Raw genomic sequence first — 57,671 nt, forward strand, 5'->3', positions numbered from 1 at the left:
CTCTGCTCCCCTAGCCCCGATTGTAATGGAAAGCCTTGTGAAGGATTGTTGTATTTTTTCTTGGCGAAAAAAAGCGACCAAAGGAAGCTCTTTTTTTGACTTAGAAAAAAACAACAAGACAAACAAGCTTGGAATGGAAAGCGGGATTAGCTTCTAATACAACTAATCAGAGTAATTTTTAAAATGATTGGTGATTTGGCGGTTGTTGTAACGGTTGGCATTTCTGTTTACGGGAATGTATTGTTGGTTGATGTGTTTCATTTTGGGATAGTAGAAACGGAAATAGATTCCGCTTAAGATGCCAAAAAGGAATCCGCCGATGTGGGCAAACCAAGCGACACCACTTTCCTGAATTGGGTTTTGAGAAGCTGTGTAAACGCTGAAAAATTGTTGAGCAATCCAAAACAAAAGGAAAAGAAAGGCGGGAACGCTAAAGATTTTAATGATAAAAAGCATTTTGATTTTTGATTTTGGAAACATCACTAAATAGCATCCGAGGCAACCTGCTATGGCTCCACTTGCTCCTAAACTTGGAATTATTGAGTTTGGTGCGGAAAAAACGTGGGCTAAAGCGGCGGTTAGTCCGGCTAATAAATAGAATAGTATAAATCGTTTTCTTCCGACGGTGGATTCGATGTTGTCTGCAAAAATCCAGAGAAAAAGCATGTTTCCTATGAGGTGCATCCATCCGCCGTGCATGAACATGGAGGTGAAAAGTGTACTATATATAGGTGTTGGTCCCGGGTAATGCGGAACGCCTTGGATGTTGCCGACCAAATCGACTCCTTTTGTTATTTCGTAAGGAACTGTGCTGTAGGAATAGGTAAAAACTTCGCTTGGAATCTGCAGAAAAAAGAATACGGCAATGTTTATCGCAATAAAAACGTAACTGAAGAGAGGAAATTGTCCGCCTTTGACTTGGTCGTCGCCTATTGGAAAGAGCATATTTGTTTTTTTATCAAATATAAAAAATTGTTTTTTGAACTTTTGAAAAAAATTTCTTTAAAAAAAGTTTTTTGGTATCTTCGTCAAAAATAAAACTAGTTTGAAACTTATTAAATTTTTGGCCTTAGCGGAAAAACAACAATATGAAATTCTTTTTGACAAAGGCGTTGTTGTTGCTGAACGCAATGGAAAACCTGTGATTAAAAAACTCTACAGTTTAAATACTTTTTTTGTAGAGGTTCATTTCCATTTTGGCACGGAAGAAATTCTGTTCAAAAAAGTTTTTAAAGAAGGTGAATTATTAGACAGTTATTTGAGTGAATTTAAGTTGGTTTTACCAAAAATCAATTGATTATCCGTTTTTATTCTCACAAAGTTCTAGCAAAACGCCATGTGTAGCTTTAGGATGAATAAAAGCAATATCCAATCCCTCTGCTCCTTTTCTGGGTGTTTTGTCTATTAATTGAACTCCTTTTTGATCTAATTCTTGTAAATTTTCTTCGATGTTTTTTACTGCGATGGCAAGATGATGAATTCCTTCGCCTTTTTTTTCTATGAATTTTCCGATTGGTCCGTCGAGATCGGTGGATTCTAACAGTTCAATTTTGGATTGACCAATCATGAAAAAGGCGGTTTTGACTTTTTGCTCTTTTACTTCTTCGATGTTATAACATTTGAGTCCCAGCATGTTTTCCCAAAAAGGGATTGCTTCTTCCAGACTTTTTACGGCAATGCCGATGTGTTCGATGTGTGATAAATTCATAAAAGTAGTTTTTTAAATTAATTTTAATTTTACCAATTGGCGAATGAGATTCCGATTCCGAGTGTAGTTTGGCTGTGGTTGTAATCGACAAGTGTTTCGCCGTATCCATGAAAGAATTGAACATGACCTCTTAAGTGTCCTCTCATTGGAAAAACATAGTTTAATTGTATGCTTCCGCCTTTGATTCGGTCAAATGGATGTCTGACAATGGTATAAAACTCATGTCGGTTATACGAATAAGCCGCAGTAATTTCACCATTTCCGATGAATTTTGTTATGGTTGGATTTTCATCATCGGTGTCTGCGGAACGTATCCATGGATTTAAGGAGACAATCCAATTATTGTTTTCATATCCCAGATGGAAGATTATTCTGTTCCAACTTCTTGACAGTGGAAAATCACGCCCGTTTGATTCATGATTAATCGATACACCTGTTGAACGGAAATATCCGCCGAATGCTTTGATTTTTAATGGATAGACAAAGATTAATTCCGGTTCATAATTGAGTTCTCGGAATGCTCTTGACAAATCTTTGTTATAAATCTGCCAATACGCTTTTTGTGTATAAGCTAGCCAAATGTCTGCTTTTCCCCAAAACAAACCTTGAAGTAATTTAGTTTTGAAACTCAGTTGAAATTTTGCTTCGTAACGGTTGAAATCTTGTGCTTCTGTGGCGGAATAATCAGGATTTTCGCTGTAGGGTTTTTCATTTGGGTTACTTGACCATCTTCCGGCTGAAATATAGATTGGTTTATAGGAAACTAAGCGAAATGTACCTTTTTTGTGAATGGAATCGAGTTCCCATTGTTGAGAATAAGTTTTAGAAATAATATCTGTTTGCATCATTGGTTCTTCTAATGTTTGACTAATTGAAGTCAACGAAAAGCCAAAAAGTAAGCAAAAAAGCTTAAGAAATTTCATAGAGCAATTTTTCTCGAAAGATAGGTATTTTGTATAAAAAAAGTGTCAAATTTCTTTGACACTTTTTTATTAACTTTAAATTATAATTATGATTTTGCTTCTGCTTTTTTAGAAGCACAACATGCTTTTTTCTCGCCGGTTGCACAATCTTTTTTCTCTTCTTTTGAGCAAGCAGCTTTTTCAGTTTTAGCTTTATCTTTTTTCTTTTCTTTATTTTTTGGATCTGTTGCCATAGCATCTGCAGTTACGAAAAACGCGGCTACAACTAATAATGAAACTAATTTTTTCATGATATACGATTTTAAGAATTAACGATTTATTATTACAAATATATAATTTATTGTGATACTTTGACAAAAGCCAACATTTTTTAATGCAATTTTAAGATTTAGACTTATTCTTTAGAAAAAATCAATCTTACCTATTATTTTGAATTATTTTGATAATTTCTTGTTTAGAAAGAACTCCGGATTGTCGCCAAAGTTGTTTGCCATTTTGAAAAAGCATCATAGTTGGCACACCTCGCACTTGGTATTGAGCTGCTAATGGTTGGTTTTTATCAACATCTATTTTGATGATTGAAATATTTTCTCCCAATTCATCTTTCACTTCCTTTAAAATTGGAGCTAACATTTGACAAGGTCCGCACCAAGTAGCAAAAAAATCTACCAACACGGGTTTTGGAGAATTAATGATATCTGTAAAATTTGACATGTCAATAAAATTAATTCCAATTCATATAACCATCTTGTAAATCAATAATTTGCGTGAAACCTAATTCTACCATTTTCTTGGCAGCTGTTTGGCTTCTAGCACCGCTTCTGCAATAGATGTAAACAGGTTGGGTTTTGTCTAACTTTTGGATTTCGGTTTCAAAATTAGCATCATTTACATTAATATTTTTTGCTCCTTTGATAAAACCATCTGCATATTCTTGTGGCGTTCTAACATCAATGAGTTGAACATTTTCATTTGCAATTACCGTTTGAAATTCTGATTTTTGAACAACTTTAATTTTTGAATCTTTTTGGGATTGGCAAGAAAATGCAACAAATGCGAATAGAAATATCAAAATTATTTTTTTCATACTAATTATTTTAAAAATTATAAAGTACTCGGACAAACGTAGGCCGTTCTTTTAATTTCGGTTTGTTTTATAGCAGCATAACCACCTTTTACATCAATAACATTGTGATAGCCTCTTGCTTTTAGAATGGATGCGGCAATCATACTGCGGTATCCACCGGCACAATGCACATAGAAATCTTGTTCTTTTGGAAATTTGTTTAAATGTTCGTTTAGGAAATCTAGCGGAGTTGATGGTACATCGACTATATGTTCAGAAGCATATTCGCCCGGTTTTCTAACATCGAAAACGGGAACATTTTCTTTTATTTTTTCTTCTAAAACAGCAGCATCAACAGAAGTTACGGTGTCGTATTCCATACCGGCTTTTTTCCAAGATTCAAAACCACCTTTTAAAAAGCCTACAGTATTATCATAGCCAACACGTGCTAAGCGTGTGATAGTTTCTTCTTCCCTACCTTCTTCTGTAGTTACCAACAAAATAGGTTGCTTGTAATCTAAAATTAACGCACCAACCCATGGAGCAAATTGTCCGTCGATACCGATAAAGATTGATTTTGGAATATGTCCTTTAGCAAATTCTTCTTGATTACGAACATCTAAAACTAGTGCATCCGTTTCATTTGCAACGGTTTCAAACACATTAGGTTCAAATGCTTGAGCTTCTTTAATAATATTTTCTACGTTTTCGTAGCCTTCTTTGTTTAGTTTAACGTTCATTGGAAAATAGGCAGGCGGTGGTAATAAACCGTCGGTTACTTCTTTCACAAATTCTTCTTTGGTCATATTTGCTCTCAACGCATAATTTGTTGCTTTTTGTTCACCAATGCTGCCAACGGTTTCTTTGCTTAGGTTTTTTCCGCAAGCAGAACCGGCTCCATGTGCAGGATAAACAATTACATCATCGGCTAATGTCATGATTTTGGTTCGAAGACTATCATACAATAATCCGGCTAATTGTTCTTGTGTCATATCAGCGGCTTTTTGAGCTAAGTCGGGACGGCCTACATCACCTAAAAACAAAGTATCACCGCTAAAAATGGCATGATCTTTTCCGTTTTTATCCTTTAATAAATAGGTTGTACTTTCCATCGTATGGCCGGGCGTGTGCACGGCAGTAATAGTGATTTCGCCTAATTGAAATACTTCGCCATCTTTAGCAATGTGAGCTTTAAAACTGGGATTAGCATTTGGTCCGTAAACAATTGGTGCTCCTGTTTTTTCGGCTAACGTAACATGACCACTGACAAAATCTGCATGAAAATGGGTTTCAAAAATGTATTTAATTTTTCCGTTAACATTTTCTGCCTTATCAATATAGGGTTGGACTTCACGCAATGGATCAATAATAGCAATTTCGCCATTACTTTCAATAAAATAAGCTCCTTGAGCAAGACATCCTGTGTATATTTGTTCTATTTTCATAAATTACTAATTTTTGGTAAAATTAAATATTGCCAAGTAAAAAAATTGTAACAATAGTTACAAAGATAAGAAATTAAAAAAGCCTGAATCAATCAATTCAGGCTTTGACAAAAATTTATGATTGTTTTATAATAAGGTGGATGGGCAAACGAATTCTGTTGTTGGTATTGACGTTTTCTTGATTTCTGAAAAACCTCCGACAACATCTGAAAAATTTGAAAAACCATTTTGCTTTAAAATAGAAGCGGCTATTATACTTCTATATCCTCCGGCACAATTTAAAACGAATGGTTTATCTTTTGGAAATTCATTTAGACGTTTAGAAATTTCATTTAACGGAATATTGATTGCATCAATTACATGTTCTGCATTGAACTCACTTTTCTTTCTAACGTCTATTAAAAGTTTATTATTATTTTGAATTTCATGCGATAATTCTTGAGCAGTAATTCTATTTATTAACTCTATTTTTTTATTTGCATTTAACCAAGCATCAAAACCACCCTCTAAATATCCGATGACATAATCATATCCAACTCTTGAAAGGCGAATGATGCTTTCTTCTACCTTGCCGGGATAAGTTATGAGAAGAATTTTTTGTTTAATATTATCAATTAATTCTCCCACCCACATGGCAAAATTACTTTCCAATCCGATGTTTATGCTATTTGGAATGAATCCTTTTGCAAAATCTTCAGCTCTACGAGTGTCAAGCAAGAGAATATCTTTATTTGCTGAAAGTTTTTCAAAATCGTCTAACGACAGAGCAATTTTTCCTCTGTGCATTATTGTATCTAAACTTTCATACCCTTGAATATTCATCAATACATTTTTAGGAAAATAGGCTGGCGGAGTTGTTAAACCATTTAATAACTCGTTCACAAATTCGTCTTCTGTCATATCAGGTCGAAGTGCATAATTTGTTTTTTTCTGATTTCCTAAGGTATCAGTCGTTTCTTTGCTCATCATTTTTCCGCAAGCAGAGCCGGCTCCATGATTAGGATAAACGATTAAATCATCGGAAAGAGGCATGATTTTGTTTCGAAGCGAATGAAAAAGCATTCGAGCCAATTTATCTTGCGTTAAATCTGCAATCACATGTTGAGCCAAATCGGGTCTGCCCACATCGCCAATAAAAAGAGTATCACCGGAAATTATTCCGTGTTCTTTCCCGTTTTCATCAATTAATAAATAGGTTGTGCTTTCTAGCGTATGTCCGGGCGTGTGAAGAACTTTAATAGTATAATCACCAACTTTAAACAATTGATTATCTTCTGCTACCAAAGCATCAAAACAGGGTTTTGCAGTTGGTCCGTAGACAATTTTTGCTCCTTCTTTTTGGGCTAAATCTAAATGTCCGGAAACAAAATCGGCATGAAAATGCGTTTCAAAAACATACTTAATTTTAGCATTGTCTTTTTTTGCTCGATCAATATAGGGTTGAACTTCACGAAGTGGATCAAAAATAGCTGCTTCACCTTTATTTTCCACATAATAAGCAGCATGTGCAATACAGCCTGTATAAATTTGTTCTATTTTCATTGTATTAAAAATTTTGATAAAAATAGTCTCCAATAAAAAAATACAAAATGATATTTATCAGTTAATTACAAAGAATATCCCGAGAAGAATCAATATAATTTGAAATAAAAAAATCAGAAAACCGTAGAATAATCCTTTCTTTCCGGATTGAATTAGGGCTGAAAAACTTACTTTCAATCCAATTGCTGTCATTGCTACAGTTAATAATACTTTACCAATTTCTGAAGAAAAATCAATAAAACTTTGTGGAATTTCAAATAATGAAACAAAAACAGTTATTAAAATAAAACCCCATAAATACCAAGGTAGCTGAAAATAGCTTTTCCAATTTTTGCCTTTGTTGTCTTGGGTTAAGAAGGAAAAAAAGATTAAACCGGGAGAAAGCAATGCAACGCGAGCTAATTTTATGGTTAAGGCTTGATCTCCTACATCAGGTGAAATGGCAAAAGCTGCTCCGGCTACATTTCCAACAGAATGTAGTGTTCCTCCTAAAAGCAAACTTATTTCTGTGGTTGAAAAAGAAAAAAGTGTTAGAATTAATGGTAAGAAAAGCATTCCTAACGTACCAAATAAGTTAACTACTGCCATAGCAACGCCAACATCTTCTTTATTTTTATTTAAACTTGGAGCTAAAGCGGCAATGGCACTGGAACCACAAATGGCGGTTCCAAACCCAACCATCCAACCAACTGTGCTAGGACAATTCATTTTTTTGGATAAAAAAACACTGAAAATTAGGACTGCAAAAACAACGACTGCAACCAATAAAAAGCTTTGCCAACCAATTTTTCCCATGTAAGAATAATTGATACCAAAGGCTAAAAAAAGTATCGAAAATTCTAAGACTTTCGAACCTGTAAGACTTATTCCGGGAGATAATTTTGATGGTAGTTTAAAGAAATTTCCAATTACAATTCCTAACAACAATCCGATTAAAATGCTGTTTAAAAAAGGAAAAACAGTACTTATTGTCAATGCAAAAGCCGCTATTAAAATAGTAAAAAGAATTCCTGAAAATGCGGTTTTAAAAATCATACTACAATTATAATACTAATTCTTTAACTAGGATATAAATTCCCATTAAAAGAACAAACCAGCCAAAACCGGTTTTCAATTTGTTTCCTTCTATTTTTTTGGAGAGAAAAATTCCGATGAAGATTCCAATTATGGAGGCGATTGTAAAATAGGATAACAAACTCCAATCGATTGGCTGATCACTTTTTAAATCGCCTAAAAAACCTATAAGTGATTTTGCGGCAATGATAAAAAGTGACGTTCCAACGGCTAATTTCATTGGCATTTTGGCAAATAAAACTAGAGCGGGAATGATTAAAAATCCGCCCCCTGCTCCTACTAAACCTGTTAAAACTCCGACCGCGATACCCTCTACTAAAATAAGTGGAAAATTGTATATTAATGGTAGATTTTCATCAATTTTTACTTTTGAAGGCTTTATCATTGAAACCGATGCCATCATCATAACGATTGCAAACAAAATCATTAAAGCAATAGGTTTGGTAAATTTGAACGTTCCAACAGTAAAAATTACATCAGGAATTATTGGAACCAGAAATGCTCTTGTTAAGTAAACTGCTGCTATTGAAGGAATTCCGAAAATTAAAACTGTTTTAAAATCAACTTTTTTAAGAAGTGCACTTTTTATTCCGCCAACCAAAGCTGTAGAACCTACAATAAATAGAGAATATGCTGTGGCCAAAACAGGTTCAACAGCCATGATATAGACTAATATTGGAACGGTTAAAATGGAACCGCCGCTACCAATTAACCCCAGTGAAACTCCTACTAGAATGGCAAGCAAATATCCTACTATTTGGGCTGTTTCCATTATTATAATTTTCATCAAAAGTAAAGCTGATAAATCGATTACTTTGTAACTTTTGATACATTATTTATTTCAATAATTCGATTGAAGCACGATGAAGTCTAATTTTACCACCATTTTCTAACGCTTTCAAAAGTCGTGAAACCACCACACGAGAAGTGTGCAAATCATAGGCAATTTCCTGATGTGTAGTATGAATTTCTTTAGAATGATTAATTTTTGATTTGTCGATTATATAATTCATTAATCGTTCATCCATATTCATAAATGCCAGATTATCAATCGCATTGAGCATTTCTTTTAAACGGTTATTGTAACTGTTAAACACATAATTTCGCCAGCTTTTATATTTACCTAGCCACTCCTCCATTTTGTGCACCGGAATCATGATAACTTTACCGTTGGTTTCGGCAACGGCACGAATTTCACTTTTGTTTTCGCCCATGCAGCAGGCCATAGTCATTGCACACGTATCGCCTTTTTCTATAAAATAAAGAAGTAATTCACCCTCATCAAAATCTTCTCTTAAAATTTTGATAGCTCCTTCAATGAGTAATGGCATTTTTTTGATATAATCACCAAAATCAATTAAAACATCGCCTTCACTAAAATCTCTAAGTAAGGAAACTTCTGCTATTTCATCTATTAAATTATCTTCAAAAATAAAACCGTACGTTGTCTTTAAAAGTTCTTTCATTATTATTAATTGAATTTTGAATCATAAAATTACACTAATTATTACATTTTCTTAAAATTAAATAACGAAATTTGAAATAAAAAATTAATTATGAAACAACTATTTGGCTTACTGTTATTTGCACATTTTTCAATGAATGCTCAAATACAATCTGTTGCGTATAAAGACGGAAATCAAAACCTAAACGGATTTTCTTCCAAACCTAAAAAAGCAAATACTGACAATTCCGGTATTTTGATTTTACCGGCATGGATGGGAATTGACGATCATTCCAAAGAAGTGGCCCAACAACTCGCAGACTTAGGTCATCATACTTTTATTGCTGATATTTATGGTGAAGGAAATTATCCTAAAAATAGCTCTGAAGCCGGAAAACAGGCCGGTAATTATAAAAATAATGTTGCTGATTATCACAAGAGAATTCAATTAGCACTCGACCAACTCATTAAAGCCGGAGCCAATAAAGATAAGATTGTAGTAATTGGCTATTGTTTTGGCGGAACCGGAGCTATAGAAGCCGCTCGTGCTGGATTAAATGTGAAAGGAGTTGTTTCATTTCATGGTGGTTTAGGCAAGGCGGAAGACAGAATTATATCTGAAATTAAACCAAAAGTTTTAGTGCTTCATGGTGCAGATGATCCGTTTGTTCCCGAAAAAGAAATCCTAGCTTTTCAAAAAGAAATGAAAGATGCCAAAGCCGATTGGCAAATGATTTATTATTCCGGTGCTGTGCATTCTTTTACAAATAAAAAAGCGGGAAACGATAATTCTAAAGGTGCGGCTTATAATGAATTGGCGGACAAACGTTCCTTTGTTCACTTTTTATCATTCTTGAAAGAAATTTTGTAAACCTACTTTATTATATTTGTCGAAATAATTTGATATAAAATGAAAAAAATAATCCTGAGTTCTTTTGTATTGGGATTTTTGTTAGCGGGATGCTCTTCTAATAAAAATAGTGCTAAAGAAATTTCACCTGAAAAGTATTTAACCGAAATTAAAGCCGAAAATTTAAGCAAACACCTTTATATTGTTGCTTCTGATGAAATGGAAGGTCGAGATACGGGAACGCCCGGACAGAAAAAAGCCGGCGAATACTTGATTAATCAATACAAAGCGATGGGAATTTCTTTTCCAAAAGGAGCTACTACATTTTATCAACCAATTCCGTCTGAATTTTTCAAAAAACAATTTAGTCCAAAATTAGGTGATTCAGAAAACATTTGGGCTTTTGTAGAAGGTTCTGAAAAACCGGATGAAATTTTAGTTATTTCGGCTCATTATGATCATGTTGGAATGAAAAACGGCGAGGTTTATAATGGTGCAGATGATGATGGTTCAGGAACAGTTGCATTATTAGAAATTGCTTCTGCTTTTCAAAAAGCTAAAAAAGAAGGTAATGGCCCGAAACGTTCTATTTTGTTCTTACATGTAACGGGTGAAGAACACGGTTTGCATGGGTCTCGATTTTATGCTGAAAATCCATTGTTTCCAATTGCCAATACCATTGCCAACATCAACATTGACATGATTGGAAGAAGAGGCTATGGAAAAGAAGACAACAATAATTATGTGTATGTAATTGGTTCCGATCGTTTGAGTACCGATTTGCACCGTATTTCGGAAGAAGCAAATACGAAGTATATTGGGATGGAATTGGATTATAAATACAATGATTTGAATGATCCGAATCGTTTTTATTACCGTTCAGACCATTATAACTTTGCGAAAAAAGGAATTCCGGCTATTTTTTATTTTAATGGTGTGCATGATGATTATCACAAAGCAACTGATACACCTGATAAAATTGATTATCCTTTGCTTGCCAAAAGAACGCAATTATCATTTGCTGTAGCTTGGGAATTAGCCAACGCTGACGAAAGACCAAAAGTTGATAAAGACGGGAAATAGATTTTACATCTTAAAAATAACCAAGAAACGCAAAAGCAATTTTGCGTTTTTTTTGTACCTTTAAGTATATATTCAGCATCATGGAAATTGACAAAACCCTTTGGTTTTTATTGCTCACATTAATTGCAGAAATCATTGGTACCATTGGTGGTTTTGGCTCTTCTGTATTTTTTGTACCGTTTGCCAATATTTTCTTTGATTTTCATACCGTATTAGGAATCACAGCAATTTTCCATTTGTCCAGTAACTTATCAAAAATCTATTTGTTTAGAAAAGGATTAAACAAAAAATTAATACTTCAAATTGGAATTCCGTCTGTAATTTTCGTGATTATTGGAGGATTTTTAAGTAAATTTTTCGAAAGTCAAATTTTAGAAATTACATTAGGTGTTTTTCTAATCGCTCTTAGTTTATTGTTTTTGATTAAAGACAAACTTGTCATCCCGGCAAAATTCAAACAAACTGTTCTGGGAGGTGCTATTTCAGGATTTTCAGCCGGATTAATCGGAACCGGTGGAGCTATTCGAGGATTAACAATGGCTGCTTTTAATTTAGAAAAAAGCGTTTTTGTAGCAACATCGGCAGCAATTGATATGATGATTGATTTATCAAGGACTTTTGTTTATTACAGCAACGGATATATTACTAAAGACATATTGATATATATTCCGTTTCTATTCATCATCGGATTTGTTGGTAGTTGGATTGGTCAAAAAATTTTAAAATATATTTCACAAGATTATTTCAAACGAATTTCACTATTTCTGATTCTAATTATTGGACTATTTTCACTCTATCAAAGCTTAAAATAAAGAAGCCCTGAGATTTCTCAAGGCTTGGTTGCTATAGTATGTACGGTGGTTATTCTAAATCTTCTTTTACATCAGCATCAGGAGCATTTTTTGTCACAGAAGCAATTCCGTTTTCACGAGCTGCAACTGATTCATACATTTCGCTGTTGCCAATGATTTGTCCGTTTGTTGCTTTTAAGTTAAAATATGGTTTTCCATTTTTTGATTCTAAACGATCAAAACGTTTATCGTCTTGAGAGTTTTTTCTAACCGATTCAATTCCGTTTTCACATGCAGCTTTTGTTGTATATCCTTCACTCGCCAAAATTACTTGACCATTTCCGGCTTTTAATACAAATTGAAATTCACCATTTTTTCTTTTACTAATTACAAATGATCCCATGTTAATTGTTTTAAAAATTATTGAAATATAAAATTAAGAAGATATTTTAACATTTCATATGATTTTTATTTGAAATTATCAACAATTCTCTCGTTTTTCAGTAGAATTAAAACTACAAATTTCAAGTATTGATAATTGAAACAATTTCATCTTTCAAATTCCACCACAAAAAACTATCTTCGCTTTGAAATGAATGATATTCTGCAAACTCCAATCGAATACCTAAAAGGTGTTGGTCCTTCTCGTGGTGAAATGCTACGGAAAGAACTCAGCATTCATCGGTATGGTGATTTGTTGACGTTGTTTCCCAATCGCTATATCGACCGAACGCGTTATTACAAAATCAATGAATTACAAGCAGGAAATACTGAAGTGCAAATCGTTGGAAAAATCATTCACATCAAAACAATTGAACAAAAAAAAGGACGAGGCAGATTGGTTGCCACTTTCGTGGATGATACTGGTGAAATGGAATTGGTCTGGTTTCAAGGTCAGAAATGGATTCGTGAAAGTTTAAAACTCAATTCCGTCTATGTCGCTTTTGGTAAAGTGGCTTCCTTTTCCAACATGTTCAATATGGCTCATCCGGAATTAGAATTGTTGGAAGAGCATAAACAAAGTCTGCGTTCGGCGATGCAACCGGTTTATCCTTCTACCGAAAAATTAACTCAAAGAGGCATTTCCAATCGCACCATTAACAAAATGATGCAACAATTGTTTGTGGAAACGCAAGCTCGTTTTACAGAAACACTTCCCTCCTATTTGTTGGATGAATTAAAGTTGATTCCGAAGAATGCAGCGTTGTTTAATATTCATTTTCCAAAAAGTCAGGAATTGTTGGCAAAAGCTCAATTTCGTTTGAAGTTTGAAGAATTGTTTTTTATTCAATTGCAATTAATCACTAAAAACCTCATTCGAAAACATAAAATCAAAGGTCATCCGTTTGAAAAAGTGGGCGATTATTTTAATAATTTTTATCAAAATCATTTACCTTTTGAATTGACGAATGCTCAAAAACGAGTGTTAAAAGAAATCAGAAATGACCTTGGTAGCAATGCTCAAATGAACCGATTATTGCAAGGTGATGTAGGTTCCGGAAAAACCATCGTGGCTTTAATGTGCATGCTTATGGCGTTAGATAATGGTTTTCAAAGTTGTTTGATGGCTCCAACAGAAATTTTAGCTACACAACATTTCAATGGCTTAACTGAATTAGCTAAAGATTTGAATATCAAAATCAAACTACTAACCGGCTCAACTAAAACTTCCGAACGAAAAATCATTCATGAAGCATTGGAGAATGGTGAATTACATATTATCATTGGAACACATGCCTTGTTGGAAGACAAAGTACAATTCCACAATTTAGGTTTAGCGATTATTGACGAACAACATCGATTTGGAGTGGAACAACGTTCAAAACTATGGAAGAAAAATGATATTCCGCCACATGTTTTGGTGATGACTGCTACACCAATTCCGAGAACATTAGCGATGAGTTTGTATGGTGATTTAGATATTTCTGTGATTGATGAATTGCCTCCGGGACGAAAACCCATTCAAACTGTGCATCGTTACGATTCCAATCGATTGAAAGTTTGGAAATTTTTGAAAGATGAAATTGCAAAAGGTCGTCAAATTTATATTGTTTATCCGTTGATTAATGAAAGTGAAAAATTGGATTATAAAGATTTGATGGATGGCTATGAAAGCATTTCAAGGGATTTTCCGTTGCCGCAGTATAGCGTTTCCATCGTTCACGGACAAATGAAAGCGGCTGATAAAGAAGAAGAAATGCGACGTTTTGCTGCCGGAAAAACCAATATTATGGTCGCCACAACAGTTATTGAAGTTGGCGTAAATGTTCCCAATGCAAGTGTAATGGTCATTGAAAGTGCGGAACGATTTGGATTATCACAGTTGCACCAACTTCGCGGTCGTGTAGGACGTGGTGCCGAACAAAGTTATTGTATTTTGATGACGAGTCACAAATTGAGTGATGATTCTAAAATACGTATAGAAACCATGTGTAGAACTAACGATGGTTTTGAAATTGCCGAAGTCGATTTAAAACTTCGCGGACCCGGTGATATTATGGGAACGCAACAAAGTGGCGTGTTGAATTTACAAATCGCTGATTTAGTTCGCGACCGAGATATTTTACAAGTTGCTCGCCACGAAGCCATAAAACTCTTGAAAAAAGATGCTTCGATGACGCTACCGGAACACCAAACGTTGCGAGTGGTTTTTATGGAAATGAGTAAGAAGAAGAATATTTGGAATTATATTAGTTAGATGAAGGTTGCGGGTTGCGGGTTGAAAAATGAAAATTTAAATTCATCAATCAAAAATTAAAATTTCTTCTCTACATTTACACTTTCAAACCAATCACCCATTACCTTTAACCCATTACCCAAAAAAATGGTTCAATATAACCCAAAAGACTGGATTACTTTTATTTTCAAATTCCATAAATCCGATACATTTCGACAACTGATTCCGATGATGATTTTTATTGGTCTTTACACTTCTGGTGTTGGTTATTTGGAGTTAGAATATTGGAAAATGTCTGAGAAAAGTCATTTGAGCAATATCACGATTATGCACAATATGTTGGGATTTGTGATTTCGTTGTTGTTGGTTTTTAGAACAAACACAGCCTATGACCGTTGGTGGGAAGGCAGAAAATTATGGGGTGGGTTAGTCAATAACAGTCGAAATTTAGCCATTAAACTCCGAGTAATTTTAAAAGAAGAAAGCGATCGAGAGTACTTTCGAAAATTGATTCCGGGTTATGCATCCATTTTAAGTAAACACTTAACTGACGAAGAAACCAGCAAACAACTCTATGGAAATGTTGATTTAGAAATTGATCATCACAAACATAAACCCAATCAAGTGGCAAAAATGTTGTTTCAGAAGGTCAATGATTTATATGAACAAAAGAAAATTTCCGGAGATCAACTCATTATAATAAACAGCGAAGTACAATCATTTACTGATATTTGTGGTGCTTGTGAGCGAATCAAAAACACGCCTATTCCCTACTCTTATAGTGCTTTCATTAAGAAATTTATCTTTTTTTATGTCATGACTTTGCCGTTTGGTTATGTTTTCAGTTTAGGTTATTATTCGATACCTGTGGTTATTTTTATTTTTTATGTGTTGGCAAGTTTAGAATTAATTGCAGAAGAAATTGAAGATCCATTCGGTTTTGATGCCAATGATTTACCTATCGAAAAAATCGCTTCAAATATAAAAAAACACGTAGAAGAAATCCTTTAATTCATAATAATTACACTAATTTTGAGTTAGTTAACGATAAAACAGTGTTTTTGAACGATTTTATTTTTGTATCACAAATCTTGCACTTAGCTTAGCACCATCAACTAAAAGCTTGCCCGGCATTTATTTGAATAGATCCCAAGTCTAACACAAAAAACTTAACCAACATGAAAAAAATTACACTAGTAATTTTTACTGCATTTTTGACTATTAATTGTAGTAAAGACGATTCTTTTAACGAAGAACAAACAAATCTTGCACTGGTTTCCTCCAAAGAAGATTCTGCTTTAAAATCTGAAGTGAATTATGAAATCGAAGATAATCAATCTAAATCGATTGGTGAATTATCTATATATCACGATGAAACTACTATTTATATGATTTGTAAATCAAATGCTAATATTTCTATTTCGGAGACTGATTTATATTTCGGACCCTATTCTAAAATTCGTAAAAGTATTGATGATGTTGAAACAATTCCTTCTTATAATTTCAAAACTACTACACAACAAACTGAAAATATCTTTAGAATAGAAAAAGCGGACTTAAAATTTGATAAAAACGGATGCATCTATGTGTCAACACATTTCAAATTTACTGATACTACTTCACAAGAAAGTAAGTCCGCAAATAGTGTTTCCCAAGTTTTACCCGGAAGTGAAAAATTATCCTATTTTCTGTATTGCATCAATTAATCAAGTTAAATAAAAAAGTTTCAAAAAGGTCGCTAAATTAAGTGACCTTTTTTATTTAAAATTATGCAAAAAGTAATTCATTGATTATCTTTGCCACCTTTAAAAGCTCATAGAAAATGCGTATATCATACAATTGGCTCAAGCAATTTATTAAATTAGATTCAACTTCTGAAGAAACAGCAGCTCTTTTAACCGACTTAGGTTTAGAAGTCGAAGTAGTCGAAAAATATCAATCTGTTAAAGGTGGTTTAGAAGGAATTGTGGTTGGTGAAGTAAAAACATGCGTCCAACACCCTGATGCTGATAGACTTAAAATAACAACAGTTGATTTAGGCGACGGAAATCCAATTCAAATTGTATGTGGTGCTCCCAATGTTGCGGCTGGTCAAAAAGTTCCTGTAGCAACCATTGGAACCAATTTATTTGATAAAGACGGAAACGAATTTCAAATTAAAAAAGGAAAAATTCGCGGACAAGAAAGTCATGGGATGATTTGTGCCGAAGATGAATTAGGTCTTGGCGAAAATCATGACGGAATTATGATTTTAGATGATTCTTTGCAACCTGGAACGCTATTTTCTAAAGTAATGAATATTGAAGATGATGAAGTTTTTGAAATCGGTTTAACACCAAACAGAGCCGATGCCATGTCGCATTGGGGAGTTGCTCGAGATTTACGTGCAGGTTTGGTTCAAAAAAATGTTCATCCTGAATTAATTACGCCTTCAGTAACCAGTTTTAGAGTAGATAAAAGAACGCTCAAAATTGATGTGGAAGTAAAAGACATCAAACTTGCTCCTCGTTATTGCGGAGTTACAATTTCCGGAATTACGGTGAAACCTTCGCCGGATTGGTTGCAAAACCGTTTAAAAGCCATTGGTTTAACGCCAAAAAATAATATTGTTGATGCTACAAATTATGTTTTACACGAATTAGGTCAACCACTTCATGCATTTGATGCCAACAAAATTAACGGAAAAATCATCGTAAAAACGGTTGAAAGTGGAACAAAATTCAAAACCTTAGATGATGTAGAACGAATTTTGCACGAAGAAGATTTAATGATTTGCGACGAAAAAGGTCCGCTTTGCATTGCCGGTGTTTTTGGTGGAAAAAATTCAGGCGTAACTGAAAATACATCCAATATATTTTTAGAAAGTGCCTATTTTAATCCAGTTTCTATACGGAAAACAGCGAAAAGACATGGATTAAGTACCGATGCTTCCTTCCGATTTGAACGTGGAATTGATCCAACAATTACAGAATATGCTTTGAAAAGAGCGGCCATTTTAATCAAAGAAATTGCCGGTGGTGAAATTACATCTGATATTATCGATATTTATCAAAAGAAAATTGAGGATTTTACGGTTTTATTGAACTTCAATAAAGTAAATAAAATCATCGGTCAGGAGATTCCAAAAGAAATCATCAAGAAAATTTTGGTTTCCTTAGATATAAAAGTAAACAGTGTTTCCGATGCAGGTTTAGGATTAACGATTCCTGCATATCGTGTGGATGTTCAGCGAGAAATAGATGTAATTGAAGAAATTCTTCGAGTGTATGGTTATAATAATATTCAGTTTTCTAAAAAATTGAATGCAACCGTTGCCAATTCAGGTAGAACCGAAGATTACAAAGTGCAAAACATTATTGCTTCACAATTGAATTCGTTAGGTTTTAATGAGATGATGGCCAATTCTCTTACCACTCCTGATTATGTGAAATTATCTGAAAATTTAAAAGAGGAATTTAATGTAATGATGCTTAATCCGTTGAGCAATGATTTATCAGCGATGCGTCAATCATTATTATTTTCAGGCTTAGAAGCGGTTTCGTATAATATTAATCGTAGAAATTCAGATTTAAAATTATTTGAATTTGGTAAAAGTTATCATAAAATGCCATCCGGTTATGAAGAAAATAAACATCTTTCTTTGTTTGTAACCGGTAATCGTCAAGGTGAAATTTGGACAACTCCACAAAAATCAAGTGATTTCTTTTTATTTAAAGGATATGTTCAATCCGTTCTGACTCGACTTTCTTTTGGAAAAACACAAACTGTTCCCGTTTCGAGTGATGTATTTAATGAAGGAATAGCCATTGCCATTGGAAATGACATTTTGGTTGAATTTGGTACAGTGAAGAAATCTATTTTGAAATATTTCGACATAAAACAAGAAGTTTTTTATGCCGATTTTAATTGGAATTTGATATTGAAAATGATTTCCAACAAAATTAAATTTCAAGATATTCCAAAATATCCTGAAGTTCGAAGAGATTTGTCGTTGTTATTAGATCAAAATGTTACGTTTGATAAATTATATTCAATCGCCCGTCAAACAGAGAAAGTTTTACTAAAAGACATTAATCTTTTTGATGTGTATGAAGGAAAAAATCTTCCGGAAGGAAAGAAGTCGTATGCGTTGAGTTTCGTTATTCAAGACACAACCAAAACACTGACTGACGATCAAATTGATAAAATAATGTACAAGCTTCAGCAGAATTTTGAAAAAGAGTTAGGAGCTGTTTTGAGATAATAAAAAAAGACCACAACTTTAAAAATTGTGGTCTTTTCCATTTAAAACAAAATCAAATCAACAAACTTTTATGACTTTGGAGTAACAACTGCATCAATTACGTGAATCACGCCATTGGATTGATTTACATCGGCAATTGTCACTTTCGATTTTCCTCCATTTTCATCCATCAAAATAACATCTTTTCCACTCATTGAAGCGTACAATTTTCCACCACTTACGGTTTTAAATTCTGCTTTTCCATTTCCTGATTTAACGGCTGCAATAATATCGGCAGCACTAAACTTTCCAGGTAAAACGTGGTAAGTTAAAACAGTTTGTAATGTTTTAAGATTTTCAGGTTTAAGTAAGGTTTCAACAGTTCCTTTTGGCAATTTATCAAATGCTGAATTTGTTGGTGCAAAAACGGTGAATGGTCCTTTTCCTTGTAGAGTTTCAACTAGACCTGCTGCTTTAACTGCCGCAACTAATGTGGTGTGATCTTTTGAATTCACTGCATTTTCAACAATGTTTTTACTCGGATACATTGGAGCTCCACCCACTTGAACCGTTTTTTCTTTGGTTTGTGCAAAAATTGATGTTCCCATCATCATTGCAAACGCAACTACTAACGTTACTAAATTTCTTTGTGTTTTCATAATAGCTTTTTTTAAGTTATAAAGTAAGTTACGCTGATACAATAATTTTGGTTTTCAATTACTTTCGATTTAACATTAGTTTAGTGAATGTTTTTCGGAAAATAAATTCATAAAAATTTCATTTTTATATGATAAATAATTAATTTAGAACGTATTGTAATTATTTTATATAACTTATAAAAACATCTTAAAATGCTACTGAAAAAGAAGAATCTTTTAAATGAATTACGATTGGAGAGACATAAATTTAAAACAGAAGAAGCTATTTTAAATGAAGTTTTTTCAATTTTAAACGAAAATGAAATCAAAAGAACTGAAATTCTTTCAACCTTAACAGAAAAAAGTTCAACAAAACATAATACATTCATTTATGATTGCTTAGAATCGGATAGAATATTTCATTTGGAACAAATTAAATCAATATGTGTTGATTATCGATTACGATTTTTAGATAGTCACTTATTTAAAGGGAAAATTCCTGAAGAGGCTATCACGAAAATTCATCAACTGGAAAAAGAACATCAAACAAAACTTGAAGGTTTCAGAATTATTGCTCCATCAAAATTGTTTAAATTAGAAAATTATGATGATCCTTTACTATTTGCTCCAATTGGAAATGGCTATTATTATTTAATTCACAAATGGGGAAATGATTTACATCCATTACGTAAATTGGCTATGAAACCATTTAAAACAATGGGCAATTTTATAATTTTATTAGTACTTATCAGTTTAATTTTAACTAGTTTATTACCGCAAAACCTATTTGGCAAATCGCCGCAAAATGTCATGGGTTTAGTTACTTTTTTATTTATGCTTAAATCTATTATGGGAATTGCAATTTATTATTGCTTATGGCAAGGTAAAAATTTTAATGAAGATATTTGGTTGAGTAAATATTATAACTAGTGATTAGCTACAAACGTTGAAATTATACAAAAAAAATCCCTCAACTTGCGAAGAGGGATTTTAAATTTATGAAGTTAAGAAATATTATTTCTCTCCTTTTTCCATTTTAGCTTTAAGGTCGGCTAAAATTTGATTGTTTTCTCCAAGAGTTTGAGCAGGTGCATTCGTGTTGTTATTAGCAGCAACAGACTCTGAAGCAGCTTTCACGTTTTTCTCTTCTTCTTCTCTAAAGATTGATGTGTGCGAAGCAACAACTCTCTTAAATTCTTTATTGAATTCAATTACTTTGAAGTCAGCAGCATCACCTTTTTTCAATTTTTTACCATCTTCTTTTTCTAAATGACGAGTTGGTACGAAAGCAACAACATCATCACCAAAATCAACTGTTGCACCTTTGTCAACAATTTCAGCGATAGTTCCGTTATGAACAGTTCCTACAGCAAAAGCATCTTCGTGCTTATCCCAAGGGTTTGCAGTAGTTTGTTTGTGACCTAACGATAATTTACGTCCGTCAACATCCAATTCTAAAACAACAACATCTAACGTTTCACCAACATTGATGAATTCTGATGGATGTTTGATTTTTTTAGTCCAAGATAAATCTGAAATATAAATTAAACCATCGATACCTTCTTCTAATTCTACGAAAATACCAAAGTTTGTAAAGTTTCTAACGATACCGTTATGTTTAGAACCAACAGGATATTTAGAAGTGATATCAGTCCAAGGATCTTGCGACATTTGTTTGATACCTAACGACATTTTTCTTTCGTCTCTGTCTAATGTTAATACAACAGCTTCTACTTCATCACCAATTTTCATGAAATCTTGAGCTGAACGTAAATGCGTTGACCAAGACATTTCTGAAACGTGGATTAAACCTTCAACACCTTCAGCAACTTCAATGAAAGCACCGTAATCAGCGATAACTACTACTTTACCTTTCACTTTGTCACCAACTTTCAAGTCTGCATTCAAGGCATCCCATGGGTGAGCGTTTAATTGTTTTAAACCTAATTGGATTCTTGTTTTCTCATCATCAAAATCAAGAATTACTACGTTTAATTTTTGGTCTAATTCAAGCACTTCGCTTGGGTGATTGATTCTTGACCAAGAAAGGTCAGTAATGTGAATTAATCCATCAACACCACCTAAATCAATAAACACACCATAAGAAGTAATGTTTTTAACAACACCTTCTAATACTTGTCCTTTTTCTAATTGACCAATGATTTCTTTTTTCTGAACTTCGATATCAGCTTCGATAAGAGCTTTGTGAGAAACTACCACGTTTTTGAATTCGTGATTAATTTTTACCACTTTAAACTCCATCATTTTGTTTACATATTGATCGTAGTCACGGATTGGTTTCACATCAATTTGTGATCCCGGTAAGAATGCTTCAATTCCAAAAACATCAACAATCATACCTCCTTTAGTTCTACATTTCACAAAACCGTTTACGATTTCGCCTGACTCATTAGCAGCAATAACTCTGTCCCAAGCCTTGATAGTTCTAGCTTTTCTGTGTGATAAAACCAATTGACCGGTTCTGTCTTCACGAACATCGATTAAAACTTCTACTTTGTCACCCACTTTTAATCCTGGGTTGTAACGGAATTCATTTAAAGAGATAACTCCTTCTGATTTCGCGTTAATGTCAACGATAGCATCACGATCAGTAACACGAACAACAGTTCCCATTACTACTTCGTCGCTGTCAGTTGAAATGAAGGTTTTAGCAACTAACTCTTCAAATTCTCTTAGGTTTTTCTCATCTACAGCATCAATTCCTTCTTGGAAGTTATGCCAGTTAAAGTTTGCTAAAAACGCTTCTTGTTCTTTTAAAATTTCAGACATTCTGAATAAAAATTTGTATTCTGTGTTCTCTTGAGTTTCTTAATGCGATAGAAAACAGCAGAAGTGTTTACATAAATTGTTTATACCCAATGGAAACTCTTCTCCGCCAAAAGGTGTGCAAAATTACGAACCTTTTTTGAATATACAAAACTATTTTTGAGGGAATTAGAATGAAATTTCATTGATTGAAAGATAAATAGTAAGTTTTCATAATTTCTTCAATTAAACAACTCATTTTCAACAACGAAATTCTTTTAAAAAAGTTAAAAATTTCCTTATAAATGGCATGTTTCAATTCTAACTACTATCTTGTAAAAAAAAGTAAAACCCCAAAATATACAACTTAATGATGACACATTTTAAACAGCTAATTTTCTTATTTATATTCGCAGTGGCAATTTCTTGCCAAGAATCAAAAGAAAAAGCAACTACCGAACGACCAAAACCAACCCGAAAATATGACAAACCACAAGACTTCACGTATACGATTTGGTCTTTAAAAAATGATTCGGTTCGTAAAGTTTTCAAATCTAAATTTTCAAGTAGTGAAATAACAACAATCGTTTCGTTAAATCGAATTGATAAAAACACACTTCAAAAAGCAGATACTTTAATCATTCCAAACAAATTTGACGATGATTTTCTGGCCTATTCTGCTTTTCCATATACTATTAAAAAATTAAATGATGTACCAAAAATTGCCATCTTCTCCTATCCTATTCAAGCTTATGGTTTGTATGAATATGGCGAATTGGTCAAATGGGGTCCAACTAGTTTAGGATCAAAAGCTCATAAAACACCAACAGGATTGTTTTTTACGAATTGGAAAGGTGAAGAAGTACAAAGCACCGTGGATGATGAGTGGATTTTACGTTGGAATTTCAACATCGAAAATACAGAAGGCGTGGGTTGGCATCAATATGAATTGCCTGGTTATCCGGCTTCGCATTCGTGCTTGCGATTGTTAGAAAACGATGCCAAATGGATGTATGATTGGGCAGACGAATGGATTTTGAAAGATGCCAATACCGTTGAAGCCAAAGGAATTCCTGTATTAGTTTTTGGTGAATATGATTTTGATGGAAAATCCCCTTGGTTAAAATTAGTTGATGAACCTAAGGCAAATGATATTTCGGAAAAAGAATTAGAAAATTTAGTTTCCAACCACCTTTCTGAAATTATGAAAGAACAAGAAAACAGAGAAAAAGTGCTGTCCGAAAAACAAGTAAAATAGTTTAAAGTAAGGTTTTCTTAAGCCCTTCACCAATGTTTCGCCAAAGAAAATTGTAGAACGATTTTTCAGGAATTCTGTCAACTTCTACTTCAACTTCTTTGACTTTTTCATTCGAATCTTTTTTGACAAACAAATTACCAATAGCCGAAAGAAATTTATTTTTCTCTTTTCGGCTATTTTTTTTGTAAACAGTGACGTTCAAATCTTCATATTTAATGGCAAAATTACCTTTTGATTTTAGATCATTTCCGGCGAAATTAAAATAGACTTCGTCCAACATTCCTTCCACATCCACATTCATATATGGTTTGGTAAACGGTTTAAGTTGTTCGGCCGGAAAGTTTAAAATCGTACCTTTTATTGTAAATCCGTCCATTTTGTCTAGTACATTAAATTGCCAATCGACTTTCATCGGCGAAACATTCATAAAACGACAATCGACTTTGATTTTCACATCTGATAATTTTTGCTCTTTATAGCCGCTGTTGACATTGGTTACAGCCATATTAAATCGATGAAATGATAATAATCCCGCTCCTTTTTCAAATGTTTTTTCTTCTTCGTATTCTAAAATGGATTCACGAATTTGCAACGAATCAACTTGCAATTTAAACGGAATTTCTCGCAATAATTTGTTATACAAGTGTTTTTTGGAAAGATCATCATTTGGAATTTTTGATCGATAAATATTAGCATAAACCGAATCTAAAACGATACTTTTTGAATGAAAATAAAAATCTTCTTCGTCAAAACCCCAATCCATATCTTTTAATGAAATGGATTTAATTGATGTTGAATAAATATCTTTTTCGACAAGAATTTTTCTAACAAATTCAGCTCGGCTGTATTCTGAAAATAATTTAAAATTATCAATTTTTAATTCCGATTTTGTACTTTGAATATTCTCTGCTTTCAAATGATAAAATTCATTGGCTCTGAAATAAATACTATCACAAGAAAAATCAAAATCTTTGTAATTGAATGGAATTTTTTCTTTGATTGTCTCATCATCCAAAACAACATTATCCAATTCTAAGGAAAGATTACTGACGACTAATGAAGGCAAATTTGTTTTAGTTGAAATGATTTTCAGATTAGCATTTTCCAATTCAATATCCGAAACCGAAATGGTGTTTTTAAAAGGCTTTACGACACTTTCATTAATACTTTTCGGATTATTTAATGCTTTGTTATCATTTTTATAGAGAATAATTTCCGGCTGAGAAATAATAAGTTTTGACGCTTTTATTTTTTTATTGAAAAGAAAACTCCAAATACTAATTCCTTTAATATCAACGTCTGAAATTGTAGCAAACAAACCTGATTTATCAGCTGTTTCATTCATCGCTTTTTTGGGAACAATCGTTATATCATTGATTAAAATCGTTCCGCTCAGCAAGGTAATATCAATCGTTTTATAAACAATATGGTAAGGCGAATCGTTATTCTCGTTGATGATTTTAGGCAGTTCTTTTTTAATCCAAAAGCTCAATCCGATATTCAAAACGAAAATCAGAGCTAGTAAACTTAAAACGAAAATGACTATTTTTTTCCACCAAACCATAGAAAATGTTTAATTTTTAAATATAGTGACTTATTGACGAATTACTGTCAATAAAAACATAAAAAAACCTGCTTGATTGAGCAGGTTTTGATAGTTATATAACTTACACCTGACAGGTTTTTGAAACCTGTCAGGTGTAAATGTTGCATCTAAATCTTATAAATAAAACTCTCATTCACCCCAATCTTCAACTTGAACTTCCCTACTCCATTTTCGATAAGTAATTCAGTTGAACTTTTTCCGTACAATTGATCTTTTAATTTATATTTTCCGTCTTTCAGATTCATTTTCTTCACCACATCGGCGGGAATCATCACCTCACATTGAACGGGTGTGTTTTGATTAAAATTAGTTACAATCACCAATTTCTCGTCATCACTCCAACGCACATACGAATACAATCCGAAATCATAATTGGAACCCGCATTCAAATTAGCATCGTGAATTTGCTCGAATTCACCCATCAAAGCACTGCTTTTTAAGGTAAAATTCAATAAACGTTTATAGAAATCACGTAATTCTTTTTCTTCCGGTTTTAATTGTCCGCCATCAAATTTTCCGTCATTCATCCAACGTTGATGATGCGGAACTCCAACATAATCAAAAATTGATGTGCGTGAATTTTTTCCGAAACCGGCATCAAGAGCTCCAGGCTCACCCACTTCTTGACCAAAATAAATCATCGTTGGCGACGAACTGATTGTTGCCGAAACAACCATCAACGGTTTCCCCTTTTTTGCATCACCAGCAAACTGCGGACTTGCCAAACGTTGTTCGTCGTGGTTATCCAAAAAGTGCAACATATGGTGTTCGATATCTTTCAAATCTTCTCTAATTCCTGAGATATTTTTCGGTAAACCGCGACCTTGCACGATGTTTTTCAATGTGTCATACATTTGCACTTTATCATACAAATAATCCATTTTTCCTATATGAATATAATTTCTGTATTCACCCGGATTATATACTTCTGCCAACAAAAACGCATTCGGATTTTTCACTTTGATGGATGAATTCATATAACTCCAAAATTCCACAGGTACCATTTCGGCCATATCATATCGGAAACCATCCACACCTTTATCAATCCAATAATGGGTGATGTCTTTAAACTTTTTCCAAGAATCCGGCACGTCTTTTCCTTTCCAAAAATCGGCGTGAGCTTTGTAATCTTTTTTATCGAAACCTTCGGGTAACGTTGGAAAATCTTTGCTTCCATCCGGTTTTACACCATAATTAATTTTAACTGTTTCATACCAATCATTGATATCCGGCTTGGCTAAACGAGAACCATTCCCAGTCCATTTTGCAGGGACTTCTTCAAATTTTCCATCAGCCAACGGGTGTTTTTCACCACCAAGCGGTTTATAATTAGCATCGGTTGGTACCTCAAATTTCGAATTTGGAATGTAATAGAAATTGTTATTTCGTTTGTATTCAACGGATTTATCATCATCGGCTCCAAAATCTTTCACGCCTTTGGGATTAGTTTTTCCTTCATATTTTCTGGCAATGTGATTGGGAACAATATCAATTACGACTTTCAAACCGTTTTTGTGAGTGCGTTCAATCAACGCTTCAAATTCTTCCAATCGTTTGGAAGGATCAACCGCCAAATCAGGGTTTACGTTATAATAATCTTTTACGGCATACGGCGAACCCGCACGACCTTTCACCACATCCGGATCATCATTAGAAATGTCATATTTTGTATAATCATTGATCAAGGCGTGATGCGGAACACCGGTGTACCAAATATGTGTTACCCCTAAATCTTTAATTTCCTGAAGAGCTTTATCAGTGAAATCATTGAATTTTCCAACACCATTTTCTTCGATTGTTCCCCACGGTTTATTAGTAGTATTTGTGTTTCCAAATAATCGTGTAAAAACTTGATATACAACAATTTTATGTTCTGAATTGGATTCAGTTACCGTTTCTGTTTGGGCCTTCATATTTTTTTGTTCGCAGGATAAAGTTGAGAATAAGACGATGGTGCTAAGAGCAACCGCGGATTTTTTGAGCATAGATTTTACTTTTTAAAGGTCTAAATATACGAATTTTTAGTAATTGGTAAATAGTGAATAGTAATTAGCGTCTTTGCTTCAAAATTTCCACAACATCATTCAATTTAAAACCTTTCGCGTTCAATAAAATTAAATAATGAAAAAGCAAATCGGCACTTTCATTCAAAAATAATTCATCATTGGAATCTTTGGCTTCAATGACCATTTCAATCGCCTCCTCGCCTACTTTTTGTGCGATTTTATTAATTCCTTTCGCAAACAAAGAAGCGACATAACTTGTTTCCGCTTCACCATTTTCTTTACGAAGATGAATCGTATTTTCTAAATCTGATATAAAACCAAATTTTGTTTTATTGGGCTGTTGCCAACAAGTATCAGCTCCAGTATGACAAACCGGACCGGTTGGGTTGACTTGAATTAAAAGTGTATCATTGTCGCAATCCGCTTCTATTGAAACAAGATTGAGAAAATTTCCGCTTTCTTCGCCTTTTATCCATAACCGATTTTTGGTTCGACTGAAGAACGTTACTTTCTGCGAAGAAATGGTTTGCTGATAGGCTTCTTCGTTCATATAACCCAACATTAAAACGGTTTTGGTTGTTGCATCTTGGATGATGGCTGGGATTAATCCGTCGGTACTTTTTGTAAAATCTAGTTTCATAAATATCAAATTCTAACTGGAATTCCAGCTGTTTTTAAATAATTTTTTAATTCCGGAATTGAAATTTCATTGTAATGAAAAACACTGGCTGCCAAAGCTGCATCGGCATTTCCGATGGAAAAAGCTTCTTCGAAATGTTGCATTGTTCCTGCTCCACCAGATGCAATAATGGGAACATTTACTGTTTTGGATAATTGAGCTAAGGCTCCATTTGCAAAACCATTTTTTGTGCCATCGTTGTTCATCGAAGTGAATAAAACTTCTCCTGCTCCTAATTGTTCCACTTTTTTTGCCCAATCAAATAAATCTAAATCCGTGGCAACTTTTCCGCCAACTAAATGTACTTTCCAATTTTCATTAATTAATTTCGCATCGATGGCAACCACAACACATTGACTTCCAAAGTTTTTGGCAATTTCTGAGATTAATTTGGGATTTTTTACTGCGGATGAATTAATGGAAATTTTATCTGCTCCGTTTTTCAACAATAGTTCTACATCTTCAATAGAAGAAATTCCGCCACCAACTGTAAACGGAATATTTATCGTTTGAGCCACTTTCTGAACGAGTTGAACTAACGTTTTTCGGCGTTCTTCCGTGGCAGAAATATCTAAAAAAACCAATTCATCGGCACCTTCCAAACTATATTTCAAAGCCAATTCTACCGGATCTCCGGCATCTTTCAATTCTAAAAAATTAATGCCTTTTACGGTTCTTCCGTTTTTGATATCGAGACATGGGATTATTCTTTTTGTTAGCATTGGAGTAGTAAGTATTAAGATTTTGTGATGAATTTTTCTAATTGTTTTAGAGAAATTCGGTTTTCGTAAATGGCTTTTCCGATGATAACGCCGTGACAACCTAATTCAGCTAATTTGGGTAATTCATCAAACGTTGAAATTCCTCCGGAAGCAATTAATTTTATATTTTTAATTTCTTTTAAGATCGTTTTATAAATCTCAAAACTTGGTCCTTCTAGCATGCCGTCTTTAGAAATATCAGTACAAATAACCGATTGAATACCTTTGGTTTGATAGTTTACAATAAACGGAATTAATTCTTCACTACTTTCCTCTTGCCAACCCGAAACAGCAATTTTCCCATTAGAAACATCTGCACCGAGAATGATTTTTTCATTGCCAAAACGCTGAATCCATTCTTCAAATAAAATAGGATTTTTTACCGCAATACTTCCTCCGGTAATTTGATTCGCACCGCATTCAAAAGCAATTTCAACATCTTTGTTGGTTTTTAACCCACCTCCAAAATCGATTTTTAAAGTCGTATTTGTACTTATTTCTTCTAAAATTTTGTAATTCACAATTTGACCTGATTTTGCTCCGTCTAAATCCACCAAGTGCAAATTGGTTATACCGTGTGCTTCAAATGATTTGGAGACTTCTAGCGGGTTTTCGTTGTATATTTTTTGTGTGGCATAATCGCCTTTGGTTAGTCGGACACACTTTCCATCGATGATGTCTATGGCTGGGATTATTTTCATTTTATTAGGTTTTCGGGTTGCGAGTTGCGAGTTACGGGTTTTAGATTGAGGAAATTTTGCAATAGCTTTTCACCGACAAGTCCACTTTTTTCAGGGTGAAATTGAACGCCATAGAAATTATCTTTTTGCAAAGCCGCTGAAAAATCAGTTAAATAATGTGTCGTTACAATGGTCTCTTGGCAGATTTCAGCATAAAAACTGTGCACGAAATACATAAAACCTGTTGAAACTCGGCAGAAAAACTGCTTTTCATCGGCAGTTTTTATATCATTCCATCCCATATGTGGCACTTTGACTAGGTTGGAAAATTGAACAACATACGTATCAAAAATTCCTAAACCTTTGGTATCGCCTTCTTCTGTGTGATTGCACATTAATTGCATTCCTAAACAAATTCCTAGAACCGGCTGTTTTAGTGTAGGGATTAATTCATCTAAACCACTAATTTTAAGTTTCTTCATCGCCGAACTTGCTTCGCCAACACCGGGAAAAATGACTTTATCGGCAGAACAAATTTCGTTTGGGTTGTTTGTCAAAATACCTTCAAAACCTAATCGATTCAAGGCAAATTGAATGCTTTTTATATTTCCGGCACCGTAGTCTATTATTGCTATTTTCATTTTCATACGAAAATTTAAGATTTAAAAATTTGAACCATTAAGATTTTAAGTTTCATTAAGGATTTTCATTAAGATTAAATCATTCATTTGCTTAATGAATCTTAATGAAATCAACCTTAATACCTTAATGTCAAAAAAATTATAACATTCCTTTTGTGCTTGGCAAAATCATTTTCTCAGAATCTCTTTTAACCGCTGCTTTGATAGCTTTAGCGAAAGCTTTAAAAATCGCTTCAATTTTATGGTGCTCGTTAAAACCTTCCGCTTTGATGTTTAGGTTGGCTTTGGCACCATCGGCAAACGATTTGAAAAAGTGAAAAAACATTTCAGTTGGCATATCTCCGATTTTTTCTCGTTTAAAAGGAGCTTGCCACATCAACCAAGAACGTCCGCCAAAATCGATAGCTACTTGAGCCAAACAATCATCCATGGGGAGACAAAATCCGTAACGTTCGATGCCTAATTTGTTTCCTAATGCTTTTGCAAAAACTTCGCCTAATGCAATGGCCGTGTCTTCAATGGTGTGGTGTTCATCCACTTGCAAATCGCCTTTGACCTGAATATCCAAATCCATTTGACCGTGTCTGGAAAGTTGATCTAGCATATGATCGAAAAATGCTAATCCGGTTCGAATGTTGCTATTTCCCGTACCATCTAAATTTAAAGTGATGGCGATTTCGGTTTCATTCGTTTTGCGATAAATTGAAGCGGTTCTGTTTTCCAATTTCAAAAATTCATAAATTTGCTTCCAATCATTAGTTTCTAAAGCAATAATTGAATTTAATTCTTCGCGTTTAACGGAAATTTCATTCGTACCCAAATTGGTATTATCATTAATGAAAATCGCTTTTGATCCTAAGTTTTTAGCGAGTTCAACATCGGTTAAACGATCGCCGATAACGAATGAATTTTCTAAATCATAGTCAGCAGAAAAATACTTTTTTAACAAGCCAGTTCCGGGTTTTCGGGTAAGAGCATTTTCGTGTGGAAACGTTTTATCAATCAAAACCTCATCAAACACAACTCCTTCATTTTCAAATGTTTTTAGAATGAAATCATGTACAGGCCAAAAAGTTTCTTCTTGAAATGAATCAGTTCCTAAACCATCTTGATTGGTTATCATCACTAATTCAAAATCTAATTCTGAGGCAATTTTGCTTAAATATGTTAATGATTTTGGATAGAAAGTCACTTTTTCAAACGCATCAATTTGTTCGTCAGCCGTTTCTTTGATGATGGTTCCGTCACGATCAATAAATAGAATTTTTTGTGCCATTTTAAAGTGATTTTAAAGTTGTAATTAATTGATTGTTTTCTTCTTTTGTGCCGACTGTAATTCGAAGACAATTTTCACAAAGCGGTTGATTGCTTCGATTTCTGATTACAATTCCGGCTTGAATTAGTTGATTATACCTTAAATTTGCATCATCTACTTTTATCAAAATAAAATTCGAATCGGATGGAACAATTTGTTTAATAAAATTAATCGTTTTTAATGATTTAATGACGTTTTCCCGCTCCGAAACAATCTTTTTTACTTGTGCGGTTAAGGTATTTTGACTTAACTTTTTCATTGCAATTTCCTGTGATGCCGTATTCAAATTGTATGGTGGTTTAATTTTGTTAAGAATCGAAATAATTTCTTCCGAAGCATAGGCAATTCCGATTCTGAGTCCGGCCAAACCATAGGCTTTTGATAAGGTTTGTGTAATGACCATGTTGGGAAAGTCATTTAGTTCCGACAACCAACTTTCTTTTGACGAAAAATCGATGTACGCTTCATCCAAGACTACCAAACCATTGAAATTCTTCAGCAAATACAAAATACTTTCATCTGAAAATGAATTGCCGGTTGGGTTATTTGGCGAACATAAAAAGATGATTTTTGTGTTTTCTGAAACAGCATTCAAAATTTCATCCACATTAGGTTCAAAATCATTGGTTAACAGAATTTCTTTGTTCTCAATGGCATTCAAATTAGCTAAAACACCATACATTCCGTACGTTGGCGGCAACGTGATGATGTTGTCTTGATTGGGTTCGCAAAACGCACGAAAAAGTAAATCAAGTACTTCATCGCTTCCATTTCCTAATAAAATTTGGTTTGACGAAACCTTTTTCTGTTTAGCTAAAAGTGTTTTCAATTGTTTATGTTGCGGATCGGGATAGCGATTATAGCTGTTGGAAAACGGATTTTCATTGGCATCCAAAAAAATCAAATTGGTTTCAAATTCTTTGAATTCATCACGAGCGGACGAATAGGGTTTCATATTCAAAATAGTCTTTCGAACTAAATTCTGAACCGAAAACGAACTGTTTATTTCTATATTTTTAATCATTTTTTAAAGCATTTAGTCGTAATGTAACCGCATTTTTGTGAGCTTGTAATCCTTCGGCTTCCGCCATAATTTCAATTGCATTTCCGATATTTTTTAAACCTTGTTCAGAAATTCTCTGGAACGTAATGGCTTTTGAAAAACTATCGAGATTTACACCGGAATAATTCTTTGAAAATCCGTTTGTTGGCAAGGTGTGATTGGTTCCTGAGGCATAATCACCGGCACTTTCGGGAGTGAAATTTCCAATGAAAACAGAACCTGCATTTTGAATTCCGTTGATGAAATACTCTTCGTTTTTGGAACAAATAATAAAATGTTCAGGAGCATAATCGTTGATAAAATCCAATGCATCACTTTCCTTTTCAATAAAAATTAATTTTGAATTATCTATTGCTTTTTGAGCAATTTCTTTGCGAGGTAAAACTTGAATTTGGTGGTCAATTTCCTTTTCTACTTCGTCAATTAATTTTTGAGAATTGGAAACCAAGATTACTTGACTATCGATTCCGTGCTCAGCTTGACTCAATAAATCGGAGGCAACAAAAGCAGGAATTGCTGAATCATCGGCATAAATCAATAACTCACTTGGTCCGGCCGGCATATCAATGGCGGTCCCGAATTGCGTTGCTACTTGCTTCGCCACCGTGACAAATTGATTTCCGGGACCGAAAATTTTATAAACTTTCGGAATTGTTTCTGTGCCAAATGTCAGAGCTGCAATGGCCTGGATTCCGCCCACTTTATAAATTTTTGTAACACCACATAAATTGGCAGCATACAAAATAGCGGGATTTATTTCTCCATTTTTATCCGGTGGTGAGCACAAAATAATTTCTTCACAACCTGCAATTTGAGCGGGAATAGCTAACATCAAAACCGTTGAAAATAACGGAGCTGTTCCGCTGGGAATGTATAAACCAACTTTTTGAATGGGCCGTTTTTCTTGCCAACATACAACTCCTTTGGTGGTTTCTACTTCAATTTTGCTTGTTTTTTGAGCTGAATGAAATTTGTAGATATTTGATTTTGCTAAAGCGATTGCATCTTTTATTTCGGTTGAAACTTGCTTTTCTGCTTCTTTGATTTCATTTTCCGTAACGAGAAAATTTTCTAATTTAATTCCGTCAAACAACGAAGTATATTTTGCAACTGCTGTATCGCCTTTGGTTTGAATTTCTTTGAAAATGGATTTAACTGTTTCTTCAATTTCAGCGAATGATTGGGTTGGTCGTTGGGTTAAGGACGACCATTGGGATTGGGGTGGATTTTTATATTTTTTCATTTTTATTTTAACATTAAGGTATTAAGGGTGTTTTCATTAAGTTTCATTAAGACTAATTACTATTCACTAATTACTAATCACTTTATCACAAAACCATCTTTTCAATCGGGCAAACCAAAATTCCTTCTGCACCGGCGGATTTGAGTTGATCGATGACTTCCCAAAAGGTGTCTTCTTCGATGACGGAATGAAGGCTGCTCCACCCCGATTCTGCTAAAGGCATTATAGTTGGACTTTTTAAAACCGGAAGAATTAGGCTGACTTCTTGAATTTTTTCATTCGGTACATTCATCAAAATGTATTTTGACTTTCTGGCTCTGAGTACAGATTGAATTCGGAATCGAAGTTTATTTAAAATTTCTTGATTTTCATTTGAAATCGTAGGAGAAACAGCTAAAACTGCTTCGCTTTTCAGAATTACTTCTACTTCTTTCAGGTTATTTTTGAATAAGGTGCTTCCGCTGGAAACAATATCGACAATTGCATCGGATAGACCTATATTAGGAGCAATTTCAACTGAACCGGAAATTTGGTGAATGTCGATGGCAATGTTTTTCGACTTAAAAAAATTCAGAACCGTATTTGGGTACGATGAAGCCACTCGCAAATTATTCAAATCTTGAATGGAATTGTATTCAAAATTTTTAGGAACCGCCACTGAAACTCGGCATTTTGAAAAACCCAATTTCTCAGCAACGGCGATGTTTTGACCTTTCTCAACCAAGAGATTGTCTCCGACAATTGCCGCATCTACTACTCCATCGATGAGATATTGCGGAATATCTGAATTTCGTAAAAACAAAATTTCTAATGGGAAATTGGAGGCTTCGGCTTTGAGTTGGTCATTTCCGTTGTTGATGGAAATTCCGCAATCTTTTAGAATTTGAAGACTTTCTTCGTTGAGTCGACCTGATTTTTGAATCGCAATTTTTAAGGTGTCCATTTTTTGTTTTTTTTAAATGAGTACACCAAAGCGGAGAGCAACAAAAAACCCGTTTGATGTACTCAAACGGGTTTTAGATATATGAATTAATTACATAGCATCATTACTTCGCTTGAGCGGAGGTGTGATGATGATGATGTAATTGAATTGAAAACATTTTGTTGTTTTTTGATGTTGCAAATGTAACGACTTAAATTTTTATAAAACAAAATATTTAGAAACTTTGTGATTTGTTGAACTTTTATTGCTTGTCAAATCTAATCTAAATTAATCTTTATTTATATACTCAATTGCCTTATCAAGCACTTCATCGCGACCGTTTTTGATACCTTCGATAGTCGGTTTCACTTCGATATCGGGAACAATTCCGATGCGTTGGGTTTCTCTGCCGTCTGGATAATAAACTCCGATTCCGCTAATCATCGTAGAAATTCCTCCTGGAAGTGAAATATCGGAAACATTACCATCGGCTCCCGCAGTTGTTGAACCCATCACAATTGCGTTTGGAGATTGTTGATAAGCCATTGCATGAAATTCAGCCCTACTTTGAGTTATTTCATTAACTAAAATCACAACTTTCCCTTGATAATTATTTCCATTATTGTTAGACACATTGTAACTAGTGTAAAAAGAAAACATACCAGGTTGCTTTAAACTACCTTTTGTAAACTTAACAAATGGACTTTTTTTGTGCACAAGATAACTACCTAGTATGTACATTGCATTATGATCAGATGGGTAGTTTCGAATATCCAGAATCAATCCTTTTGAGTTTTTAAATTGCTGCCATAATTCAGGTAAATTATCTTTTTTAACTGTTCCAAGGTTAATATATGCAATATCTTTTTCAACAAATTTGAAGGAGGGTTCTTGGTCTTGATAAAATTTATAAATATTAATTTCATCTGTTGTATACGTTGCTATTTTTCGTTGAAATTTTTTCCCATCTCGAATGTATTCAATCGTTAATTCATCGTCATTTGTTCGCAAAACTAAATTAGCAATGTCTCGTAATTGAGTAGGATAATTGGATGCAGGAGTTCTGTGTAATTTATCTTTCACAAACTCTTCCATTGGTTTTTGATTCACCGAAGCAATAATATCTCCAACTTTTAGTCCTGATTCTTCACCTAATTTATCATCATAAAAACGTGTAACTACTGCTTTATCTTCGATAAATTTAATTTCTGCTACACCGAATTTTGATCCATAAAATTTATTTAAAACAGCATTTCCACCCCAAATATTGGCGTGCGTATCATGAATTCTAGCGATAATTTCTAAAGTAGTCAGTGTATATTCTGTTTCGTCTTTTGCTTGAATAAACTTGGGAATAAATTCTTCTAAAACCATTTTCCAATCTTCTTCAATTAAATTTTTATAGGGAAAATAATATTGAATCATGTTCCAATAGCGAAACAAAGTCAATAAACGAAAGCCTGTATCGGGATAAACCATTTTTCGATAGGCATTCTCATTTTTAAAATCCGGATTATTAACTCCCGAATGAAAAGCTAAATAGTAATGATTATCTGTTCGTTTAGCAATTTTTACATTGTTAAGTGCTGTAGTTAATTCATTTGAAAAATTGGAAGTAGTAATCCAATCTAAATCAGGTTTAAATTTAATTTTATCCTTTGGTTCTTTAAGAATTGTTGTTTTAAAATCACCTAAACTTGCTATCCATGCAGTAAAAATAGCATCGCGTTCATTTGTTGATTTTGCAGAAAGTATTTTTGGCATAATACGAAACAATTCATAATCCCAATTTAAATCGCCCGATGCCACTTTAGGATGATGGTATTTTAAAAATCCCCAAATCAATCCGAGCATTTTGAGATTTGTAATTTGAGTAGAAGTATAATCAAACGATGTTATTTTTGAACCTTCATCAAATTCTTTATCTAATTGAGCCGGAAAAAAGGGTTTAATAAATGTTTTAGCATTTTGAATTTCTTTTCCGTCAATCGTAACTTGAAAATCATCTAACCACATTTTGCCTTTTCCAACCAATAATCCACCTACTACTATTCTATCAGTTTTATCCGGACTTAATGGTAAGGTAATTTCGTATTTAGTCCAATCTGTTGTTCCGACAATTCCTCTATCGTTCATATTATCAAAGCCTAAACTTGGGTCAATTCTCATCCATAATCCGGCATGACCTTCGGAAACATTTTCTGTTTTAATGAATCCGCTTAGCGTGATTGATTTTCCTTTGTAATTATCCGGTAATGTAAATGCCCATGCTTTGAAACCTGGATTTCCATCTGTGTAAGCTAAAGAAACTGAATATTTTCCATTTTTAACAATTGTAGAATCTAATGCTTTTTGATATGTTTCATTTCCAAAGATTTCCCAACCTTTTGGATTTCCATTTTCTATGGTTTCAAAATCAAAATTAAATACTGATTTGGGTGGTTGTTTCTGAGCGAAAATCATCATTGTAAATGATAGAAACAAAATCGAAAGCAGGTAACTTTTTTTCATAAATAGCTGTGTTAAGTCTTTTTAAAATGATAATTTGATTCAATAATTTAAAAATCAATAATGAATGATTATTATTTTTACATCGTAAATGAAGTAAATTATCTTACAAAGTGAAAAGTGATTAACAAAAGTTTATGTCATTCTGTTCTTTATAAATATATTTTTTTAAAACAAAAAACCGTCTGAAATTCAAACGGTTTAAAATAACTATGTGTTTTTATAAGTTACTGATTTCCCAAAATAATCGGCATTCCATCCTTACCAGAACCAATAACAATTACTTTTGAATTAGCGGATTTAGACAACTCAATGGTGGCTTGTATGCCTTTTTCCTGTAGAATTTTGTCTGTTAATGATGCACTTAAAATTTGGTTTGCTCTAGCTTTTCCCTCTGCTTCAATTCGTTGACGTTCGGCTTCTTTTTGAGCTTTTTCCAAACGGAATTCGTATTCCAAACTTTCTTGTTCTTGTTTTAATTTGGTTTCAATGGCAATTTTAATTGTGGATGGCAACGTGACATCACGCACAAGAATTTCATTCAATTGAACATATTGATTGGCTAAAATCTTCTTGGTTTCTGTAAAAATTTCGTCTTGAATGGCATCTCTTTTGGTGGAATAAAGTTGTTCCGGAGTATATCTTCCCACCACACTTCTGGCGGCAGAACGAATTGCCGGACGAATCACTCTTTCGATGTAATTTTCGCCTTTTTCTTGGTGTAATTTTCCTGTAAATTCATATTGCGGATGAAACCAAGCGGTAGCATCGAGTTTGATTTCCAAACCATTAGATGACAACACCTGCATTTGTTCTGATAATTCTTGTTGACGAACTTCATAAATAAACACTTTGTTCCAAGGTGCTACGACGTGAAAACCTTCACCTAAAGGCGGTTCGTCAGTTACGACTCCTCCCCCAAACGTTTTGTAAAGAACGCCAGCTTGACCTGACTCGATGGTAACAGTTGATTTAAAAAGTATAATTATTAAAATAATTATTCCAACAATCAATGGGATTAATTTGAAATTGAATTCTTTTTGCATTATTATTTTTTTTGATTTTGATAAAGATACAAAATGAAATTTAATCGCAAAAGAGTTAGTTAATCATCATCGGTTTTAGTTTCATTTTCAACAGAAATCACATTATTTTGGAATGTGGTATTTTCTCTAATTTCTGTATGACGGATTTCGCCACCGGTTGTTCCGGTTTGTTTTCCCAAAAAAATGCAAACTACAGCAATAATAACTGCTATATATGATACAAATACAGCTTTTGAGTGCTTTTTGAAGTTTAAAAACAAACCAATCAAGGAAACAAAACCTAATGCATACAAAACGATTGCCAATTTTTCGGCCATTTCTTCATGTGTTTCAATAATTTGATCGGTTACTCCCGGCAATTTTTCTGCAATTTCTTCTGCTCCTTCTCCTGTAGCCATACTAACTGCGGCAAAAATTGCTCCTACAATAAATAAGCAATATGCTGTGTTTTTTACGGAATTATTTTTTAAAAATAATCCTGTAACTAAAATACCAAATCCAAGAATTATCCCAATAATTGGAAAGTGGTTTACAACCATGTGTAAATGTGCGTCGTTCATATATAAATGTTTTAAAAGTTTATTAGTTTTTGTTATACTCTAACCCCAAAAAGATAGCCAACAAGTGCTGATAAAACCATTGCAATTGTTCCCCAAATTGTTATTCTTAAAATTGCTGTTTTAATACTTGAGCCTCCTGTTTTTGCAGCAATACTTCCTAATACTATTAGAAAAATAATTGTAAAAGCATACAACCAATATTCCATGTTTTTTATTGGTGTAAAAAGTATCACTAGTAATGGCAAAACACCACCAACGGTAAATGCTGCACCAGATGAAATAGCTGCTTGTATTGGATTTGCTTGGCTTATTTCATTAATTCCTAATTCATCTCTAATATGAGCCGCTAATGCATCTTTTTCTGTTAATTCAATGGCAACTTGCATTGCTGTTTCCTTTTTTAAACCTCTTTTTTCATATATTTGAGCTAATATTCTTAGCTCTTCTTCAGGCATTTCTGCTAATTCTTTAATTTCTCTTTCAATATCCGCTTTTTCTGTATCTGTTTGCGAACTAACAGAAACATACTCCCCAGCAGCCATTGATAATGCACCTGCAACTAGTCCGGCAACTGTTGCTAATAAAATAGGTTCTCTAGTTGAACTTGCAGCGGCAACACCAATTGCTAAACTGGAAATAGAAATTATTCCATCGTTTGCTCCCAAAACTGCGGCTCGTAACCAATTGCTTCTGTGTATGTAATGATTGTCTAAATAATTATCTATTGTTATCATTTGATTTGATTTTAAAATTTATAATATAAATTGAAATTTTAATTAATTATATCAAAAACACCTTTTGTGAGTAATTTTGTTTCAGTATTAACATTATCATCAGGCATAATTTCAATGAATTTTTCTGATTTTTCACCTACCGTAACAGCAACTTTTTTGAATTTATAATCTGATGTTTTACTGTTTAAAACCAATACATAATGTTTGTCATTTTCTGTAATGATAGCATCAGAAGGAACTCCAAATCCTTTTTTAGCATCTGTAATTATGTTAGCCTCTACAAACATTCCAGATAACAATTTTCCTTTTATTTCTGGTGATAGTGTACCAAAAACCGAAATGGTTCTGTCTTTATTTTCTATCGATTTTCCGACTAATTGTACGCTAGAAATGAATTGTTCTTTGCTTGATTCGGGTACTTTAAAATTGATTTTTTGACCTTGTTTTACATGTAAAATGTCTTTTTCAAAAATGCTTAAATTCAAATGCAAGTAATTGGTATCTACAATTTCTAAAATTACATCCGAAGGCGACATAAACATGCCGACATTTGCGTTCATAACTGTTACATCACCAGAAATTGGTGCCGAAATTGTAATTTGTGAGGTAAATTTTCCACGCTCAACATTGGCCGGATTGATGTTTAACAACACTAATTTTTCACGTAAGCCTTGATATATTCCTTTTGCTTGGCGGTAATCGCTCTCTGCTTTTAGATAGTTTTTTCGTGAAGTAATTTTTTCATTGTATAATGTTGTCTGGCGTTCAAATTCAGATTTTAAATAGTTAATTTGTTCAGCAACTTCTACATAATCCTTTTGTAAATCAAGATAATCTGTGTTTTCTAATGTTATTAAAGCTTGTCCTTTTGCAACTTTATCACCAACTAATAATTTGGTAGCTTTTACATAGCCGCCTAAAAACGTGGTCACTTTAGCTCGATATTGTGGTGGAACATCAATTTTTCCGGATGATTTGACTATAACTTCAAAATCTTGTTCTATAGGTGAACCTATTTCCATTTTTGAAGATTGAAATTGAGCTTCTGTTACTGTAATCAATCCGTCATCAATTACTTTTTCTTCAGCAACTTCTTGTTTACATGAAAATAAAAGTGTTGTTATTGTTGCTATGTAGAATAGTTTTTTCATTTGTAAATTATTGTATATTAACATATTGTAAGTCTAATTGTGTTTTGTTGTATTGGTTTACGGCATCTAAATAATCAACTTGAATTGTGGTTGCATTTTCTAAACTTTGTATGAATTGGAAAAAATCAATTTCACCGTGTTTGTAACTCATATTGGCTACTTTAATAATCTCTTGAGAAACTTTTTTTCCGTATTGATTATAGTAATCGATGGCTTGGTTATATTGTTCTAATTCGCTGTTTTTCTGGTTAATGTGTGCATCAATTTTGATTAATTCATGTTGTTTTTGTTGTTCCCAAGCTTGTGTTTCTAACTTGGCTACTTTAGATTTAGCAACATTCCCATTGAATAAAATTGGAACAGCAACTCCTACTTGAAATCCATATAAAGATTGTGAAATTCCGCTATTTCTTCCTTGAAAATATTCCACATTTATATCGGGTAACCAATTCTGTTTTTGGAGTTTTTCAGTAGATTTATATTTATTTGTAACACTTTCTAAATAAGAACTATACAATTCTTTACTTGAAGTGTTTAATGTGTTATTTATAGGTTTAATCTCATTCGTTTTTACTCTAATTTTTTCCTCCGATTGTACTAAAGCTTGTAATACTTCTAATTGTGCTTTTTTCTCTTTATCTAATTGTGAAAGTTTGGTTCTAATTTGTCTAAATTTTGCTTCGGCAGTTATTTTTTCCAAGTAATTGGTTTCGCCTAATTCAAATCTTCGGTCGCTTGCTTTAGAGAAATTTTGGTACAAACTATCTAAATATTTATATAATTTTTCCTGATGTTGCACATATACAATTTGATGATATACTTTTGAAACTTCCAATTTGAGTTTGTTTTTTTGTAATTCGAAGGAAGCCTTTTGACTTTCTAATTCAGCTTTATAGACCTTTTTTTGAGCACCATAAACCGTTGGAAAAGCAAATGATTGCTGTACTCCAAATACTTTTAAGGGTTCGTTATTTAACGCTAAATTATTTTGGTCATAGCTATAATACACATTCGTTTTATCAAAAGAATAAGCCGTTTTTACGTTTGCGTTTGCTTTGTCGATTTGCAATTGCCCAGCTTTTACTAATTTATTGTTTAGCAAAGCTTTATTCATAATTGAATCTAGTTCAGCATTATTTTCTTGTGCAAAACCAAAGCTTGTTGCAAATAAAAATAGTAAAATATAAGTTCCGCTTAGATGTTTTTTGAATTTTGGTTTTTTGAATTCTTTCTCATCAAAAACTTTGAATAAAATAGGTAATACAATCATGGTTAACAGAGTTGCCGTGAATAATCCGCCAATAACTACGGTTGCTAACGGGCGTTGAACCTCTGCTCCTGCCGATGATGAAATTGCCATTGGTAAAAATCCTAAAGCGGCGGCGGCGGCGGTTAATAAAACTGGTCGAAGTCTATCGGTGGTTCCTTTTAAAATTAGTTCGTTCATATCTTTCATGCCACTGTGTTTCAATTCTTTAAAATGTTCAATTAGTACGATTCCGTTTAGCACTGCAATTCCGAATAATGCAATAAATCCAACGCCTGCCGAAATACTAAATGGTAAATCTCGCATCCATAAAAATAAAACACCACCAACAGCCGATAAAGGAATTGCAGAATATACCATTAATGCTTCTTTGATGGAACCAAAGGCAAAATGTAATAAGATAAAAATTAAAAATAAGGCAATTGGTACAGCAATTAACAATCGGGCTTTTGCACTTTGTAAGTTTTCAAATTGACCACCATAAGTAACACGATAGCCTGTTGGTAAATCGATTTTGGTTTCAATAATTTGCTGAACATCATCAACAACACTTTGTAAATCACGGTTTCTTACGTTGATTCCCACAATAATTCTTCGATTGGTATTGTCTCTTGAAATTTTAGCCGGACCTTCTGTATATTCGATAGACGCTAATTCTCTTAGCGGAATTTGCTCGCCATTTGGAGTGGAAACATATAAATTTCGTAAGTCTTCAATATCGGTTCTGTTGGTTTTATCTAATCGAATGACCATATCAAAACGTTTTTCACCTTCAAATACGTTCCCAACGGTTTTCCCTGCGAAACCTAAAGCAATCATTTCGTTTAAATCGGCAATATTTAAGCCATAACGAGCAATTTTACTTCGGTCATAATCAACAATCATTTGTGGTAAACCTTCCGTTTTTTCGATGATAATATCCGATGCACCTTCCACATTTTTAATTGCTTTTTCGATTTCATGTGCTTTTTTGGCTAAAATATCTAAATCTTCACCAAAAATTTTAATGGCCACATCGGAACGAGAACCCGAAATTAATTCGTTGAAACGCATTTCAATAGGTTGCGTAAATTCGATTTCCATGTTTGGAATTTTCTCTTCTAAAGCCGCTTTGATTTTATCGGCTAATTCATCTTTAGAATTGGCAGAAACCCATTCAGATTTTGGTTTTAATTTTACGATAATGTCACTTTCTTCCATACTCATTGGATCGGTTGGCACTTCGGCAGCACCAATTCTACTGACTACTTGAGAAACTTCTGGAAAATTTTTAAGAATTATTTTTTCAATCTTGGTAGTCGTTTCAATGGTTTTAGAAAGCGAAGTTCCTGTTTTTAAAACGGGTTGAATTACGAAATCACCTTCATCTAATGTTGGAATAAATTCCCCACCCATGGTTGCAAACAATCCAATAGCTAAAAACAATAACCCAACAGCTCCGTAAAGTACTTTTTTAGTATTTCCTAAAGCCCAAGTAATCACAGGTAAATACCATGAATTCAGTTTGTTAATTAACCGATTTGAAATTGATTTTGGGTTTTCTTCTTGCGGTTTTAAAAACAATGAAGCCGCAACAGGAACATAAGTAAAACAGAATAACATAGCACCCACCAAAGCAAAACTAAATGTCATTGCCATAGGTTTAAACATTTTTCCTTCAACACCTGATAAGGAAAGAATTGGAATAAATACAATAAGAATGATTAACTGACCAAAAATAGCCGAATTCATCATTTTTGAAGCACTTTTATAGGTAATTTGGTCTATTTCTAACTGACGTTCTTCTTTGGCTAAACCAACTAAATGTCTTGATTTATGAGCAATTTGAAAAGCAATAAATTCAACGATAATCACAGCTCCGTCGATGATGATTCCGAAATCTATCGCCCCTAAACTCATTAAATTGGCATCAATTCCAAAAATATTCATAAAGGAAATCGCAAATAACAAACAAAGCGGAATTACGGAAGCCACAACTAATCCTGAACGCCAATTTCCGAGTAATAAAACCACAACAAAAGTTACGATTAAGCAACCTAAAATCAAGTTTTCAGCAACGGTGAATGTAGTTTTACCTACTAACTCACTTCGTTCTAAAAATCCGTTGATGTAAACGCCTTCCGGTAATGTTTTTTCAATTTCGGTAACTCTATGTTTTACATCTTCAATTACTTGTTTTGAGTTTCCGCCTTTTAGCATCATTACTTGACCTAAAACCTTCTCACCTTCTCCATTTCCTGTAATTGCTCCAAAACGATTGGCATGACCAAATTGTACTTTGGCGATGTCTTTAATGTATATTGGCAAACCAGAATCGTTTTTAACGACAATATTTTCAATATCTTGAGCGGAATTTACTTTTCCTTCGCCACGAATGAAATAACTTTGATTGGTTTTTTCAATATACGAACCACCGGCAATGCTATTATTTTTTTCCAACGCTGTAAAAATAGCAGTAGTAGAAATGTTCATTGCCTTTAAACTTGCTGGATTTATAGCAATTTCATATTGTTTTAAAAAGCCACCCCAAGTATTGATTTCAACCACACCTTTAATTCCAGATAATTGTCTTTTTACGACCCAATCTTGAATAGTTCGCAAATCGGTAACTGAATAATGATTTTTGAATTCGGGTTTTACTTCTAAAGTATATTGATAGATTTCGCCTAAACCAGTGGTAATTGGTCCCATTTCTGGTGTTCCAAAACCTTCTGGAATTTTTTCGGTAGCAGTTTTAATTTTTTCAGCTATTAATTGTCTAGGTAAATACGTTCCGATTTCGTCTTCAAAAACAATGGTTACCACAGATAATCCGAATTTAGAAATAGAACGAATTTCGGTTACACTAGGCAAATTCGCCATTTCAATTTCTACAGGATACGTAATATATTGCTCGATATCTTGAGTAGAAAGATTACGAGATGTTGTAATTACTTGTACCTGATTATTAGTAACATCAGGTACAGCACCGATTGAAATTTGGAAAACTGAAAACAAACCAAATCCAACAACACCAAGTGTAAACAAAAGGATTATGAGTTTATTTTTTAAACTAAAGGCAATGATTTTCTCAAGCATTTTGGCAACTTTTAATTTCAGTAAAATTAATCTGAAAATAAAGAAATTGACTTAAGATTGACTTAGGAATACATTAGTTAAACCTTAATTCTACAATAGTTTCAACGTTTAATTTACTGTTTATTTGAAAGTCAATATTCAATAAATCAGTAAGTCTTTTTACGATAGATAAACCTAAGCCTGTGCCTTTTGTATTAGTTTGAAGAACGGATTGAGAACGATAAAAACGATTTCCTATTTTGTTCAATTCTTCGGAAGAGATACCAATTCCGTTGTCTTGAATTTTACAAATAATTTGGTTGTTTTCTTTCCATAAAGCAATAGAAATTTTTCCATTTGGATTGGAATATTTAATTGCATTGGATACTAGATTACTGATGATTATAGAAACCAAATAATTATCAGAATCAATGGTATAATCATCTGCAAATGAATTTTCAATTTTAATATTCTTATCATTTATTTTTTGCGAAAATCGAGCTAATACATCTAAAATCAATGCATTGAGAAAAACAGGTTCTTTTTTAGTATTTTGCTTTTGATTTTCAAAACGAGCCAATAACAATAATTCGTCAACCAATTGATTTAATCGGTCAACTTCTTTGATACTGTAATTGATTTTTTCCTCATATTCCGATTGATTTCGAGGTTTACGAACTAAAACTTCTAATGTTCCTTTGATTACAGCCAAAGGTGTTCGCAATTCATGAGAAGCATCAGATGTGAATTGTTTTTCGCGTTCTACAGCATTTTCAATTCGGTCTAACAAGTCATTAATTGTTTTTGAAAGTACGAATAATTCATCTTTATTTTGGGGTAAATCTATTCGCGAACTTAGGTTTTCGCGACTAATTTGCTTTGAAGTTTCAATAATTGTTTTTATTGGTTTGATGCTTCTTCCTACAATAAATCTGGCGATAAGAAATAAACTTATCAAAATAATTGGCAATGAAATAAATAGAATGTTTCGCAAATTAGACAAAACCATAATAGCATCATCCAACGACATAGCTACGACGAGATAACCAATCACTTTTTGATTATCATAAAGCGGAACCTGAATCTGACGAATAGGTTTTTTGTTTAAATATGTATCAATAAATTCGTTTTTTCTATTTTCCGGATAAAGCTTTAAATTGAGTTTTTTTAAATTGGGTGATTTATCAATTAGTTCGTTATTGCTATCAAAAAATTCAACAAATACAGGGTTAACATCCACTGTATTGTGTTCTCTTTCACGCCATTCATCCACTTGAATGAGATAAGTGTTGTTATGATCTATTTCAATTTCTTGTAAATGTTTTTCAACTTCATTTTGAATATCATCGTTTATATGGTTGTAAACACTTAAACTCACCATTTGATAAATTACTAAAAAAACTATGGTTATCAGCAAAGCAGTGCTAATAATATAGTAAAAAGCAATTCTATTTCTAAAAGAGAATTTAAGCATAAATTGTAACTACATTAATCATTAGCAATATAACCAACACCTCGAATGGTTTTAATACTTTCATCTTCTTTAGAAAGATTGAGTTTTTTCCTGATAGCATTCATAAACACATCAATTACACCGGTATCATATTCAAAATGAATATCCCAAACATCTTCAATAATTTGATTTCGAGTGCACACTTTTCCTTTGTTTTTGATTAAATATATCAAAAGTTCGTATTCTCTTTGTGTCAATGAAATTTCATTATTTTCTGAAAAAACCTGGTGTTTAGATTGAATAATTTTAATCTTTCCTAGGTTCAAAACATCAACTTCCTTGGTGGTTCTAAAATGAATTTTTATTCGTTCTAACAATTCATCAAAACTAAAAGGTTTTTTGATGTAATCATTGGCTCCGGCTTTTAAACCTTCAATAGTTTCCTGAACGGTATCTTTGGCTGTTAAAAAAATAATTGGCGTTGTAGCATTGGTTTTTCTAAAGGATTCACAAACCTTTAACCCAGAGAGTTTAGGTAACATCCAGTCTAATAAAATTAAATCGGGTTTATGGCTAATTGCCATTTCTAATCCTGATTGACCATCATTAGCAACCAACACTTCATAGCCTTCTTCTTCTAAACCTTGTTTTAGAAAATTGGCAATTCCTATTTCATCTTCAACGACTAAAAGTTTCATTTGTCTAATACAAATTTAATTCCGAAAGATACGATATTTGCCTCTAACCCATCACTTCTGGAATAATGATTATACCTGAAATCAATATTTTTTATGCCAAATTTCCAGATTTTAGAAGCGGTGAAAATATCGGTGTAATTCACTCCAAATCCGTATTGATGTGCATCAAATGTTGATAAATCATAATCGGAAGTATAAAATTCATCGGTAGAAAGATGTTGTTCGTGCGGAGCAAAATATTTTGATGCAGACTGAGTATAAAAACGATACATCGGAAAAATGGTAAAACGATCCGTTATTTTATAAGGCAATTCAACACTTGCTGTATGTGAACTAATTCCCCAATTATCCGTATAAAAACGATAATAAGTTCTAAACACAAATTTTTCGTTGATATAATAATTCAAACGAGCTCCAATTGGCAATTTAAATCGACTATCAGGCAAACGTTCAATATCATCAGCTAATTGAAATTCATTAATAAACGAATCACTCACATCGGCAAAATAAACCCGTTGATACGGTGTAGAAAGTAAGCCTTGTTGATGTAAAACATCAGCAAAAATGGATAGTTGTGTTTTCTTATTCAGCACTTGCGAAAAACTGAAAGAAAGTGCAAAAGAATTTCTATTTTTTTCCGGTTGAAAAACAAAATTGGTTGGGTTGTAATTGGTATTTCCTGTGATTGTAAAATCATCAAAAATTCCACCGTTTAGTGTATTACCATTATCGGCAAAATCTTGTAATTCTTTAGGATAAATGGGCTTCCAAGTATCTAAATAAAAATTGGCAGCAATTCCCACTTCGGTATTTTTGTCGTTAAATAATTTTGTTAAACCACCACCAAAACCAATGGAAGAATAGTCATATTCTACAGAACCGGAAATATGTGCATTCCAAATCGTATTTCGATCATCGGAACTATGACTGTAATTAATTACTAACGTAGTTAAAACATCTTTTGCAGAAGCACCCGAACTCGCTTGCCACGGACTTGGTGTTGCACTATCAAACGGATTTATGTTTCCTGATGAAGCTGAAGAATAGGCAGAAATCCCCATATCTACAGTTAAAACATCATCGTCGTTTAGTGGAACAGCTACAACAATAGTTGGTGTAATATCGGTTAATTCCTCCATCCCACTTCCACCGGAAACAGCTGAATGAATTCCGTCTTGTTTATAATAACTCATTAAAAAATCGACTTCAACCGATTCGAGCACACGTTTTTTGAATACGAGCGTAGAATCTTGTTCTTGTCCAAAAAGCGAAAAAGAACAAAGAAAGAGTAAAAGAAAAAAATAATTTTTCATTATTAATTTGGGTAATTAGTTACAACCACAACCACCACCGGTTTTGCCACCATTGGCTCCGGCTGCTGCTTCGCGATAGACTTGAAAATTGGTTTCAAAACGTTCAGAGGAACGAGCTGCTAATTTCATATCAGGATCATTGATTTTTTCTTTTTCGTATTCTTTAACTGAATTGCAGGATTGTAATGCGATTAGAATTAGGGCAAGAATTATTATATTTTTCATTTCAAATTTATTGTTTATCAAATTTCTTTAAGTCAATATTTTTAGAGTTGTGCACTACTCCTTTGTCATCCACAATAATGTATTCGATTCCTTTGATTTGGTTTACTAAATCGAGTCCGACATCAATGCCGAGAACGAAAATTCCGGTAGCCAGTGCATCGGCTAGTTCTGTGGTTTTTGCAAAAACCGATACACTAACTATTCCGGTGGCAGGATAACCTGTTCTTGGATCTATAATATGTGAATATCTCTTTCCGTTGAAAGTGACAAATTTTTCATAACTACCGGAAGTTTCTACTGCACTGTCTTCTAAAGGGAAAGTTGCAAACACTTTATTTTTATTCATCGGATTCACGATGGCTACTGTCCACGGTTTTCCATCAGGCTGTTTACCCCATGCAAAAATGTCGCCTGAAACATTTACAATTCCGGATTTACAACCGTTTTCGATTAATAAAGCTTTGACTTTATCGGCAATATAACCTTGACCAATTCCGCCTAAACCGAGTTTCATTCCTTTATTCTTTAGAAAAATAGTCGATTCATATTCGTTTAAGATGATATTTTGATAGCCAACTTTAGCAACTGAATTTTTGATAGCTTCTTCGGTTGGCATTTCTTTCATACTTCCGTCAAACTTCCAAATTTTATCCATGGATGCATACGAGATATCAAAAGCTCCGTTGGTTAGTTTTGAAATTTTAATGGCTCTTTCAATCAATTCAAAAACTTCTTTATCCACTTTTACCGGAGCAATTCCTGCATTTTGATTGACTTTGGAAATTTGTGTGGTTGGAATCCAATCGGAAATTAAGTTTTCAATGCGTTTAACTTCATCAATTGCTTGGTTGATAAACTGATTTCCTTGAACGGTATCAGTTGCAACTACAGTCATTTCAAAAGGACTGCCAAGCATAAATGTCTTTTTAGTGTGAACAATTTGTGCGGAAGAATTCCACAAAAAGAAAAGACTACAATATAAAAGAATAGTTTTCATTTACTTTTCGAATTTTTTAATCATCGCTATGTATTCTGCAGGTGATACATTTTTAAAACCTGTCATTCCGAGCACTTTCCCATTTTTATCCAACAAAACAACTAAAGGGAAGCTTCCTCCTTTATTATATTTTTCAGCCAATTCTTTGTTTTGTTCTGTTAATTCAGGAGTTAATTGATTGGCTTTTTTCTTTGGAAAGTCGGCTTTATAAGTGACCCAACTTTTATTTGCTTCAGCTTTAAACTCATCAGACATCCAAATGTTCTTTTCTAATTTCATACAAGGTGCACACCAATCGGAACCGGAAAAAACCAATACAATATTTTTGTTTTCCTTGATGGCAAGAGATTTTGCTTCTTCAAAATTGGTTTGCCAGTTTTGAGCATAAAAAAAATTAAGTGTAAAAAGGAATACGATGGAAATGTAACTTTTCATTTGCTTTATTTTGATGTAAAATTAACGCAAATGGAATCACATTATTAGTGAGAGGAATTCAATTAAGTAAATCTTAAGTTATAGTAAACCGTTATACTTTCTAATAAACCATTCTGAAACCAAAGCAAGAGCAATGATGATAAGTAACCAAACCCAATCGATAATTGGTGTTTTCTTAACTATTTCTTTTTGGATGGGTTTGTAGTTTTCGTTAGCCAAAAGTGATTTTATTAATTCATCAACTTGATTAGCTAAATATGTTTTTCCTTTAGTTTGATTAGCTAATTGATTTAATTTGGCATAATCCGGATTGACAAATTGTTTTTCAATGTCAAAATCTAAGACTTCAAAAAAGCCGGAATAGGACGTTTTAGAGTTGTTTTCGGTCACGGTAAACGAATAATTTCCGGCAGAGAGTCCGTCTAAATTTACCTTATATGAATTGGTGGATTTCAATAAATCATACGATTTGGTTTGATTAGTTGCTTTGTTTTTTACCGTAATGGATAAACGAGCATTGTCGTCAAACTCATAATTTTTATTGAAATATTGAGCATTAATTTCGATGGCATCGCCTGAATTGTAGAAATTTTCGTGCGTAACAACCAATGATTTTCGAGCATTATTTGACGATAGAAATTGAATTGTTTTATCGATAAAAATATCAAATTTTTCAAAACTTTGTTGATCGATGTGGCTTTGTAAACGCCATTTCCAAATGTTTTCACCTAATAAGAAAGCCGATCGTTTTCCTAGATTTTCTGTGTAAGCTAATAGTGGAGAATCGAGTTCAACATTACGAATTCTAGCTCCAATTAATTTATCGAAATTAGATTTTGAAGTTATGGTTCCGAAAGGATTTTGCAACGGAGGAAAGTTTTCAAAACCAATGTTATCAATGGCAAAAAGATTAAATTGTGATGAAAAAGTAGCCAAATAATCTTCTTGTTGACCACTCATTTTGAAATCAAACGTCGATTGTTGTTGGTTTAAAAAATTGAAATCAGTGTGTAATCCGGTGATAATCCAAGTGTTTAAATTGGCTAGGATATTTTTTTCGAAAACTGATTTGAATTCGGAAGTTGGTTGGTATAAAATTAATACATTAAAATCTTGTAACGAATTGATTTGATTTGGCTTAACAACTGTTACTTTACGTTGTTGATTAGTTTCAATGGCACGTTTTAATGCTCCGATATCGGGATGATTGATAGATGAAACAATCGCAATTTCCGATTTTTGATCGATGACTTCAACTGCAAAATTCTTAATGTTGTTGTAGGTGTTTTTTTCCAGTTCAGAGGATGAAATCGTTGCTTTAAAAACTTGCACACCCACTTTTTCGGCTGGTAATAAAACGGTGATTAATTGTGATTTTTGACTGGATGAAAAACTCACATTTTGTTTACTCAAAATTGAATTTCCTTGTGAAATGGAGAAAGTAGCATTCACATTTTTATTTCCTGAATAGTTGACAAAAACTTCAACCGGAAATTTATTTTTCAGAAAAGCGTATTTATTGACGTTAAGTTGACTGATTTTTAAATCTAAAACAGAAGTCGTATCTCCCAAAACAACAGGATAAACGGCTTTACTTTCATCGAATGAATAAATGTAATCGCTTCCTTGGGTTTGATTTCCGTCGGAGATGATAACGGTGGGATGATTGACACTTTTGTGGATACTTTTCAGCCCTTTTCCTACCCCATCGATTCGGGTTTGTGTTCCTTTGAATTCGAAAGTTTGAGACGATTCCAATTCGCTGGAAAATTGATAGGATTGTACTTCGTATTTTTCTTGTAAAGCGGAATTGGATGTCAGTTTTTTATAAACTTCTAACGCTGATTCTTTGGAATTTAATTCAGTAATTGATGACGAATTATCGACAACAATCGGCAACGGAATTTTGATGGTTTCAAATGATTTTCGGGTGAGAATTGGGTTGATTAATAAAACTAATAATCCGAAAATGGCAATGAAACGCAAAAAAGCCAAGAACCAATTGATTTTTGAATTGGATTTGGCTTTATAGAAATATTGAAAAAATGATACTCCTCCGGCTAATAATACTGAAAGTATGAGTAAAAGAACGGCATTGGTAGTCATTTTTTTCTTCTGTTTTTTATTTTACATTAACTCTCTTCTTGGCACGTTCTAGCCCCGATTGCAATGGAAAGCCTTGTGCAGCTTGGGCTGATTTTTTCTTGCTGAACCAAAGCGACCAACGGAAGCTCTTGGGGCAGCTTTGAAAAAACAGCCTGAGCAAACAAGCTTGTAATGGAAAGCGGGAATAGCTTCTTATCGGTTGTCGGTTTTCTGTTGTCTGTTTTCTAGCCTGCTTCGCAGGAGAATTCTATTTCGACTTCGTCATCTTGCGAATTGACAAACTGTGTGTGAAAACTGCGACTGTGACTGAAAACTGCGACTGGAAAGTGCAACTGAAAACTGACTACGTCAACATTCCCCCATCCACGTTCATTACTTGTCCGGTTACGTAGGCACTCAAATCTGAGGCTAAGAAAAGACAAGCATTGGCAACGTCTTCCGGTGTTCCTCCACGTTTTAATGGAATAGAATCTCTCCAGCCTTGCACGACTTCTTCGTTTAATTTTCCAGTCATTTCGGTTTCGATAAATCCGGGTGCGATGGCGTTGCAACGGATGTTTCGTGAACCTAATTCTAATGCAATTGACTTTGTAAAACCGATCATACCCGCCTTTGAAGCCGCATAATTTGCTTGACCGGCATTTCCTTTGACACCTACAACCGAACTCATATTAACGATAGAACCTTTGCGGTTTTTCAGCATAATTTTCTGAACGGCTTTGGTCATATTGAAAACCGATTTTAGGTTGATTTCGATTACTTTGTCGAAATCTTCTTCGGACATTCTCATTAATAAGTTGTCTTTCGTGATTCCGGCGTTATTGATTAAAATATCGATGGTGCCGAATTCTGCCAACACATCGTCGGCTAATTTTTGAGCTTCGTTAAAATCGGCTGCGTTTGATTTGTATCCTTTGGCTTTGATTCCTAAAGCGTTTAGTTCGTTTTCTAAAACCAAAGCTGATTCGGCAGACGAACTGTATGTAAATGCCACATTTGCTCCATGTTGAGCAAAAACTTTAGCGATTCCGCTACCAATTCCGCGACTGGCTCCGGTGATAATGGCTACTTTTCCTTCTAATAATTTCATGCTATGTTTGTTTGTTTTGTTTGATTTGAACGACAAATATAAGTAATTCTATTGGCAGAATAGAATGGAATTAGCGTGTTTTTGTTGTTAAAAGAAAATTAAAGTTTTGATGTTGACTACTCTTTTGAGGAACCATTAGTAATGTTTTGCGTAACTAAATAAAAAACAGTTACGTTGTTGCCCGATCTTTCTGAAATCTTCTGAATTACATACTTTTCATTTTCATATTGAGCCAAAAGCTGACCTTGGTTTTCAACAATTCTTCTGAATTTATTTTTTCGAATATCATGATCCAAAGACATAATGAGTTCTCGTTTTGGAATATAGAAAATTGCTCCTTCAGATTTTTTTATATAACATTGTCTACTTGCATTAACCCAACCTTGTTGCTGTTTGTCATACACCCAACCTGCTGAAATTTTATTTAAATTGTCTTGAATTTGATTGTCTGATAATTCTAAAAAAGCGAATAAGTCTTTAAAAATCACTTCTCGTTCTTCCGTTTTATAAACTTGTTGCAAACTTTCTTTAGAATTGAGAAGCATAATGTTGTGAGGATTTTCGCTTGAATAAATAATGTCAACCTGTTGTCCTTTATAAAAATGTTGAAATTGATATGTTGGAATTTCGATTGTTCTGCTGATGACTTTATTCTCTTTTGTTCTAAATTTTACGGTTATTTCCGCTTCATCGGGTCGTCTTCGTCGGATTCCTCCACCTTCGTAATAATTTCCGTTTACCACTAGTGCTTTTGCTTCAACTTTGGTTGCAAGTAATGTTTTTTCGGCACCACTTTCGATGAGCCAAGAGATTAAAAAATAGAAAATTACAGCCGGAATAGCTGCTAATAAACCAAAAAAGGAAAAGAAATTTCCTAAATCGAAATCCAAAGTAGGATTTTCATCAATTTTTTCTGGCTTCCATGAATTGTAAAAAAATATCATACAGTAAAGTCCTAAACACAATAAAAGTGTTCCGAAAATGGAAAGAATCCCAACGTTTGTAACAATATTTTGTTTTGGAAGTAAAATAAAGAAAACTAAAAGTGTCACTACAGTTAATGCTGTAGCAGAAAAAAACACAATTCTATTTCTCTTGATGATGAATTCTCTTTTGTATTGAGCGTATAACTTATTGGCTTCTTCTTTAATATGGATTATTTCTTCTTCTGATAAATTACTGGAATTTAATAATTTATCAATTTGATAGTTTAAGGCTTTACTTTTTTGTAAATCAAAAACCTTTTGGATAAGCTGGTTGTTGTTCATCTTTTTATGAATTAAAATCCTTCCGGAAGTGGCACATAAGTATCATCATTTTTAACCATTGGAAAGGTTTTATTCTTCCAATTCTCTTTTGCTTTTTCGATGGTTGATGCATCGGAAGCTACAAAATTCCAAAATATTTGGCGTTCTTGTTCAAACGGTTGTCCGCCAAAAAGAATGATGTGTGAGTTGGGGTGAATGGTTAATGAACACGCATCTTCCACTTTGGAAACCAGCATATTTCCTTTTTCTACGTGGTTGTCGCAAGCTTGGATGGATCCTTCGACGATGCAAATTCCGATTTCGCCACGCACTTGTCCGTTGATTTGAAGTTGGTATTCTTCCTTGGTTTTAATTTCCACCATGAACATATCTGAAAAAACAGGAACGGGAGAAGTTTTTCCGAAAGCGGTTCCGGCTACCAGTTTAAACTGGGTGCTTCCCTCCTGCCACTGCGGTAATTCATTCGAATCAAAATGATGGAATTCGGGTTGCATAAATTCTTTTTCTTTGGGAAGAGCGACCCAAATTTGATAGCCGTGCATGGTGAAAATGTTTCCGTTTCTGAGTTCTTGAGGCGTTCGTTCGGTGTGTGTAACGCCACTTCCGGCGACCATCCAATTGACTGATCCGGGTTGGATTTTGACTTTGGTTCCTAAACTGTCTTCGTGCATAACGGCTCCTTCTAACAAAAAAGTCAGTGTTGCGAGACCGATGTGAGGATGCTGATCGACATCCATGTATTTTTCGGGACCTAATTCTGTTGGTCCCATGTGGTCTATAAAAATAAACGGTCCGACCATTCTTTTTTTACGAAAAGGGAGAATTCTGCCAACTAAAAAGTCGCCGATATCGCGACTGCGTTCTTCTATAATTAAATCGATATTTGACATGATACAAGTTTTTTATAAAAATAAAGAAAAGTTGTGAGATAAAAAAAGCTCTATCGAAGTAGAGCTTATTAGTATAGAAAATGTGTTTTTACTGTTTTATGAATTTTGCTGTTGAGCTACCTTTATCAGTAAACACTTTTATAAAATAACTTCCCGATTGTAAGTTTGAAACATTTATCTCACCATTTTCAGCATGAATGGTTGTCATTATAATTTGTCCGAGTGTGTTGTAAATGGAAACCGATTTTACATCCATTTCGCTTTTTGTTTTAATGTTTAAAACATCTTTTGCCGGATTTGGATAGAGTGTGAAATTGGTTTCAAAATCAAAATCTTGATTGCTCAAAGGTTCTTCTATTGTTGTGGAAGTCGTATTAGTTATGATTGGAAAGTTATAATCAAAATAAATACTTGCTGTGTTTGTTAATTCATCACCTACTACCAAATTAGATTTCGTTTTAATTTTGAACGCTACATAACCATCGTTATTTTCATCATCAAAAGGGAGATTGATGTTTTCAAATATGAATTCCACTTTGTTACCATTGATTCTGGTAAAGAAATCATGACTACTACTTTGAGGAATTAGCGTATTTATTTCAAATTTTGTCGCATCAATTATATCTGCAATTACTACATTTTCGGCAGCAAAAGTTCCTGTATTTTCAAAACGAATGACGTAATGCACATATTCACCAACCATTTCGGGGGAAATTGTGTTTCCTTCTAAACAGGTTTTGTCATTTGGATCGTAGGAGTTCACAGCGGTAACCTTTATTTGAGAATGATTATCTGCTGGTACTTCATCATTTTCAATTGGTAAAATTATCGCATCAAAACCTAAATCATCACCCGCATTTACTGGAGGTGTTTCCATTGGAGAATTTATATTCAAAATTATTATGAATTCACGAACTTCTGTTGGCATCAGGTCGAGATAATTCATATTAATAAAATTTGTAGTTTGATTATAACTATTTGGAGAGCAACTCACAAAATCCATTAAAGTATTATCATATGTAAATAGAATACTTCCAGATTGTATTTGCGTTCCTTTATTTTTGTAAAGAATTTTAAAAGTAGAATTAAAACCAGGTCTAGAAGGAGTGATAGGTAAGACAGTAACTTCTAAATCATAATGAATTCCGTTGGGTGTAATACAGAAGTTTTGAATAAAAGGACTTGTTTCGGAAGGGAAATCTGTTGATACCGATGTTGGAGTAATAGTATAATAACTTGGGCTTTCTAAAACTGGTGTAATCGAATAACTTCCTTCTTGGATTGGAACTAAATAATTTCCAGAAGTATTAGTAATTAATGTCCCAGACTCTATTCCATTTGAGATTGTAAAATTCAAATTTGAATAATTTATATCTGAGTCATCACAACCATTATTGTTACTGTCATACTTTGTATCTCCTTGTATAGTATAAAATAAACCTCCCGGCACAAAAGAACAGTAAGTATTTGCATGGCAATTTGTATAACCATAATCAATTATTTTTTGTTGAACCATTGCTAAATCATTTTCATTTACGCAAACATATTCTAAATTTGGATTTACATCAAAGTTTAGATTATTCCAAAATTGATTGTTATTTTTAATATTTAAATATGTTAATTGATTGTTGCTACAATATAAAGTCTCCAAATCAACATTTTGAGAAAAATCTAAACTATTTAATTCATTATTAATACAATATAAACCCCTCAAAGCAATATTTTGTGTAACATCTAAGCTAGTTAATTGATTGCCATTACAAAACAAATTTTCCAAAGCTACATTTTGTGTAACATCTAAGCTAGTTAATTGAATGTTACTACAAGATAAAGTTTCCAAAGCTATGTTTTGTGTAACATCTAAACTAGTTAATTGATTGCTACCACAAGATAAATAATCCAAAGCTATATTTTGTGAAATATCTAAACTCGTTAATTGATTTTGATTTAATGATAAAGCTGTCAAAGCTAGATTTTGTGAAACATCTAAACTAGTTAATTGATTTTCATTTAATGATAAATAAGTCAGAGCTGTATTTTGTGTAACATCTAAATTAGTTAATTGATTTTTATCATAAAATAAAAATTCTAGTGCTAGATTTTGTGAAAGATCTAAACTAGTTATTAGATTTTGATTTAATGATAAAAAAGTCAAAGCTGTATTTTGTGTAATATCTAAGCTGGTTAATTGATTAGTAGAACATTTTAAACTTGTAAGATTTATAAATGCCTCAATTCCCGTCATATCTTGTATATTAGAGTAACTCACATCGAGTTCAAAGACATTTAGAGCTTCATTTTCCTGTATTTCCCCGTCATTATTAATATCTATCTTAATGTATTGACCATCAGTATCTAACGCAATATTATTAGATGAACTTGCCTGCAACAACTTCGCTTTAAAATTCGCATCAGGAATATTAATAATCTGAGCATTACCAATAAAAAAAGAAATAAATAAAACTAAAGT

Annotated in this window: 51 protein-coding genes (1 of these 51 running past the window's edge); 10 read left to right on the forward strand and 41 right to left on the reverse strand. The window is 33.3% G+C overall.

What is annotated here, in order from left to right:
* Positions 1-162: 162 nt before the first annotated feature.
* Entirely contained in the window at positions 163-945 is a 783-nt protein-coding gene (locus B4N66_RS15200; protein ID WP_291095939.1) for a rhomboid family intramembrane serine protease, read from the reverse strand.
* 100 nt (positions 946-1,045) lie between these two features.
* Between B4N66_RS15200 and B4N66_RS15205 the strand changes: the two genes are divergently transcribed.
* Positions 1,046-1,297, forward strand: coding sequence for a hypothetical protein (locus B4N66_RS15205; RefSeq protein WP_248433942.1), 252 nt, complete (start codon positions 1,046-1,048; stop codon positions 1,295-1,297).
* On the opposite strand, the gene mce is transcribed toward B4N66_RS15205, so the two are convergent.
* From mce to B4N66_RS15255, 10 genes are all read right to left on the reverse strand, one after another.
* Positions 1,298-1,708: a methylmalonyl-CoA epimerase gene (mce, locus tag B4N66_RS15210; RefSeq protein WP_291095941.1), complete on the reverse strand. Its 411-nt coding sequence runs from the start codon at positions 1,706-1,708 to the stop codon at positions 1,298-1,300.
* A 29-nt stretch (positions 1,709-1,737) separates the two neighbouring features.
* On the reverse strand, positions 1,738-2,631 hold the full coding sequence (locus B4N66_RS15215; RefSeq protein WP_291095943.1) for a phospholipase A: 894 nt from the start codon (positions 2,629-2,631) through the stop codon (positions 1,738-1,740).
* 86 nt (positions 2,632-2,717) lie between these two features.
* Positions 2,718-2,921, reverse strand: a complete 204-nt coding sequence (locus B4N66_RS15220; RefSeq protein ID WP_291095945.1) for a hypothetical protein — start codon at positions 2,919-2,921, stop codon at positions 2,718-2,720.
* Positions 2,922-3,048: 127 nt separating this feature from the next.
* Positions 3,049-3,345, reverse strand: coding sequence for a thioredoxin (gene trxA / locus B4N66_RS15225; RefSeq protein ID WP_291095947.1), 297 nt, complete (start codon positions 3,343-3,345; stop codon positions 3,049-3,051).
* 10 nt (positions 3,346-3,355) lie between these two features.
* The gene (locus B4N66_RS15230; RefSeq protein WP_291095948.1) at positions 3,356-3,718 is read right to left on the reverse strand and encodes a rhodanese-like domain-containing protein; all 363 of its coding nucleotides are present in this window, start codon (positions 3,716-3,718) and stop codon (positions 3,356-3,358) included.
* Positions 3,719-3,735: 17 nt separating this feature from the next.
* Positions 3,736-5,142 carry an MBL fold metallo-hydrolase gene (locus B4N66_RS15235; RefSeq protein ID WP_291095950.1) on the reverse strand — a complete coding sequence of 469 codons (1,407 nt, stop codon included), beginning with the start codon at positions 5,140-5,142 and terminating at the stop codon, positions 3,736-3,738.
* Positions 5,143-5,268: 126 nt separating this feature from the next.
* A complete protein-coding gene (locus B4N66_RS15240; protein WP_291095953.1) occupies positions 5,269-6,684 on the reverse strand; it encodes an MBL fold metallo-hydrolase in 1,416 nt (471 codons plus the stop codon).
* 57 nt (positions 6,685-6,741) lie between these two features.
* Positions 6,742-7,719, reverse strand: coding sequence for a YeiH family protein (locus B4N66_RS15245; RefSeq protein WP_291095955.1), 978 nt, complete (start codon positions 7,717-7,719; stop codon positions 6,742-6,744).
* A gap of 7 nt (positions 7,720-7,726) precedes the next feature.
* Positions 7,727-8,530 carry a sulfite exporter TauE/SafE family protein gene (locus B4N66_RS15250; protein ID WP_291095957.1) on the reverse strand — a complete coding sequence of 268 codons (804 nt, stop codon included), beginning with the start codon at positions 8,528-8,530 and terminating at the stop codon, positions 7,727-7,729.
* A gap of 64 nt (positions 8,531-8,594) precedes the next feature.
* On the reverse strand, positions 8,595-9,224 hold the full coding sequence (locus B4N66_RS15255; protein WP_291095959.1) for a Crp/Fnr family transcriptional regulator: 630 nt from the start codon (positions 9,222-9,224) through the stop codon (positions 8,595-8,597).
* A 90-nt stretch (positions 9,225-9,314) separates the two neighbouring features.
* On the opposite strand from B4N66_RS15255, the gene B4N66_RS15260 reads away from it, so the two are divergent.
* From B4N66_RS15260 to B4N66_RS15270, 3 genes are all read left to right on the forward strand, one after another.
* Positions 9,315-10,073, forward strand: a complete 759-nt coding sequence (locus B4N66_RS15260) for a dienelactone hydrolase family protein (RefSeq protein WP_291095961.1) — start codon at positions 9,315-9,317, stop codon at positions 10,071-10,073.
* A 39-nt stretch (positions 10,074-10,112) separates the two neighbouring features.
* Positions 10,113-11,135 (forward strand): M28 family metallopeptidase, encoded by a 1,023-nt coding sequence (locus B4N66_RS15265; RefSeq protein ID WP_291095962.1) that lies wholly within the window; start codon positions 10,113-10,115, stop codon positions 11,133-11,135.
* Positions 11,136-11,215: 80 nt separating this feature from the next.
* A complete protein-coding gene (locus B4N66_RS15270; protein WP_291095963.1) occupies positions 11,216-11,947 on the forward strand; it encodes a sulfite exporter TauE/SafE family protein in 732 nt (243 codons plus the stop codon).
* A 49-nt stretch (positions 11,948-11,996) separates the two neighbouring features.
* Here the strand turns inward: B4N66_RS15270 and B4N66_RS15275 are convergent, their stop codons facing one another.
* Positions 11,997-12,329, reverse strand: coding sequence for a YegP family protein (locus tag B4N66_RS15275; protein ID WP_248433955.1), 333 nt, complete (start codon positions 12,327-12,329; stop codon positions 11,997-11,999).
* 189 nt (positions 12,330-12,518) lie between these two features.
* Between B4N66_RS15275 and recG the strand changes: the two genes are divergently transcribed.
* From recG to pheT, 4 genes are all read left to right on the forward strand, one after another.
* Complete coding sequence (gene recG / locus B4N66_RS15280) at positions 12,519-14,624, forward strand: ATP-dependent DNA helicase RecG (RefSeq protein WP_291096167.1); 2,106 nt, start codon at positions 12,519-12,521, stop codon at positions 14,622-14,624.
* 126 nt (positions 14,625-14,750) lie between these two features.
* The gene (locus B4N66_RS15285; RefSeq protein WP_291095966.1) at positions 14,751-15,614 is read left to right on the forward strand and encodes a bestrophin family protein; all 864 of its coding nucleotides are present in this window, start codon (positions 14,751-14,753) and stop codon (positions 15,612-15,614) included.
* Between the two features lie 167 nt (positions 15,615-15,781).
* Positions 15,782-16,309: a hypothetical protein gene (locus B4N66_RS15290; RefSeq protein ID WP_291095968.1), complete on the forward strand. Its 528-nt coding sequence runs from the start codon at positions 15,782-15,784 to the stop codon at positions 16,307-16,309.
* Between the two features lie 116 nt (positions 16,310-16,425).
* Positions 16,426-18,846, forward strand: a complete 2,421-nt coding sequence (pheT, locus tag B4N66_RS15295) for a phenylalanine--tRNA ligase subunit beta (protein WP_291095970.1) — start codon at positions 16,426-16,428, stop codon at positions 18,844-18,846.
* Between the two features lie 68 nt (positions 18,847-18,914).
* Here pheT and B4N66_RS15300 read toward each other — a convergent pair whose 3' ends face one another.
* Positions 18,915-19,484, reverse strand: coding sequence for a fasciclin domain-containing protein (locus B4N66_RS15300; protein WP_291095972.1), 570 nt, complete (start codon positions 19,482-19,484; stop codon positions 18,915-18,917).
* 192 nt (positions 19,485-19,676) lie between these two features.
* On the opposite strand from B4N66_RS15300, the gene B4N66_RS15305 reads away from it, so the two are divergent.
* Positions 19,677-20,393 carry a hypothetical protein gene (locus B4N66_RS15305; protein WP_291095974.1) on the forward strand — a complete coding sequence of 239 codons (717 nt, stop codon included), beginning with the start codon at positions 19,677-19,679 and terminating at the stop codon, positions 20,391-20,393.
* A gap of 84 nt (positions 20,394-20,477) precedes the next feature.
* Here the strand turns inward: B4N66_RS15305 and rpsA are convergent, their stop codons facing one another.
* Positions 20,478-22,253: a 30S ribosomal protein S1 gene (gene rpsA, locus B4N66_RS15310; protein WP_248433961.1), complete on the reverse strand. Its 1,776-nt coding sequence runs from the start codon at positions 22,251-22,253 to the stop codon at positions 20,478-20,480.
* Between the two features lie 346 nt (positions 22,254-22,599).
* On the opposite strand from rpsA, the gene B4N66_RS15315 reads away from it, so the two are divergent.
* On the forward strand, positions 22,600-23,487 hold the full coding sequence (locus B4N66_RS15315) for a L,D-transpeptidase (RefSeq protein ID WP_291095976.1): 888 nt from the start codon (positions 22,600-22,602) through the stop codon (positions 23,485-23,487).
* 1 nt (position 23,488) lies between these two features.
* Here B4N66_RS15315 and B4N66_RS15320 read toward each other — a convergent pair whose 3' ends face one another.
* The 27 genes from B4N66_RS15320 to B4N66_RS15450 form a co-directional block, all read right to left on the reverse strand.
* The gene (locus B4N66_RS15320; protein WP_291095978.1) at positions 23,489-25,051 is read right to left on the reverse strand and encodes a hypothetical protein; all 1,563 of its coding nucleotides are present in this window, start codon (positions 25,049-25,051) and stop codon (positions 23,489-23,491) included.
* A gap of 149 nt (positions 25,052-25,200) precedes the next feature.
* Positions 25,201-27,078 (reverse strand): alpha-amylase family protein, encoded by a 1,878-nt coding sequence (locus B4N66_RS15325; protein ID WP_291095980.1) that lies wholly within the window; start codon positions 27,076-27,078, stop codon positions 25,201-25,203.
* A 64-nt stretch (positions 27,079-27,142) separates the two neighbouring features.
* On the reverse strand, positions 27,143-27,739 hold the full coding sequence (gene hisIE, locus B4N66_RS15330) for a bifunctional phosphoribosyl-AMP cyclohydrolase/phosphoribosyl-ATP diphosphatase HisIE (protein WP_291095982.1): 597 nt from the start codon (positions 27,737-27,739) through the stop codon (positions 27,143-27,145).
* Between the two features lie 5 nt (positions 27,740-27,744).
* Positions 27,745-28,500, reverse strand: a complete 756-nt coding sequence (gene hisF / locus B4N66_RS15335) for an imidazole glycerol phosphate synthase subunit HisF (RefSeq protein ID WP_291095984.1) — start codon at positions 28,498-28,500, stop codon at positions 27,745-27,747.
* Positions 28,501-28,514: 14 nt separating this feature from the next.
* On the reverse strand, positions 28,515-29,240 hold the full coding sequence (hisA, locus tag B4N66_RS15340) for a 1-(5-phosphoribosyl)-5-[(5-phosphoribosylamino)methylideneamino]imidazole-4-carboxamide isomerase (RefSeq protein ID WP_291095986.1): 726 nt from the start codon (positions 29,238-29,240) through the stop codon (positions 28,515-28,517).
* Positions 29,237-29,860 carry an imidazole glycerol phosphate synthase subunit HisH gene (gene hisH / locus B4N66_RS15345; protein WP_291095988.1) on the reverse strand — a complete coding sequence of 208 codons (624 nt, stop codon included), beginning with the start codon at positions 29,858-29,860 and terminating at the stop codon, positions 29,237-29,239. Before hisH ends, hisA begins: the two co-directional genes overlap by 4 nt.
* 139 nt (positions 29,861-29,999) lie before the next feature.
* The gene (gene hisB, locus B4N66_RS15350) at positions 30,000-31,136 is read right to left on the reverse strand and encodes a bifunctional histidinol-phosphatase/imidazoleglycerol-phosphate dehydratase HisB (RefSeq protein WP_291095990.1); all 1,137 of its coding nucleotides are present in this window, start codon (positions 31,134-31,136) and stop codon (positions 30,000-30,002) included.
* 1 nt (position 31,137) lies between these two features.
* On the reverse strand, positions 31,138-32,199 hold the full coding sequence (hisC, locus tag B4N66_RS15355; RefSeq protein WP_291095992.1) for a histidinol-phosphate transaminase: 1,062 nt from the start codon (positions 32,197-32,199) through the stop codon (positions 31,138-31,140).
* Positions 32,192-33,481, reverse strand: a complete 1,290-nt coding sequence (gene hisD / locus B4N66_RS15360) for a histidinol dehydrogenase (protein WP_291095994.1) — start codon at positions 33,479-33,481, stop codon at positions 32,192-32,194. Before hisD ends, hisC begins: the two co-directional genes overlap by 8 nt.
* Positions 33,482-33,566: 85 nt before the next feature.
* Positions 33,567-34,424, reverse strand: a complete 858-nt coding sequence (gene hisG, locus B4N66_RS15365; RefSeq protein ID WP_291095996.1) for an ATP phosphoribosyltransferase — start codon at positions 34,422-34,424, stop codon at positions 33,567-33,569.
* 267 nt (positions 34,425-34,691) lie between these two features.
* The gene (locus B4N66_RS15370; protein ID WP_291095998.1) at positions 34,692-36,914 is read right to left on the reverse strand and encodes a S41 family peptidase; all 2,223 of its coding nucleotides are present in this window, start codon (positions 36,912-36,914) and stop codon (positions 34,692-34,694) included.
* Between the two features lie 224 nt (positions 36,915-37,138).
* Positions 37,139-37,957, reverse strand: a complete 819-nt coding sequence (locus tag B4N66_RS15375) for a prohibitin family protein (RefSeq protein WP_291096000.1) — start codon at positions 37,955-37,957, stop codon at positions 37,139-37,141.
* A 59-nt stretch (positions 37,958-38,016) separates the two neighbouring features.
* Complete coding sequence (locus tag B4N66_RS15380; RefSeq protein ID WP_291096002.1) at positions 38,017-38,517, reverse strand: hypothetical protein; 501 nt, start codon at positions 38,515-38,517, stop codon at positions 38,017-38,019.
* Between the two features lie 32 nt (positions 38,518-38,549).
* Complete coding sequence (locus B4N66_RS15385) at positions 38,550-39,251, reverse strand: VIT1/CCC1 transporter family protein (RefSeq protein ID WP_291096003.1); 702 nt, start codon at positions 39,249-39,251, stop codon at positions 38,550-38,552.
* Between the two features lie 38 nt (positions 39,252-39,289).
* Positions 39,290-40,402 carry an efflux RND transporter periplasmic adaptor subunit gene (locus B4N66_RS15390; RefSeq protein WP_291096005.1) on the reverse strand — a complete coding sequence of 371 codons (1,113 nt, stop codon included), beginning with the start codon at positions 40,400-40,402 and terminating at the stop codon, positions 39,290-39,292.
* 7 nt (positions 40,403-40,409) lie between these two features.
* A complete protein-coding gene (locus B4N66_RS15395) occupies positions 40,410-44,747 on the reverse strand; it encodes a CusA/CzcA family heavy metal efflux RND transporter (protein WP_291096007.1) in 4,338 nt (1,445 codons plus the stop codon).
* A gap of 73 nt (positions 44,748-44,820) precedes the next feature.
* Entirely contained in the window at positions 44,821-46,200 is a 1,380-nt protein-coding gene (locus tag B4N66_RS15400; protein WP_291096008.1) for a sensor histidine kinase, read from the reverse strand.
* A gap of 14 nt (positions 46,201-46,214) precedes the next feature.
* Positions 46,215-46,877 carry a response regulator transcription factor gene (locus B4N66_RS15405; RefSeq protein WP_291096010.1) on the reverse strand — a complete coding sequence of 221 codons (663 nt, stop codon included), beginning with the start codon at positions 46,875-46,877 and terminating at the stop codon, positions 46,215-46,217.
* On the reverse strand, positions 46,874-48,190 hold the full coding sequence (locus B4N66_RS15410; RefSeq protein ID WP_291096012.1) for a DUF3570 domain-containing protein: 1,317 nt from the start codon (positions 48,188-48,190) through the stop codon (positions 46,874-46,876). The genes B4N66_RS15405 and B4N66_RS15410 overlap by 4 nt, the downstream gene beginning before the upstream one ends.
* A gap of 15 nt (positions 48,191-48,205) precedes the next feature.
* Positions 48,206-48,415: a DUF4266 domain-containing protein gene (locus B4N66_RS15415; protein ID WP_291096014.1), complete on the reverse strand. Its 210-nt coding sequence runs from the start codon at positions 48,413-48,415 to the stop codon at positions 48,206-48,208.
* A gap of 7 nt (positions 48,416-48,422) precedes the next feature.
* Positions 48,423-49,412: an FAD:protein FMN transferase gene (locus B4N66_RS15420; RefSeq protein WP_291096016.1), complete on the reverse strand. Its 990-nt coding sequence runs from the start codon at positions 49,410-49,412 to the stop codon at positions 48,423-48,425.
* Positions 49,413-49,847 (reverse strand): thioredoxin family protein, encoded by a 435-nt coding sequence (locus B4N66_RS15425; RefSeq protein ID WP_291096018.1) that lies wholly within the window; start codon positions 49,845-49,847, stop codon positions 49,413-49,415.
* Between the two features lie 78 nt (positions 49,848-49,925).
* On the reverse strand, positions 49,926-51,953 hold the full coding sequence (locus tag B4N66_RS15430; protein ID WP_291096020.1) for a hypothetical protein: 2,028 nt from the start codon (positions 51,951-51,953) through the stop codon (positions 49,926-49,928).
* A 343-nt stretch (positions 51,954-52,296) separates the two neighbouring features.
* Positions 52,297-53,043 carry a 3-oxoacyl-[acyl-carrier-protein] reductase gene (gene fabG, locus B4N66_RS15435; protein WP_248433986.1) on the reverse strand — a complete coding sequence of 249 codons (747 nt, stop codon included), beginning with the start codon at positions 53,041-53,043 and terminating at the stop codon, positions 52,297-52,299.
* A gap of 116 nt (positions 53,044-53,159) precedes the next feature.
* Positions 53,160-54,311: a hypothetical protein gene (locus tag B4N66_RS15440; protein ID WP_291096022.1), complete on the reverse strand. Its 1,152-nt coding sequence runs from the start codon at positions 54,309-54,311 to the stop codon at positions 53,160-53,162.
* An 11-nt stretch (positions 54,312-54,322) separates the two neighbouring features.
* Positions 54,323-55,201, reverse strand: coding sequence for a pirin family protein (locus B4N66_RS15445; protein WP_291096024.1), 879 nt, complete (start codon positions 55,199-55,201; stop codon positions 54,323-54,325).
* 88 nt (positions 55,202-55,289) lie between these two features.
* On the reverse strand, positions 55,290-57,671 hold the 3' portion of the coding sequence (locus B4N66_RS15450; protein ID WP_291096026.1) for a DUF7619 domain-containing protein. Its footprint extends 15 nt past the window's final position; only the last 2,382 of its 2,397 coding nucleotides appear in the window; its start codon lies off the right edge, out of view; the stop codon is at positions 55,290-55,292.

This window comes from Flavobacterium sp. UBA2787 (assembly GCA_002352205.1).
Taxonomy (GTDB): domain Bacteria; phylum Bacteroidota; class Bacteroidia; order Flavobacteriales; family Flavobacteriaceae; genus Flavobacterium.

Coding starts and splice junctions, on each gene's coding strand:
- B4N66_RS15200 (WP_291095939.1), bottom strand. CDS start 945: ATGCTCTTTCCAATAGGCGACGACCAAGTCAAAGGCGGACAATTTCCT.
- mce (WP_291095941.1), bottom strand. CDS start 1,708: ATGAATTTATCACACATCGAACACATCGGCATTGCCGTAAAAAGTCTG.
- B4N66_RS15215 (WP_291095943.1), bottom strand. CDS start 2,631: ATGAAATTTCTTAAGCTTTTTTGCTTACTTTTTGGCTTTTCGTTGACT.
- B4N66_RS15220 (WP_291095945.1), bottom strand. CDS start 2,921: ATGAAAAAATTAGTTTCATTATTAGTTGTAGCCGCGTTTTTCGTAACT.
- trxA (WP_291095947.1), bottom strand. CDS start 3,345: ATGTCAAATTTTACAGATATCATTAATTCTCCAAAACCCGTGTTGGTA.
- B4N66_RS15230 (WP_291095948.1), bottom strand. CDS start 3,718: ATGAAAAAAATAATTTTGATATTTCTATTCGCATTTGTTGCATTTTCT.
- B4N66_RS15235 (WP_291095950.1), bottom strand. CDS start 5,142: ATGAAAATAGAACAAATATACACAGGATGTCTTGCTCAAGGAGCTTAT.
- B4N66_RS15240 (WP_291095953.1), bottom strand. CDS start 6,684: ATGAAAATAGAACAAATTTATACAGGCTGTATTGCACATGCTGCTTAT.
- B4N66_RS15245 (WP_291095955.1), bottom strand. CDS start 7,719: ATGATTTTTAAAACCGCATTTTCAGGAATTCTTTTTACTATTTTAATA.
- B4N66_RS15250 (WP_291095957.1), bottom strand. CDS start 8,530: ATGGAAACAGCCCAAATAGTAGGATATTTGCTTGCCATTCTAGTAGGA.
- B4N66_RS15255 (WP_291095959.1), bottom strand. CDS start 9,224: ATGAAAGAACTTTTAAAGACAACGTACGGTTTTATTTTTGAAGATAAT.
- B4N66_RS15260 (WP_291095961.1), top strand. CDS start 9,315: ATGAAACAACTATTTGGCTTACTGTTATTTGCACATTTTTCAATGAAT.
- B4N66_RS15265 (WP_291095962.1), top strand. CDS start 10,113: ATGAAAAAAATAATCCTGAGTTCTTTTGTATTGGGATTTTTGTTAGCG.
- B4N66_RS15270 (WP_291095963.1), top strand. CDS start 11,216: ATGGAAATTGACAAAACCCTTTGGTTTTTATTGCTCACATTAATTGCA.
- B4N66_RS15275 (WP_248433955.1), bottom strand. CDS start 12,329: ATGGGATCATTTGTAATTAGTAAAAGAAAAAATGGTGAATTTCAATTT.
- recG (WP_291096167.1), top strand. CDS start 12,519: ATGAATGATATTCTGCAAACTCCAATCGAATACCTAAAAGGTGTTGGT.
- B4N66_RS15285 (WP_291095966.1), top strand. CDS start 14,751: ATGGTTCAATATAACCCAAAAGACTGGATTACTTTTATTTTCAAATTC.
- B4N66_RS15290 (WP_291095968.1), top strand. CDS start 15,782: ATGAAAAAAATTACACTAGTAATTTTTACTGCATTTTTGACTATTAAT.
- pheT (WP_291095970.1), top strand. CDS start 16,426: ATGCGTATATCATACAATTGGCTCAAGCAATTTATTAAATTAGATTCA.
- B4N66_RS15300 (WP_291095972.1), bottom strand. CDS start 19,484: ATGAAAACACAAAGAAATTTAGTAACGTTAGTAGTTGCGTTTGCAATG.
- B4N66_RS15305 (WP_291095974.1), top strand. CDS start 19,677: ATGCTACTGAAAAAGAAGAATCTTTTAAATGAATTACGATTGGAGAGA.
- rpsA (WP_248433961.1), bottom strand. CDS start 22,253: ATGTCTGAAATTTTAAAAGAACAAGAAGCGTTTTTAGCAAACTTTAAC.
- B4N66_RS15315 (WP_291095976.1), top strand. CDS start 22,600: ATGATGACACATTTTAAACAGCTAATTTTCTTATTTATATTCGCAGTG.
- B4N66_RS15320 (WP_291095978.1), bottom strand. CDS start 25,051: ATGGTTTGGTGGAAAAAAATAGTCATTTTCGTTTTAAGTTTACTAGCT.
- B4N66_RS15325 (WP_291095980.1), bottom strand. CDS start 27,078: ATGCTCAAAAAATCCGCGGTTGCTCTTAGCACCATCGTCTTATTCTCA.
- hisIE (WP_291095982.1), bottom strand. CDS start 27,739: ATGAAACTAGATTTTACAAAAAGTACCGACGGATTAATCCCAGCCATC.
- hisF (WP_291095984.1), bottom strand. CDS start 28,500: ATGCTAACAAAAAGAATAATCCCATGTCTCGATATCAAAAACGGAAGA.
- hisA (WP_291095986.1), bottom strand. CDS start 29,240: ATGAAAATAATCCCAGCCATAGACATCATCGATGGAAAGTGTGTCCGA.
- hisH (WP_291095988.1), bottom strand. CDS start 29,860: ATGAAAATAGCAATAATAGACTACGGTGCCGGAAATATAAAAAGCATT.
- hisB (WP_291095990.1), bottom strand. CDS start 31,136: ATGGCACAAAAAATTCTATTTATTGATCGTGACGGAACCATCATCAAA.
- hisC (WP_291095992.1), bottom strand. CDS start 32,199: ATGATTAAAAATATAGAAATAAACAGTTCGTTTTCGGTTCAGAATTTA.
- hisD (WP_291095994.1), bottom strand. CDS start 33,481: ATGAAAAAATATAAAAATCCACCCCAATCCCAATGGTCGTCCTTAACC.
- hisG (WP_291095996.1), bottom strand. CDS start 34,424: ATGGACACCTTAAAAATTGCGATTCAAAAATCAGGTCGACTCAACGAA.
- B4N66_RS15370 (WP_291095998.1), bottom strand. CDS start 36,914: ATGAAAAAAAGTTACCTGCTTTCGATTTTGTTTCTATCATTTACAATG.
- B4N66_RS15375 (WP_291096000.1), bottom strand. CDS start 37,957: ATGCAAAAAGAATTCAATTTCAAATTAATCCCATTGATTGTTGGAATA.
- B4N66_RS15380 (WP_291096002.1), bottom strand. CDS start 38,517: ATGAACGACGCACATTTACACATGGTTGTAAACCACTTTCCAATTATT.
- B4N66_RS15385 (WP_291096003.1), bottom strand. CDS start 39,251: ATGATAACAATAGATAATTATTTAGACAATCATTACATACACAGAAGC.
- B4N66_RS15390 (WP_291096005.1), bottom strand. CDS start 40,402: ATGAAAAAACTATTCTACATAGCAACAATAACAACACTTTTATTTTCA.
- B4N66_RS15395 (WP_291096007.1), bottom strand. CDS start 44,747: ATGCTTGAGAAAATCATTGCCTTTAGTTTAAAAAATAAACTCATAATC.
- B4N66_RS15400 (WP_291096008.1), bottom strand. CDS start 46,200: ATGCTTAAATTCTCTTTTAGAAATAGAATTGCTTTTTACTATATTATT.
- B4N66_RS15405 (WP_291096010.1), bottom strand. CDS start 46,877: ATGAAACTTTTAGTCGTTGAAGATGAAATAGGAATTGCCAATTTTCTA.
- B4N66_RS15410 (WP_291096012.1), bottom strand. CDS start 48,190: ATGAAAAATTATTTTTTTCTTTTACTCTTTCTTTGTTCTTTTTCGCTT.
- B4N66_RS15415 (WP_291096014.1), bottom strand. CDS start 48,415: ATGAAAAATATAATAATTCTTGCCCTAATTCTAATCGCATTACAATCC.
- B4N66_RS15420 (WP_291096016.1), bottom strand. CDS start 49,412: ATGAAAACTATTCTTTTATATTGTAGTCTTTTCTTTTTGTGGAATTCT.
- B4N66_RS15425 (WP_291096018.1), bottom strand. CDS start 49,847: ATGAAAAGTTACATTTCCATCGTATTCCTTTTTACACTTAATTTTTTT.
- B4N66_RS15430 (WP_291096020.1), bottom strand. CDS start 51,953: ATGACTACCAATGCCGTTCTTTTACTCATACTTTCAGTATTATTAGCC.
- fabG (WP_248433986.1), bottom strand. CDS start 53,043: ATGAAATTATTAGAAGGAAAAGTAGCCATTATCACCGGAGCCAGTCGC.
- B4N66_RS15440 (WP_291096022.1), bottom strand. CDS start 54,311: ATGAACAACAACCAGCTTATCCAAAAGGTTTTTGATTTACAAAAAAGT.
- B4N66_RS15445 (WP_291096024.1), bottom strand. CDS start 55,201: ATGTCAAATATCGATTTAATTATAGAAGAACGCAGTCGCGATATCGGC.